Genomic DNA, 56,017 nt, shown 5'->3' with positions numbered 1-56,017 from the left:
AGCCGGACCATCCTTGGTTTGCGGAAGACCGGCCGATCGTCCTCGCGGTCGGGCGCTTCGTGCCGCAGAAGGATTTCACGACTCTGATCGACGCCTTCGGCCGCCTCGCGAAGGAAACGGGCGACGCGCGTCTTGTGGTCCTCGGCGATGGGCCGCTCCGCGCCGAGATGGAGGCGCAGGTCGCCGCGCTCGGTCTCACCGACCAGGTCGCGCTGCCGGGTTTCGTCGCGAACCCGCTGCCCTGGCTCCGACGCGCGGAGCTGTTCGTCCTGTCGTCGCGCTTCGAGGGTTTCGGCAACGTCGTGGCGGAGGCGCTGGCCTGCGGCACGCCGGTCGTCAGCACCGACTGCCCGCACGGTCCGGCCGAGATCCTGGAGGACGGCGCCTGCGGCCGGCTCGTTCCGGTCGGCGATCCGGCGGCGCTGAGCCGCGCCATGGCGGCGGCGCTGGGGGAGCAGCCAGACCGTGAGGCGCTGCGCCGGCGGGCCGAGGCCTTCACGGTGAAGCGCTGCGCCGAGCGGTACCTCGACCTGATCCGCCGGATCGCGCCGGCGTGACGCGGCGAACTTCCGGCTTCAGTGCGGCCGCGCGACCTCGGTCCGGATGAAGTCGAGGAAGCGCGCGCGTCGCGCCTCCATCTCGTCGGTGACGACTGCCGGCTGGAGATCGGCCTTCAGCAGTTCGGCGAGTTCCGGCTTGCTGTCGGCCACGTAGATGCCGACGCGTTTGCGCAATTGCGAGACGGTGGCGAGCTGATGGTCGTTCCGGTGCTCGCCGTGGGCGACCTGCCGCGGCACGAGGATGATCGGCTTGCGGTACTTGTAGGCCTTCAGCACCGTGCCGATGCCGGCATGGGCGACCATCACCCGGCAGTCGCGCACGACCTGTTCGAACTCCACCGGCGAGGTGGTGGGCCGCGCCTGGAAATGCGCCGGGGCGTAGGTGCCGACGCCGGTCTGCGCGTAGATCGGCTCGCTCAGTTCCGGCGCCAGCTCGTCCATCATCCGGATCAGCCGGTCGAACGGAAGCTGCATGCCGACGGTGACGACGATCAAAGCACTTCCCCCGCATAGGAGGGGCCGCTCGGCGCCGCCAGATGCTCCCATTGCGTCAGCCAGACGTCGGCGCACCATCGCGCCATCTTGCCGGACATCGAGAGCTTCTCGACATTGGCGAAGCTGTCGACCCAGATCGTGCGCGCCCCGGTGAGGCGCCCGAAGGCGAGGCAGATGAGGCCGGGGGCCGCGCCGGTGGAGATGATCGCCTTCGGCCGCACCGACAGGACGAGCTTCAGGCACTGCCAGACGCATTCGAGCGTCTGGAGCGGCTTGTTGCGGTTGCAGTCCCGGACGACGATCCCGTCCTTGCCGATCTGCTGCAGGAGATTCTGCGCCGTGGTGACGAGGAGCACGTCCTCGCCCGCCAGCGCCCCGCAGATGATCTGGAGCTGTTCCCAGTGGCCGCCGCCGGAGGCGACCGCCATGACCTTTCCGGACGTCCTCGCCATCGTCAGTCGGCTCCGAACAGGTCTCTGGTATAGACCTTCGCCCTGACGTCCTCGAGCTCCGGCGACCAGCGGTTGGCGACGATCAGGTCGGCCGTGCGCTTGAACTCCTCGATGTCGCGGATCACCGGCGAGCGGAAGAAGGTGTCGTCCGTCAGCGCCGGCTCGTAGACCGCGACCGCGACGCCCTTCGCCTTGACGCGCTTCATGATGCCCTGGATCGAGGAATCGCGGAAATTGTCGGAGCCGTTCTTCATGGTCAGGCGGTAGATGCCGACCGTTTTCGGCTCCAGCCGCAGGATGCTGTCGGCGATGAAGTCCTTGCGCGTCGAGTTCGCCTCGACGATGGCCCGCACGAGGTTCTGCGGCACGTCCCGGTAGTTTGCGAGAAGCTGTTTGGTATCCTTCGGCAGGCAGTAGCCGCCGTAGCCGAAGGAGGGGTTGTTGTAATGCGTGCCGACGCGCGGATCGAGGCTGACGCCGTCGATGATCTCGCGCGAGTTCAACCGGTGCGTCGCGGCATAGGTGTCGAGCTCGTTGAAGAAGGCGACGCGCATCGCGAGATAGGTGTTGGAGAACAGCTTGATCGCCTCGGCTTCGCTGGACTCGGTGAACAGCACCTCGACGTCCGCTTTGATCGCGCCTTCGGCAAGCAGCGCCGCGAAGCGCCGGGCGCGCTCGGAATGCTCGCCCACCACGATGCGCGATGGATGGAGGTTGTCGTAGAGCGCCTTGCCCTCGCGCAGGAACTCCGGCGAGAAGACGATCCGGTCGGTATCGAAGCTCTGGCGAGCGCCGGCCGTGTAGCCGACGGGAATCGTCGACTTGATGACGATCGTGGCGTCGTCGTTCACCGCCATCACGTCGCGGATCGCCGCTTCCACCGCGCGGGTGTCGAAGGTGTTGGTGTCGGCATCGTAGTTGGTCGGCACCGCGACGATGACAAAGGCCGCGTTTCGATAGGCCTCGGCCTTGTCGCCCGTCACCTTCAGGTTCAGGGTCCGGTTGGCGAGGTAGTCCTCGATCTCCGGATCGGCGATCGGCGACACGCCTTCGTTGACGAGCTTCACCTTGCGCGGGTCGAGGTCGTAGGCCACCACCTCGTTGTGCTGCGCCAGAAGGACGGCGTTGGACAGGCCGACATAGCCGAGGCCCGCGATCGCGATCTTCATTCCGAACCGGCTCCAGGACCATCGCCGCCGACGGTGCGCGGCACCCCGCAGGCTGTATCTTTTCGCAGTGCAACATTCAAGAATGCGTGGTCGACGAGCTGGTCCGGGCGAAACGGCCCGTGCGATCAGACGCTCTCGACGACCGGCGCCGCGGCCTCCGGCTTGAAGCGCCCGTAGGGGCCGACCTCGATGTCCGAGCGGATCACGCGCGCCGGGTTGCCGGCGACGACGCTGCGCGGCGGCACGTCCTTGGTGACGACGCTGCCGCTGCCGACGACGCATTCGTCGCCGACCGTCACGCCCGGCAGGATCATGCTGCGCGCCCCGATGAAGCAGCGCCGGCCGATCACCGTGTCGCGGTACATGCGCCGCGTCGTGTCGTGCGAGAGGATGGCGGCGTCGAAGGCGACATAGGTCTCGGCTCCGACATGGATGCCGCGCGGATAGGTCTTGTCGAATCGAGCGCTCAGCGAGAAGGTCGCGGTCGGATGGATGTCCATGCCCCAGACGCGCGTCAGGTACAGCCACTTCGTGCGGACCAGCACATCGCGAAGCTTCAGGAACCGGTTCAGACTGCGCATCGCCACCACTGCAAACCATCGGTGCCGCCGACGCCCCTCGGCCGGCCTCGCGGCATAAGTTCACGGATTCGCCGTCGGCGTCAAAGTCTCAGCCGTCGCCGATCGCGAGCCGGACGACGCGCGCGCCGCGCCGCTCCAGTTCGTCGAGCACCATCGGCAGAAGTTCGAGCGTGTTGGATTGCCCGTCATGGAACAGGATCACGCCCCGGTCGCCGAGCCGCGCCAACAGGCGACGGAAGCTTTCCTCCGGCGGCGAGTTGCGCCAGTCCTCCGGGCTGAAGTCGTAGCCCGCGACGATCGCCCCCGCGCCGTTGGCGATGGCGACGAGGTCGGGCGGCAGGGCAGGGGCAAAGCCGGGGCTTCCCGGGAAGCGGAACAGGCGCCGCGGGCGGCGCGACTCGTCGAAGGCGCCGAAGGCCGCGATGTCGACGGCCCGCATGCCGGCCCAGATCTCCTCCGCGATCCCGTCGCGGCTCAGCTTGCCGAAGTCGCGGTGCGAGAAGGAATGGCTGCCGATCCCGTCGCCTTCCGCGACGATCCGGCGGACGAGCTCCGGATGCCGCTCGGCATTGCGCCCGACGAGGAAGAACGTCGCGGCGATGCAGCGGGACCGCAGGATGTCGAGGAGCGCCGGCGTCGTCTTCGGGTTCGGCCCGTCGTCGATCGTGACGACGTATTCGCCGGGCTGAAGCGGGAGGGGAGGCTGCTTCTGCACCGCCCCGAAGCCGTGCGTCGCAGGGTCGACGGCGACCGTCCGCCCCGCCAGCGCGGACGGACAGGCGGAGGCCGCCGTGGCGGCGAGGGCGAAACCCGCAGCGGCGAGAGGCCGGATGACGCGCCGCATCCGGCCGATTCGCCGAAATCGCCCGCGCGGCGCCTCGCTTTCGCGAGCGATCGGCGGTAACTCGGCGGGCACTTCGCGCATGCGGCTCGTTCCATCCGTTGTCCGAACCGCATTCATACCCTCATCCAGCCTAGAGGAAGGCATGTATTCCGCGGACGTCGCGAGACACGAGCGATCGTCGCAGGCGGCCCGCCGCGACGGCCGGGCAGGGCAGGGCGGCGGCTGGTACGCGGCGCTGCTGCGCGCCGGCCTCGCTGCTTGCGTCCTGATCGGACTCGTGCCGTTCGGATCGACCGGGCCTTTCGCGCAGAACGTCGTCTGCCTCGCCTTCGCGCTGCTGGCCGCCGCGGCGGCGCTGACCTCGCGGTCCGAATCGACCGTGCGGCCGGTTCGCTTGGCGCTTCTGTCCGCCGCCTTCCTCGTCGCCTGGATCGCCCTGCAGGCCTGGCCCGGCATGACGATGCTGCCGCCGAACGGCATCTGGGCGCAAGCGGAGCGGCTTCTGGACATGCCGCTCGCGGGCACGGTGTCGGTTTCGCCGGCCACCAGCCTTGCGGTGATCCCCTCGCTGGCTGCGCCGTTCCTCGCCTTCGCCACCGCGCTGTGGCTCCTGCGCAGCGACGTGCAGGCACTCGGCATGCTGCGCTTCCTCGGCTGGACCGGGGGCGTCATCGCCGCTTTCGGACTGGTGCAGTTCGGCTTCTTTCCCGACACGCTGCTCCTGTCGGACAAGCGGGCCTATATCGACAGCGTCACCACCGTCTTCGTCAACCGCAACTCCGCCGCCACCTATCTCGGCGTCACCATCCTCGTCCTTTCGGCGCTGCTCGCGATCGAGATGCGCGGCATGCGGTTCCGCACCTTCGCCGCGATGATGCTCGCCGGGCGTCGCGGCGGCGTCCGGTATCGCAGCGCCTTCGAGGCGGCGCTGATCGGCATCTGCGCCTTCGCGCTGATCCTGACGAAATCACGCGCCGGCATCGCCTCGACGGGGCTCGCGCTGACGACCTTCGCGGCGCTGGCGATCGAGCATCCGGAAAAGGCGACCGGTTCGTCGGCGCGGCGCTGGCTCCGGCCGGCGGCGGTGGCCCTCGGCATGCTGATCGTGCTCTGCGCCGTGTTCCTCCTGTTCGGCGAGCAGACGATGCTTCGGGCGAAATCGCGCGGGCTGGACGATGCCCGCTTCTGCACCTATCCGGGCATCTGGGCGGCCGCCCGCGATGCTTGGCCGTTCGGCACCGGCGCCGGCAACTTCGACATCGTCTATCCGGCCTATCGCGATCCGGCCTGCGGTATCTACGGCGTCTGGGATCGGGCGCACCAGTTCTACCTGGAAGGGTTGATGACGCTCGGCGTCGCGATGCCGGCTCTCTGCCTCGTCGCCTACTGGACGCTGGCGAAGATCCTGCGGGAGGGCCTGCGCGTGCGGCGGCGCTACCGCGCCGTGCCTGCGGCCGGCATCGCGGTGCTCGTGCTCGTGACCGTTCACGACATGGTCGATTTCTCGCTGCAGATACCCGGCATTGCGCTCGCCACCGCCGTGACGCTCGGCGCCTGCTGCGCGGTCTGCCTCCGCGGACGGCATCGCCAGGTCAAAGACGGCGACCGCGCTTCCCGCCCCTCCTGACGGCCGGCGATCGATCACGACCGCCGGCAATGGGGGATTCGAGCGGGCTCGCTGCCGCTGACCGATAAAGCTCCGATTTTACAGAAACTTACGGCAAAGGCTGGCGGTATTCCTAAAACAACCGCAGCGTCCCGCGCATAGTATCCGTTCCGCTGTGCTGTGAAACTCGGGAGACGGGCTGTGCGCGCCAAGTTCTGGTTCGCTTTTTTGCTGGGCGTGCAGATGCCGGTTGCTGCCTATGCTGCCGTCGGCGAGGGTGCGCGCCCCGCCGTCAGTAGGGTGGCGGAAGGCGGGCCGACGCTCGCGCCCTTCGCCCACGTCATCTTCTGCCAGAAGACGCCGGGCGATTGCGTGTCGGGCGGCCGTCCGAACGCCGAGGCGGTGCTCGACGACGAAGGCTGGCGGTCGCTTCGTCGCGTGAACGACGACGTCAACGCGGCGATTCGGCCGACCTCGGACCGGCCGGGCCCGCTCGGCGACGTCTGGTCGCTGGCGCCGCGGCGGGGAGACTGCGAGGATTATGCGATCACTAAGCGCCATCGCCTCATCGCGCTCGGCTGGCCGCCCTCGGCACTGCGCCTGGCCGTCGCGCGGACGGGGCGCGGCGAAGGTCATGCCGTCCTCGTCGCGAAGACCGACCAGGGCGACTACGTGCTCGACAACCGCTCGCGCCGCATCCTTCGCTGGAACGAGACGAAGCTGGCGTTCCTCAAGATGCAGTCCGGGTCCGATCCGCAACGGTGGCTCGAGGTCGCGAGCGAAGACGCGGTCTCGGAGAACCGCTGAATCGAACGCCCCGGCACAAATCGCCGGTTAAAGTTAATGCGTTGCATTTTCTGTGGTTAGAAGGCAACAGAAGGGTGATTCGTCGGCCGAGTTGCGCGGAGGCCGGCAAATTCGAATAGATTTTTCGAAGTGTGTCGTCGATATCATGCGGCGTCCTGAGGGTCGGAACTGCTTATGGTATTGACTGTACGAGTGCCCGCCGCGACCGGGCTCGCGTTGCTTCTGGCCGTGTCGGGGTGTTCGTCTCTGCCGAATTCCGGACCGAGCGACAGCGACATCGGCAGAAGCGCTGCCGTCCAGGTCGGCAACAAAGACCGCAAGGTCGGTCTCGACTACGCCCTTCTGGACCTGTCGGCCCAGACACTCGCCTATTTCGACGAGCCGCCGAAATCCCGGTCGCTCCGGCTCGGCTTCGGCGGCGGGCGTGGCGGCGCGCCGCAGACGGTGCTGGGCGCGGGCGATGTGGTGCAGGTGGCGATCTTCGAATCGGCATCCGGCGGCCTGTTCATCCCGAACGATGCGGGCAGTCGCCCCGGCAACTTCGTCACCCTGCCGCAGCAGACGATCGACAGGAGCGGTGCGATCTCGGTGCCCTATGCCGGGCGCATCAAGGTTCTTGGCCGCACCACCGGCGAGGTGCAGGCCGAGATCGAGTCGCTGCTGGCGAATCGCGCCATCGAGCCGCAGGTGCTGATCACCATCGTCAACAACCGGTCGAGCGAGGTCGCGGTGCTCGGCGACGTGAACGCGCCCGCCAAGCTCGACATCAGCCAGGCCGGCGAGCGGGTGCTCGACATGATCTCGCGCGCCGGCGGCCTTTCGACGCCGGGCGTCGAGACCTACGTGACGCTGCAGCGCCGGGGCAAGGAAGGGACGGTCCTCTTCTCCGAACTCATCAACCATCCGGACGAAAACATCTACGTCCGTCCCGGCGACACGATATACGTGAACCGTGAGCGGCGAACCTATCTTGCCTTCGGCGCGTCCGGCCTCAACGGCCGGATCGATTTCGAGGAGTCCGACCTTACCCTCGGCGAGGCCCTGGGCAAGGCCGGCGGCCTCCTGGACGCGCGCGCCGATCCGGGGCAGGTCTTCCTCTACCGGATGGTCGACCGGGCGACGCTGCAGCGGATGCGCATCGACGTGTCGCGCTTCAGGGGAACCACGGTGCCGGTCGTTTTCCGGGCGAACCTGCGCGACCCGGCGGCGTTCTTCGCCGTGCAGAAGTTCCGGATGGCGGACAAGGACATCCTCTACGTCGCCAACTCCGATTCGACGGAATTGCTCAAGTTCTTGAATGTAGTTACAACGGTTACAGGTTCAGGTTCGTCTTTCGCAACAGACGTGAATGTCGTTCAACGCAGAGTAGACTGATGGTATCGGTGCAGGCGGTCGGTGGATCGGAAGGGCGGGGGAAGCGGGCGACGCTTCCGGTGAGGCTGGTTGCGTCGACCGCTTTGATGCTCCTCGGTTGCGCAGCCGCGAACGCGCAGGCGGATGCCTCGTCCGCCGGCGCGCCGGCGCCGCAGGCTCCTCCGGCCGCGGTGGCTCCGGCCGTGCCGCCGGTTGCGGCCGTGCCTCCGGCGCCCATCGCCGCTGCTCCGGTCGAAACCCCCGCCGTTGCGGCGCAGCCGCCGGCCGCGCAGCCCGGCGCACCGGCGGAGCCCGATCAGCAGGCGCAAGCCGGGCAACTGCCGGACGCGTGCTTCGCCTATCCGGCGAAACTCCAGCCGGCCGAGATTGAGGAATTCCTGGCCAAGCCCGACGAACTGCTGACCCGCTACGGCGGCGGCGGCGTCGCCCTGTCGAACCGCGTGCGCTCGCTGGCGGGCTCGGACGGGCGGACGCTCGATCCGCTGCTCCGCCTTGCTGCCGCCGCAAAGCCTGACGAGAAGGCGATGATCGGCGCGGGGCTCGGTCGCGCGGCCTTCGCGTGCTCGCGGACCTCGCCGGCCTATGCCGCGATGATCCAGTCGATGATCGCGAGCAGGAGTTCGCCGGAGCTGCTGACGGCTTTCCTGTCGGCCACGAACGACATACAGACCGCGGCGATCGGTGCCGGTGCGAGCGCGGGCGCCAGCGGCGCGGGCGGCGGCGGTTTGGCGGGCGGCGGCCTTGCCGGCCCGTTCTCCGCCGGTCTCGGCGGCGACGAGGTGGTTCCGACTACCGCGCCGGCCTACAGCGGCGTGAGCCGGTCGATCGTGCTGCTCGACGGCGACGACGACGATGATAATGGTTCGGTGAGCCCCGCGAACAGCGACTAGCGTTCGCCCGAGGCGGCGAGCGACGACGGAGATCGAATGCTTCAGGATGCGCGGGCGATTTCCGGCACGGGATACGGCGCCGAGCCGGAATCCGAGCCGCTCAGCGAATTCATCGACCTGGATCGCATTCTCGCTGCGGCCCGCCGTCAGTGGCGGATCGTCGCCGCTTTCGCGATCCTCGGCGGCCTCTTGGGGCTGGCCTATGTGGTCACGGCGATCCCACAATACACGTCTTCCGCCGACCTCCTGATCGATTCCGGCGGCAGCAATCGGATCGTCGACGAGATCTCCGCTTCGGCCGGCGTGCTGCAGGACGAGCCGACGATCCTCAGCCAGGTGGAACTGCTGAAGTCGGAGCGGATTGGCCTGTCGGTGGTCGACCGGCTGAAGCTCGCCGACAACGCGGCTTTCATGGCACCCGGCGTCTCCGTGCTTACGCAGGCGAAGCAGACCCTGCGGCGGCTCGTCGACGTACCGGGCTGGTTCCGCTCCGAAGACGACGCCGCGACGGACGAGCCCGACAAGCGGCAACTGGCGCTCGGCGTCCTCGGTGGCGGGCTCGAAGTCACGCGCGTGGCGCGCACCTTCGTGCTCGACATCGCCTATACCTCGCCCGACAAGGACCTCGCGGCGAAGATCGCCCAGACCTATGCCGAGGCCTATCTCGCCGACCAGCTCGATTCGAAATACGAGGCGACGCGGCGGGCCAGCGGCTGGCTGCAGCAGCGGATCGAGGAACTGCGCGACAAGTCGCTCCAGTCCGATCTCGCAGTGCAGAAGTTCCGCGCCGACCACGGGCTGATCACCGCCGACGGCCGTTTGGTCAGCGACCAGCAGTTGCAGGAACTCAACACGCAGTTGACGCAGGCGCAGGCCGAGGTCGCGACCGCCAAGGCGCGCTACGACCGGATCACCTCGCTTGTCGAGAGCGGCGATACCAACGCCGTCGTCAACGACGCGCTGGCCAGCAGCGTCATCAACGCCCTGCGCACGAAGTATCTCGACACCGCCAAGCGCGAAGGCGAGCTGGAGCGGAACCTCGGCCCGAACCACATCCAGGTGATTCGCCTGAAGGGCGAGATGAACGAGTACCGGAACCAGATGTTCGGCGAGCTCAGCCGCATCGCCGGCAGTTACCAGAACGACTATCAGGTGGCGCAGGCCCGCGAGACCTCGGTGCGCTCGAGCGTCGAGGCGGCGACCGGCGTCAGTGCCGGCAACAACGAGACCCAGGTCCAGCTCCGCGAGCTGGAGCGCGAGGCCGAGACCTATCGCAACCTCTACCAAACCTTCCTGCAGCGCTATCAGGAGGCGGTCCAGCAGCAGTCGTTCCCGGTCACGGAAGCGCGCATCATCAGCGGCGCCCAGCCGGCGAGCTTCCCGAGCAAGCCCCGCCGCAACCTCGCGCTCGCCATCGCGATCGTCCTCGGCGGCGCCGTCGGTGCCGGCCTCGGGGCGTTCCGCGAATTCCGCGACCGCTTCTTCCGCACCGGCGATCAGGTTCGCGACGAGCTCGGCATGGAGTTTCTCGGCCTCGCCCCGATGCTGAAGAACGAGGACCAGGGCCGGCGAAGCAAGCGCGCGTCGGAAGCGACGGCGAAGAACCCGCGCATCATCTCGGACGAGCGGCCGATCACCCGCTACGCGCTGAACAATCCGATGTCGTCCTTCGCGGAAACGCTGCGCAGCGCCAAGATCGCGTCCGACCTGACGATCGATCAGCACCGCTCGCGGATCATCGGCATCGTTTCGGCGCTGCCGAGCGAAGGCAAGTCGACGATCGCCGCCAACATGGCGCAGCTCCTGATGTCGCAGGGGTCGAAGACGATCCTCATCGACGGCGACATCCGCAATCCGGGCCTGACCCGCTCGCTCGCGCCGCACGGCGAGATCGGCATCGTCGAGGGCGTCCTGAACGAGAAGCCGCTGAGCGAGATCGTCATGATGGACGCCCAGACCAAGCTCGCCTTCGTTCCGGCGGTGGTGCAGCACCGCGTGCCGCACACGGCCGAGCTTCTGGCGTCGCACGGCATGTCGAGCATCCTGGCCGAGGCGACGTCGTCGTTCGACTACGTGCTGATCGACCTGCCGCCGCTCGCCCCGGTGGTGGACGTGCGCGCCATCGCGCCACGCATCGACGCCTTCGTGCTCGTGGTCGAGTGGGGGCACACCGCCCGCCGCATGGTGCGCTCGGCGCTGGCGGCCAATCCGATGGTCGCCGACAAGTGCATCGGCGTGATCCTCAACAAGGTCGATAGCGAGAAGATGAAACTCTATCGCGAGTTCGGCTCTAGCGAATACTACTTCTCGCGGTACTCGTCCTACTATCATGAAGTCGACAAGCGGGCGTAGGCGCGTCTCGCGGCTTCTGGACTCGATCGCATTCCTCGCCCTGGCACTGGTTCTGGCTTGGCTGGCCGGAACCTCGATCGTCCGTCAGACCCACTACGTCGACCTGTACCGCGCGGCGAGAACGCTGGAGCGGGGGCAGAAACTGAGCCTTGCGGCGGTGGAGCGGCGCTCGAACGACATCGAGCGGCTGATCGCCACGCGCGACTGCGACGATGCCAGCCTGCGTTCCGGCGTGACGCTGTCGCTCGCCGCGATCGAGCGCCGCAACCCGGCGCTCGACTTCGAGGGTTGGGCGGAGGCGCTCGAACGGGGTCGCCAACTCCTGCGCGTCGCGGCCGCCTGCTCGCCGCATCGCGGCGGCTTCTGGGCGCGCCTCGCGGTGGTGGAGCGGCTGATCGCGGCCTCGCCCGGCCGCGTCGTGCCGCTCGCCGCCCTGTCGATCCGCCTCGCGCCGGCCGAGCTCGGGGTGATTCGCACCCGCTTCCAGCTCTGGCGAACCGCCTCGACCTGGATGCCTGCCGATGCTTCGGCCCCGCTGCAGGCGGACATGCGCACGATCCTGCGGCAGGCGCAGCTGACCGACATCAGGCAGATGATCGGCAATTCCGCCGCGCTGAAGCAGCTCGCCGGCCGCGAGGCGCTGCAGATGGACGGCGAGCGCCAGACGGAGCTCGCGCGCCTGCGTTTCAACGAGGCCGCCGGCGCGAAGCGGGCGAACCGGCCGCGGTTCGACCTCCTCGACAAGCCGCGCCCCTGAACAGGTCCGATCCCGTGGCGGAACTTGACGCCTTGTGACGGATGGGCTGCTTTGCTAGGCGGCGGAGGCAGAGTCGAGTTCTAGGACGGTGGGCCCATGGCGATCCTGACCTTCGTGATCCCCGTGCGGCATCCCGAGAACGCAGCGAACTGGCAGGCGCTCAAGGGCCGGCTGGCGGAAGCGCTCCGCTCGATTTCGGCGCAGACCGACGCCGATTGGGAAGGCGTGGTCGTCGCCAATCGCGGCTCCGACCTGCCGCCGATGCCGCAGCGGTTTCGCGTCGAGGCGGTCGACTTCCCCCCGAATCCGCTGCACGAGATGACCGAGGATGCGCGCGAGCGCGTCTACGAGGCGTTCCGTCTCGACAAAGGCCGCCGGGTGCTGGCGGGGATGCTGAGCATGCGGTCCTCGCAATATTTCATGATCTGCGACGACGACGACTTCGTCAGCAACCGGTTGGCCGGGTTCGTCCGCGAGCATGCGGGGCAGCCTGGCTGGACCCTGGCGCAGGGCTACGTCTGGTCGGAAGGCTCCCGCTTCGTCTACATCGCCGACAATTTCGCCAAGCTGTGCGGCACGTCCCATATCGTGCGGGCCGACCTCTACGGCCTGCCCGCGAGCATGGCCGAGGCGAGCGAGGACTACATGAAGCGCCGCCTCGGCAGTCATGTCTCGATCGACGACGACCTCAGGGCGGCCGGTGCGCCGCTCGACAACCTGCCGTTCCAAGGGGCGGTCTACCGCATCGGGCATGCCGGCGCGCACAGCAAGTCGACCGGCCTGCTCCGGTCCTACGTCCTGCAGAAGGGGTTCCTGAAGCATCCGCGCCGGCTGGTGCGCAACCTCAGCCGCTTCCGGCGCATCGACGATCGGATCGGGCGGGAATTCTTCGGGCGCTGAGCATTCCGCCGCGCAAGGCCGGCGCGCGGGTTCGCGGACTAGGATCGGCGGCTGAACGACGCTGGACGGCCGCCGCGACGATGCTCCCCGCCGCATTCCCCTCTCGCGAAGACGGTCGCCGGGCGTGAGCGTCGCCGGTATCCTCCGCGCCGCCGTTCGCCGGCTGCGCGGGCGCAACGGCGGCGGTTCCCGGCGCGAGCGGCTGTTCGTCGGGGAGGGGAACCCGATCTTCTACGCGGTCGGCGACGTGCACGGCTGCCACGAGCAACTCGTCGAGATCGACCGGCTGATCGTCGAGGACGGGCAAGCCAGCCAGCGTCCGAAGATCGTCGTGATGCTCGGCGACTACGTCGACCGTGGTCCAGCTTCGGCCGACGTGCTCGATCATCTGACGGGCGGCATGCCGGACGGTTTCCGCCGAGTCTGCCTCTGCGGCAATCATGAAGAGATGATGCTGCGGTTCCTGAAGGAACCGTTCGGGAACCTGTTTTGGTTCGAACACGGCGGCGAGGTGACCCTCAAGTCCTACGGCCTCGACCTGCGGCCGATCCTGAAGACGCATCGCCGCCATCCGAAGGAGGTCGCGGAGATCGTCCGCGACGCCGTTTCGGCCGAGCATATCGAGTTCCTGCGCGCCCTGCCGGTCTGCGCCTATACGGACCGGCTCGTCTTCGCGCATGCGGGCGTGCGGCCGGGCGTCGCGCTGCGCCGCCAGACCGACGACGACCTGATGTGGATACGCGAGCCGTTCCTGTCGAAGGGGCCGGAACTGCCGCTCGTCGTCGTCCACGGGCACACGCCGTCGTCCCGGCCGGTCTGCGGCAGGGGCCGGATCGGTCTCGACACGGCGGCCTGCGAGACCGGCCGCCTGACGGCGCTGCGCTGGGACGGTGTCCAAGTGAAGCTGCTGCAGACCGGACCGCGAAGCGGTTAGTCCGCCATCTCGATCTGCATCTTCACCTCGCCCTTCGGATTGCCGGCGGCGAGCTCGAAGGCTTCGACGCTGTCAGTGAAGGGGAAGACCCGCGTGATCAGCGGCGCGACATCGATCGTGCCGGAGGCGAGCATCGCGACGCAGCGCGGGAAGACGTGCGCGTAGCGGAAGACGTGCTCGACGCGCGCTTCCTTCAGCATCGCGGCGGAGACGTCGTAGGCCGCGGGTTTCAGCGGAATACCGACGAAGACCACCACGCCGCCCGGGCAGAGCGGCGCGAAGATGTCGGCGATCGCCCGCTCCGAGCCGGCGCATTCGTAGATGACGTCTGCACCCCAGCCGGCCGTCTCGCGCTTCACCGCGTCAGCCAGCGCTTCGCGCGCGACGTTGACCGGCGTCACCGCGCCGAGCTTCGCCGCTAGCTCCAGCTTGCCGTCGTCGATGTCGCTGACAATCACCCGCGCCGCGCCGCCGGCGAGTGCCGCCAATACCGTCACGAGCCCGATCGGCCCGGCGCCGATCACCACCGCGACGTGGCCGGGCGCGGCCCTCGCCTTGGTCACGGCATGGACGCCGACGGCGAGCGGCTCGACCATCGCGCCGGCCGCGAAGCTCACCGCGTCCGGCAGCTTGAAGGTGAAGGCTTCCGGGTGGACGACGCTTTTGCGCAGGACGCCGTGGATCGGCGGCGTCGCCCAGAAACGCACCGCCGGATCGAGATTGTACATGCCGAGGCGCGTCGCCTGGCTCATCGGGTCCGGGATGCCCGGCTCCATGCAGGCGCGGTCGCCGACCTGGAGCGTCGTGACCTCGGAGCCGATCTCCGTCACGGTGCCGGAAGCCTCGTGGCCGAGGATCATCGGCTCCTTCACCACGAAGGGGCCGATCGCGCCGTGCGTATAGTAGTGGACGTCGGAGCCGCAGATGCCGACCGTGTGGATGGCGATCCGGACATCGCGCGGCCCGAGCGTCTCATCCACCGCGAAATCGCGGAGCGAAAGCCGGTCCTTGGCTTCGAGCACGAGGGCGCGCCGGTCCTCGCCGGCGGAAAGGTCCTTCGGAAGGGCGGACATCGCGTGCCTCCTCTGCGGCGATCGTTGATGGCGATTTGAGATAACGCTTCGGCGCGCGGAAGCGAAGGTCAGTCCTCGACGAGAATCGTGCCCGCAACCTCGATGCCGAAGCCGGTGAGGCCGACATAGGCGCGCTCCTGCGTCGCCAGCACCGCGATCGAGCGGACCTTCAGGTCGCGCAGGATCTGCGCCCCGACGCCGATCTCGCGCCAGCGCTGCTGGCGCGCCTGGGCGCTGGCATGCCGCTCGCCGTCCACCGGCGCCGCGCCGGGCTCCGGCAGCGCGGGCTCGAAGTCGCAGACCTGCGGCTGGCGGAGCAGCATCAGGACGCCGCGGCCATGCGCCTTGAGGGCGTCGACGGCGATCTCGACCCAGGTCTTCTCCTCGCGGGCGCGGCCGAACAGGTCCAGCACCGGCTGCTCGCGGTGGATGCGCGTCGGCACCCGTTCGGCGCCTGCCACGTCGCCGAACACGGCGACCACATGCTGCACCTGGTCGAACGGCGTCTCGTAGATGCGGATGCGGCCCCGCATGCCGCCGACGGTCAAGGGCTCCTCGCGCACGCAGGTGACGAAGGATTCCCGCCGGATGCGCCAGGAGATCAGGTCCTCGATCGAGACGATCTTGAGGCCGTGCTCGCGCGCGAAGGGCACTAGTTCCGGCAGCCGTTTCACCGTACCGTCGTCGTTGACGACCTCGGCGAGAACGCCGACCGGCTCCAGGCCGGCGAGCTGCGCCAGATCCGTCCCGGCTTCGGTATGGCCGGAGCGGGTGAGGACGCCGCCCTCGCGCGAGATCAACGGGAACATGTGGCCGGGTCGGAGGAAGTCCGAGGCCTGCGCGTTGCCGTTGGCGAGCGCGCGGGCGGTGTTCGAGCGCTCGTCCGCCGAGATGCCGGTCGTCATGCCGACCTTGTAGTCGACCGAGATCGTGAAGGCGGTGCGCATCGGGTCGAGATTGTTCGCCACCATCGGCGGCAGGTGAAGCCGGGCGGCACGCTCGCCCGTCATCGGCACGCAGAGGATGCCGCTCGTGTGGCGGATCATGAAGGCGATCGTCTCCGGCGTCGCCTTCGAGGCCGCCATGATGAGGTCGCCCTCGTTCTCGCGGTCGGTGTCGTCCACCACCACCACGAGTTCACCGCGCGCGATGGCGGCCACCGCCTCGTCGATCGAATCGAGCTTCAGGTCCATGAGTTTCATCCCGCCGTTCGTCCAGCGGCTTACCAGACGTGCCGGGCCGATCAACCTCGGCCGCGCGAACGGGCCGTCAACCGCGCCCGCGATAGGGCGGCACGCCCTGGTCGGGCAGGAACACGCCTTCCGGCGGCGCGCCGGTCTGCCAGAAGACGTCGATCGGGATGCCGCCGCGCGGATACCAATAGCCGCCGATCCTGAGCCACAGCGGCTCCGTCGCCTCGGCGATGCGCCGGCCGACGCTCACCGTGCAGGTCTCGTGGAACGAGCCGTGGTTGCGGAAGCTCGTCAGGAACAGCTTCAGCGATTTCGATTCCACTAGCTTGGCGTTCGGCGCGTAGTCGATGACGAGATGCGCGAAATCTGGCTGGCCCGTCACCGGACAGAGAGAGGTAAATTCGGGGCACGCGAAGCGCACGATCGTCGGCGGTCCGGGCGGCCGCTCGAAAGGCACGGTTTCGAGGACGGCTTCGTCCGGGGAGGCGGGCGGCCGCGCATCGGCGCGCCCGAGCTGGGTGAGGTGCATCGCTTCGGTCATGGTGTCGGCAGGCGGCTTTTCCGTGTCTGGCTGGGCGTTCCTATATCCGACCGGAGAGGAAGAAAACGAGCGGCCGGATGTCGCCGCCGCAATCGGGACCGTCGCGACCGGACTGGAACGTTTCCAGAAAAAGTTGATAATGCGAGCCAACGATGAAGACGAATGGCGCGGCGGCGTATGGGTCGAAGCGTCGCTCGCGTGGCTGGGAGGCCACCTGCCGGATGCCCCATACCGCCTTCTCAGCCGACGAGGCTCTGCTGATCGTCGCCGAGCTGAAGCATTTGGAAGGGCCGTTGCTGCCGATCCTGCACGCGTTGGAGGCACGTTTTGGCCATGTGCCGGAAGCGGCGATCCGCCTCGTGTCGGCCGAGCTGAACCTATCCCGCGCCGAGGTGCACGGCGTCATGTCGTTCTATCACGACTTCCACGCCGAGCCGCACGGGCGCCGCGTCCTGAAGGTCTGCCGGGCGGAGGCCTGCCAGGCGCGCGGCGGCGACCGGATCGCCGACGCCTTCGAGGACGCGCTGGGGGTGCGGATCGGCGAGACCTCGCCCGGCGGGCAGGTGTCGCTGGAAGCGGTCTACTGTCTCGGCCTCTGCGCGATCGGCCCGAACGCGATGCTGGACGACCGGCCCGTCGCACGGCTGACGCCGGCGAAGGTCGAACGGCTGGTCGAGGAGGCGCGGCTGTGACGCGGGTCTTCCTGCCGCTCGACACCTTTGCCGTCGCCTGTGGCGCGGACGAGATCGCTGAGGAACTGACGCGCGAAGCCGGGGCTCGCGGCCTCGATGTCGAAATCGTCCGCACCGGCTCGCGCGGGATGGCGTGGCTGGAGCCGCTCTTGGAGGTCGAGACCGGGGAAGGGCGGATCGGCTACGGGCCGGTCGAGCCGGGTGAGATCGCCGCGCTTCTCGATGCCGGGGTGCTGGACGGCGCGGCGCACGAAAGAGGGATCGGGCGGGTCGAGGAGCACCCGTTCCTGCAAGGCCAGACGCGCCTCACCTTCGCGCGCTGCGGCGTGATCGATCCGCTGTCGCTCGACAGCTACCGCGCGCATGGCGGCCTTGCCGGGCTGGAGCGTGCGGCGCAGATGGAGCCGCTCGCGGTCGTCGCGGAGATCACGGATTCGGGCCTGCGCGGGCGCGGCGGTGCGGGCTTCCCGACCGGCATCAAGTGGAAGACGGTCGCCGAGGCGTCGGCGGATCGGAAATACATCGTCGCCAATGCCGACGAGGGGGATTCCGGCACCTTCGCCGACCGGATGATCATGGAGGGCGACCCCTTCGCGCTGATCGAGGGCATGGCCATCGCCGGCCTCGCCACCGGCGCGACGAAAGGCTTCGTGTATCTGCGCTCGGAATACCCGGTCGCGATCCGCGTTCTGACGGAAGCGGTGGAACGGGCGCGGGCAGGGGGCGTGCTCGGCCCCTCCGTCCTCGGCAGTCCCCACGCCTTCGACATCGAGGTGCGGGTCGGGGCGGGAGCCTATGTCTGCGGCGAGGAGACCTCGCTCCTCGAAAGCCTCGAAGGCCGGCGCGGCCAAGTGCGCGCCAAGCCGCCGCTGCCGGCGATCAAGGGACTGTTCGGCCGACCGACCGTGATCAACAACGTCGTGACGCTCGCCTCCGTGCCGGCGGTGATGGCGGATGTCGGCCGGTACAAGTCGCTCGGCTTCGGCCGCTCGCGCGGGACGATGCCGCTGCAGATCGCCGGCAACGTCCGCTACGGCGGGCTCTACGAAGCGCCCTTCGGCATCACGCTCGGGCAGATCGTCGACAGAATCGGCGGCGGCACCGCGTCGGGGCGTCCCGTGAAGGCGGTGCAGGTCGGCGGGCCGCTCGGCGCGTATTTTCCGCGTGAGCTGTTCGACACGCCCTTCGACTACGAGAGCTTCGCCGGGCGCGACGGCCTCATCGGCCATGCCGGCATCGTCGTCTTCGACGACACGGCCGACATGGCGCGGCAGGCGCGCTTCGCCTTCGAGTTCTGCGCGGTGGAATCCTGCGGCAAGTGCACGCCCTGCCGCGTCGGCGCGGTGCGCGGGCGGGAGGCGATGGACAAGCTGATCGCCGGCGAGCGGCCGGCGGCGAACCTCGAACTCGTCGAGGACCTCTGCAACACGATGAAGTTCGGATCGCTCTGCGCCCTCGGCGGTTTCACCCCATACCCGGTGATGAGCGCCATCACGCATTTCCCGGAAGACTTCGGCCGCCCGCCCATGAGCGAGGCGGCGGAATGAGGAGGGCCCGATGAGCCTCGTTCACGAGATCGACTACGGCACGCCGAAGTCCGTCTCCGAGAAGACTGTCACGCTCACCGTCGACGGCTTCGAGGTGACCGTGCCGGAAGGCACGTCGCTGATGCGCGCGGCGCAGGAAGCCGGCATCTCCGTGCCGAAGCTCTGCGCCACCGACATGCTGGAATCGTTCGGCTCCTGCCGCCTTTGCCTCGTCGAGATCGAGGGGCGGAACGGCACGCCCGCCTCCTGCACGACGCCGGCGATGGCGGGCATGAAGGTCTCGACGCAGACCGAGCGGCTGAAGCGCATTCGCAAAGGGGTGATGGAGCTCTACATCTCCGACCACCCGCTCGACTGCCTGACCTGCGCCGCGAACGGCGACTGCGAGCTGCAGGACACGGCGGGAGCGGTTGGCCTGCGCGAGGTACGCTACGGCTATGCGGGCGACAACCATCTCGGCCAGCCGAAGGACCAGTCGAACCCCTACTTCCAGTTCGACGCCTCGAAATGCATCGTCTGCTCGCGCTGCGTCCGGGCCTGCGAGGAAGTGCAGGGCACCTTCGCGCTGACGATCCAAGGCCGCGGCTTCGGCTCGAAGGTCTCGGCCGGCCTCCGGTCGGACGACTTCTTCTCCTCCGAATGCGTCTCGTGCGGCGCCTGCGTGCAGGCCTGTCCGACGGCGACGCTGGAAGAGAAGTCGGTGATCGAGATCGGCACGCCCGAGCATTCGGTCGTGACCACCTGCGCCTATTGCGGCGTCGGCTGCTCGTTCAAGGCGGAGATGCGCGGCGAGGAACTCGTCCGCATGGTGCCGTACAAGGACGGCAAGGCGAACCGCGGCCATTCCTGCGTGAAGGGCCGCTTCGCCACCGGCTACGCCACGCATCCGGACCGCGTGCTCGAGCCGATGATCCGCGAAAAGCATGACCAACCGTGGCAGGTGGTGTCTTGGGAAGAGGCGATCGGCTACGCGGCCTCGAAGATCAAGGACATCCAGGCGCGCTACGGCCAAGGCTCGGTCGGCGCGATCTCCTCGTCGCGCTGCACGAACGAGGAAGTCTACCTGATGCAGAAGATCGTGCGCGCGGGCTTCCGCAACAACAACATCGATACCTGCGCCAGAGTCTGCCATTCGCCGACCGGCTACGGCCTTTCGACCACCTATGGCACCTCGGCCGGCACGCAGGACTTCGACTCGGTGGAGGAGTCGGACGTCATCCTCGTCATCGGCGCCAATCCGACCGACGGCCATCCTGTCTTCGCGTCCCGCATGAAGAAGCGGCTGCGGCAGGGGGCACGGCTGATCGTGATCGACCCGCGCCGGATCGACCTCGTGAAAACGCCGCATGTGGAGGCGGACTACCACCTGCCGCTCAGGCCCGGCACCAACGTCGCGATGCTGACGGCGCTGGCGCATGTCATCGTCACCGAAGGGCTGGTGGACGAAACCTTCGTGCGCGAGCGCTGCGAATGGGACGCCTTCCAGGACTGGGCCGCCTTCGTCGCCGACGAAAACCGCTCGCCGGAAGCGATGGAGCAGACGACCGGCGTTCCGGCCGACCTCGTCCGGCAGGCCGCACGGCTCTACGCGACGGGTGGCAACGCCGCGATCTATTACGGCCTCGGCGTCACCGAGCATAGCCAAGGCTCGACCTCGGTGATGGCGATCGCCAACCTCGCGATGGCGACCGGCAATATCGGCCGGCGCGGCGTCGGCGTGAATCCCTTGCGCGGCCAGAACAACGTGCAGGGCTCCTGCGACATGGGCTCGTTCCCGCACGAGTTCACCGGCTACCGCCACGTGTCGCGCGATGAGGTGCGCGAGACCTTCGAGAGCCTTTGGGGCGTCTCGATCAGTTCGGAGCCGGGCCTGCGCATTCCGAACATGTTCGATTCGGCGATCGACGGCACGTTCAAGGGCCTCTACGTCCAGGGCGAGGACATCCTCCAGTCCGATCCCGACACGAAGCACGTGTCGGCCGGGCTCGAAAACCTCGAACTCCTGATCGTGCAGGACCTGTTCCTCAACGAGACGGCGAACTACGCCACCGTCTTCCTGCCGGGTTCGACCTTCCTCGAGAAGGACGGCACCTTCACCAATGCCGAGCGGCGCATCAACCGTGTCCGCCGCGTCATGGCGCCGAAGAACGGCTATGCCGATTGGGAGGTGACGCAACTGCTCGCCCGGGCCATCGGCATGGAGATGGACTACAAGCACCCATCCGAGATCATGGATGAGGTGGCGCAGACGACGCCGACCTTCGCCGGCGTCTCCTACGCTCTCCTGGAGGAGAAGGGCTCGGTGCAGTGGCCCTGCAACGAGACCCACCCGGAAGGCTCGCCGATCATGCATGTCGGCGAGTTCATGCGCGGCAAAGGCAATTTCGTCATCACGGAATACGTCGCGACCGACGAGAAGGTTGGTCCGCGCTTCCCGCTGCTGCTCACCACCGGCCGCATTCTCTCGCAGTACAATGTCGGCGCGCAGACGCGCCGCACGCAGAACACGGTCTGGCACGAGGAGGACCGGCTGGAGATGCATCCGCACGACGCGGAGCAGCGGGGCGTGCGCGACGGCGACTGGGTGAAGCTCGCGTCGCGCGCCGGGGAAACGTCGCTGCGCGCGAAGATCACCACCCGCGTCGCGCCCGGCGTCGTCTACACGACCTTCCACCACCCGTTGACGCAGGTGAACGTCATCACCACCGACTTCTCGGACTGGGCGACGAACTGCCCGGAATACAAGGTGACGGCGGTGCAGGTCTCGCCCTCCAACGGCCCGACCGAATGGCAGGAGGACTACCGCGAACTCTCCGAGATGAGCCGCCGCATCGTGCCGGCGGAAGCGGCGGAGTGAGCGAAAGCCTCGCTTCCCGCCGCCGGCGGGCGCTGCTGTTCCGCGACGGGCGGTTCGTTCCCGGCGAGCGGGCGGTGCCGGAGGAGGTCGCGGTCGCCATCTCGGTCGACGGCTCGACCCATGCGGTGATGATGGCGAGCCCGCGCGATGTCGAGGACCTCGGCCTCGGCCTGACTTTGAGCGAGCGGATCGTCTCCCACCCCCGCGAGATCGAGCGGATCGAGGTGGTCGAGACCGAGGCGGGGCTCGATTGCCAGATCCGCCTCGATCCGGAGCGCGGCCGGACCTATGTCGCCCGCCGCCGGCAGATGACCGGGCCGGTCGGCTGCGGGCTCTGCGGCGTCGAATCGCTCGAACTCGCCGCGCCCGTCCTGCCGGTCGTGCGGGCGGAGCCGCGCTTCGATCCCGCCATGCTGGCCGAGGCGATGGAGGCGATGGCGCGCGAGCAGCGGCTCGGCCGCGAAACCCGCGCGGTCCATGCCGCCGGCTTCTTCGCGCCGGACCGGGGCCTGATGGTCGTGCGCGAAGATGTCGGCCGCCACAACGCGCTCGACAAGGTCGTCGGCCATCTGGCGCGGAACGATGTCGATTCGGCATCGGGTTTCGTCGCGATCACCAGCCGCGTGTCGGTGGAGCTGATCCAGAAGACGGCGGTGATGGGCTCGGCCCTGATCGTCGCCGTCTCCGCCCCGACGGCGCTGGCGATCGACGAGGCCGAGCGGGCCGGCGTCACGCTCGTCGCCGTCGCGCGGGGAGCGGAGTTCGAGGTCTTCACCCACCCGCGCCGGCTTCGCGGCGCCGTGCCGGCGGAGGAGCACGCCAGCCATGCTGCATGACAAGCTCGTCCACATGGCGAACCAGATCGCTCTTTTCTGCGCCTCCAACCCCGCCGGAGCGCGCCAGACCGCCAACGTCGCCGACCACATCAACAAGTTCTGGGATCCCCGCATGCGCGAGAAGCTGATCGCCAAGGCGGAAAGCGGCGAGACGGCGGACATGCATCCGCTGGTGGTGGAGGCGATCCCGGCCATTCGGCGGCCGAACCCCGCCACCTGACGCTATCGGTCGGCGGGCGGCTTCGACGCGAGGCCGGAGAGATACCAGCCCGTCGCGCCGAGCACCACGACGCCGGCGAACAGCGCCGCGCCGGTCGGCACCTCGCCGAAGGCGAGAAACACCCAGAGCGGGCCGAGCACGACGTCGAGCAGCGCGATCAGCCCAGCTTCGCCCGATGGAATATGCCGGCCGCCGGTGAGGAAGAGCACGTAGGCGAGCGCGTTGGTGGCGAGGCCGAAGACGGCGAGGATCAGGAACTGGACCGGCGTCGGCCAGACGGCCGGCATCAGCGGCAGGGCGATGACGAAGCAGATCGCCGCCGCGCCGAGGTTGATCGCGGCCATCTGCAGGTGCGGATGCCGCCTCGACAGCACCATGAGGAAGGAGAAGCCGACCGTCATCGCGAAGGCCAGCGCGTTGCCGCGGATGTCGGAGGGCCCGAGGGCGGACGCGGCCATCGCGGCGATGCCGGCGAAGGAGATCGCGCTGGCGACGACGACCCGCCGCGTCGGCCGCTCGCCGAGCCAGAGAAAGGCGATGCCGGCCGCGACGAAGGGGATCGTCGCGTAGATCGTCATGACGTTCGCGACGTCGGTGAAGGTCAGCGCGCCGATATAGCCGAACATCGAGATCGCCGAGACCGGAATGGCGAGAAGCCCGACCGGGCCGAGGCCGGCGAGACCGCGGTCGACCCGGCCGCCATTCCGCCAGGCGACGATGGCGAGGAGCCCGAGCGCGCCGAAGAAAGCGCGCCAGCCGAAGACGGTCCAGACGTCGAGGTCGAGCAGACGCACGAAGAAGCCGGCGAGGCTCCACAGCAGCGTGCCGGCCGTGACGAGCGCGATGCCTGTCCGCCGCCTTCCGGTGCTCGCCGCCGAATCGATCGTCGCCATGCGTCGACAGTGAACGGACGGTGAACGCGGCACAACCCGGATCTTGGCGGGATGCGTCGCACCACCGCCTGCGCTATGTGGGCGGAAGCCGACCCCCGCAAGGACACCGCGATTGCCGAGCGAAGCCGCTATCGAAGCCGATCTGAGGGCGCGCCTCGTGCCGCTGGAGGCGTATCGGCGTCACTTGAATGGCGACGACTTCGTGTCCGGCTGGCTCGCCGTCGACCAGCCGATGATCGACACCTTCGCCGATGCGACGCGCGACCATCAGTTCATCCATGTCGATCCCGAACGCGCCAGGGCGGAAGCCCCGTTCGGCGGCACGATCGCGCACGGCTTCCTCACTCTGTCGCTGCTCTCGACGCTCGCCTTCGAGGCGCTGCCGGGCGTCGAGGGGACGCGGATGGGCATCAACTACGGCTTCGAGAAGGTGCGCTTCATCGCGCCGGTGAAGAGCGGTGCGCGGGTGCGCGGCCGCTTCCGGCTCGTCGGCCTGGTCGAGCGCGCCGTCTCGCTCCAGTCGAGCTGGGAGGTCGCGATCGAGATCGAGAGCGGAGCGAAGCCGGCGCTGACCGCGCACTGGATCACGCTGGCGGTGATCGAGCCGCGAGAGGAAGGAACACCGTCATGAAGCCCGCCGGCTGGCCGCGCGCCGTCCTGTTCGACCTCGACGGAACCCTCGTCGACAGCGCACCCGACATCGCGGAGGCGCTGAACGAGACGCTGGAAAGCTACGGCCATCCGCCCCTCACGCTGGAGGCGGTGACGAAGATGGTCGGGCGCGGCGTCGACGTCCTCGTCGAGCGGGCCTACGGCGCGCTCGGGCTCGAGATCGATCCCGCCACGCGAGAGCGCGTCGTCGACCGCTATGTGAAACTCTACGAGGCGAGGGCGACGCAGTCGACGGTGCTGATGGCCGGCGTCTCCGACCTCCTGCGCGACCTGAAGGAAAAGGGCGTGCCGCTCGGCGTCGTCACCAACAAGCCGGGTGAGGCGACCCGTGCCGTGCTCGACCATTTCCGGCTCGGCGAGCTGATGGCGGTCGTCGTCGGCGGCGACGCCGGACCGGCGCTGAAGCCGGAGCCGGGCCTCCTGCTCCACGCCTGCGAGGCGCTCGGCTTCGCGCCCTCCGACGTGGTCTTCGTCGGCGACAGCGAGAACGACGTCCTTGCGGCGCGCGCGGCCGGGATGCCGATCGTCGCGGTGGCGGGCGGCTACACCGAGCTCACGCCCGAGGCGCTCGGCGCGGACGCCGCGATCGAGCGGCTCGACGAGCTGCCGGCGGCGATTCTCGCTCTTGCCGAAGGGGAGGGTGCGCCCGAAGTCTGAGGCCACTTCAGAGGAGGATCGCGATGAGCGGAGTGAACTACGAAATCGTCGAGCACGACGGCGGCTGGGCCTACAAGGTCGGCGGCGTCTTTTCCGAGACGTATCGCAGCCACGACGCGGCGCTCGCCGCCGCGCGCGATGCCGCCGCGCGGCAGGGCCTCGCCGGCGAGACGGACGGCATCAGCTATCAGGACGCCGGCGGCGAATGGCACGAGGAGGTCGCCGACGGCTCGGACCGGCCGGAAACCCACGTCGTCGACAAGGAGATGTGACGCCGCCAGGGATCAGACCGTCTCGCCGGCGGCCTCCCGCCGGCGGGCTTCCAGCTCCTCGCTGTAGCGGCGCAGGAGATGGCTCTCGGTCAGGAGGCCGAGCACGCGCTTCGACGCCGGATCGTCCACCACGGCCAGCGCCTCGCTTTCGGCCCGGTCGAACAGGCGGCTCGCCTCCCGCGCGTTCATCTGCGGCAGCAGCATGAAATCCTTGAACCGGACGAGTTCCTTCACGCTCTTGTCGAGATCGTCGATGTCTTCCGAATAGGCGTCCGGCACCAGGACGATGCCGACATAGGCATCGGCGCGATCGGTAATGATGACGCGCTGCGAGGAACCCAGCGGGAAGTCGCGACGGAACACCTTCAGCGTCGTGTCCTCGCTCGCGGTGCGGAGATCCCGCCGCATCATCCGCCCGACCGAGAGGTTGCGGATCCAGCCGACGTCGTGCGCCGAGCGGATGCTCTCGCCGCGCAGGTGGAAGCGCCAGGTCGCGAAGGAATAGCCGAACGTCTTCCGGACCGTCATCGAAGCCGTGACCACCGCCGCCAGCACCAGCGCCGTCACCGGCAGGTCGCCGGTCATCTCCAGCGCGAGGAAGGTCATGGTCAGCGGGCCGCCGATGATCGAGACCGCCATCGTGCTCATGCCGACCAGCGCGTAAATCGGCGAGCTCAGCGCCGCCGCGCCGAAGATAGCGGCAGCCACGATGGCGAAGAGCTTGCCGAGGATCGAGCCGAGGAAGAGCGAGGCGAAGAACAGGCCGCCGCGAAAGCCGCTGCCGATGGAGATCGCCGATGCAAAGGCTTTCAGGAACAGGAGCAGCAGCAGCGTCGTGGCGGAAAGGCTCGCGTCGAAGGTCGCGTGCATCGCGCCGTGGCCGGCGGACAGGACCTGCGGCGTGATCGTCGCCAGCCCGGCGAGCACGAGCCCGCCCAGTGCCGGACGCAGCGCCGTCGGCACGCGGCTGAGACGGAACAGCGCCTCCGTCCGCGTCACCGTCGTCATCACCAGGATGCCGATGCCGGCCGCCAGCACGGCCAGCGCGATCGCCGGCGGATAGTCCAGCGCGTAGACCGGTCCCGGCGCGCCGATGTCGATCAGGTAGGCATTGCCGACGAAGATGCGGGAAATCAGCGCGCCGACCAGCGCGGCCGCGACCACCGGCGTCAGCGTCGCGATGGAGTAGGTGCCGATGACGAGCTCGAAGGCGTAGAACGCGCCGGTCAGCGGCGCGTTGAAGGCCGCCGCGATCGCGCCCGCCGCGCCGCAGCCGACGAGCGTCCGCATGTCGCTCCGACGCATCTGGAAGGAGATGCCGATCCGCGAGGCGACGCCCGAGCAGATCTGCGTATAGGCGGCCTCCAGCCCGACGGACGCGCCGAACCCGTTCGAGATGACGTTCTGCGCCACGACGATCAGGCTGTCCGTCAGCGACATCCGGCCGCCGTGCAGCGCGTTCGCCTCGATCGGATCGACCAGCGCCCGGTTGCGCCGCCGCCGCGACAGCGCGAACAGGAGGACGCCGAGCGCCAGCCCGCCCGCGGCCGGCAGGAAGACGAGCGACGGCGTCGCCAGGTCGCCGACCGCGCTCAGGCGCTCGTCCGGGCGGATGGTGAAGAACAGGACGTGCATCCACTGCGCCAGCGCGGCGATGCCGATCACCAGCAGGCCGGATGCGGCCCCGATCGCGACGGCGAGGACGGACAGGCCGAGTTCGTTGCCGCGCACGAGCGCGCGCAGCCGGTCCGGCGCCTTGACGGCCGGATCGGCGGAAGCGGTGGTGGGTGGCGCGGCGGCGACCTTCTGTTCCATATGCCGTCGGGCGGGTTGCGGCTGTAGCCGTCTCCTACCGCCCCGCCGCCAGTATGGCCAGCCTCAGGCGGCGAGGGCCATGTGGGCTGCGCGCGACATCGCCTCCTGCACCTGCGCGCAGCGATAGGGCTTGGCGAAGAACTGGCCGTTCTCGGGCAGCGTCTCCGGCCGCACCCGCAGGTGCCCCGACGTGACGAGGATCGCCATCGGCGGCCAGCGGTGATGGACGAGGTGCGCGAGCATCAGCCCGTCCATCGAGCCCGGCATGTCGACGTCGGTGAACAGGATGCGGATGGTCGGATCGCGTTCGAGCAGCCGCAGCGCCTCGTCGGCGTTCGCCGCCTCGACCGCCTCGAACCCGGCTTCCTCGACGAGGTCGACCGCATCGAGCCGCAGCAAGGGGTCGTCCTCGACGACGAGGACCTTGAGGCGGGAAAGGTGCGACAACCTGGACATGCGGGGAGAATGCGGAGGTCGCCGCGCGGTTTCGTCGTTTATTCGAGTCAAATGCGCGGCTTTCCAACGTGGTAAAGCGATCGTTACCGAGCAACCGCCGGTTTAACCGCTCAGTAAAGTCCGTCGCCGGCGAGCGCCTGGTCCACCGTGATGGAGGGCAGCGGCACGTCGCTCATCTGGCCGAGGCGGGTGGCGGGACCGGGCTCCGGCATCGCGTCGACGCCGGCGGGAACCTCGGCGGCGGTCTGGATGGGGGCCTCGCTCGGCGGCGCGAGGATCACCGGCACCGCGGTCTCGTCGGCGCCTTCCATGCGGGAGGCGATCATCCGCTCGCGCACCGCGGTGCGACCCGGCGGTTCGAACTCGAGGCGGTCGCCGCGCCGGGCGACTTCGGCCTGCGTCTGGGTCGGGTGCTTGCGCTTCTCGTAGAAGGCGTTGCCGCCGGCGATCGCGACGTAGTGCATGTTGTTATAGGGGTACGAGTAGCCGGCGGTGTGGAAGAACATCGCCCGGCGGCCGACTTCCTCGTGCCGCGCGCCGAGCAGCACCTCGCGCGCCGTCTGTCGCGCCAGCCGCTCGCCCTGGCCCATCTTCTTCGACAGGACGCCCGGCGCGAACTGGTTCTTCTGCCCGACGACGCCGCAAACGCTGCGGGGATAGCGGCCGGAATCCTTGCGGTTCATCACCACGGTCCCGACCGCGAGCATGCCGTCGTGGCTGGAGCGGTTCGACTCGAAGTACATGACGCGCGTCATGCAGTCTTCGGGCGTGAGCCGCTTCAGGCGCGAGCAGCCGGAAAGCCCTGCGAGGAAGCAGAGACCGACGATGAAGAGCGCGCGGCGGTAGGCGAAGATACGCAACACTGGCCGTCCGAATGGCGGATGTCCCGCCCTGACGGTCGCTCCGAACGGTTAAGAGTCCGTTGGAGCCGCCGCTACTCCCGCTGGCGCGCCGTGTCGTTGACGCCGTCGAGGTCCGGCGCCTGGCCGTAGCTCATGTTCTTCATCTGCTGGAGAACGCGCGCCATCTCCTCGTCGCTGAGGATCGGCGGCTCGCCGAGGGTCAGCGCCTGCACGTAGAGGCGCGAGATCGTCTCCACCTCGATCGCCAGCGCCAGCGCGGCGGCGAGCGTCCGGCCGAGCGAGATCTGGCCATGTTGGCCGAGAAGGCAGGCGAGCCGATCTTCCAGCGCCTCGATGGCGGCATCGGAAAGGGCTTGCGTCCCGAAGGTCGCGTACCGCGCGCAGCGGATCGTCGTGCCGCCGGCGACGCCCGTCATGTAGTGGAAGCTCGGGATCGTCTTGTGGTGGCAGGCGAGCGTCGTCGCATAGACCGAATGGCAGTGGAGCACGACGTCGATGTCCTCGCGCGCCGCCTGGATATCGCGGTGGAAGCGCCATTCCGAGGACGGGCGGTGCCGGCCCGCATAGGTGCCGTCGAAGGCCATCTGCACGAGGTCCTCCGGCTGCATCCGGTCGTAGGGCAGCGAGGTCGGCGTGATCAGGAAGCCGTCCGGGTTGCGCACCGACAGGTTGCCGGCGGTGCCCTGGTTGATGCCGCTCTCGTTCATGCGCCGGCAGGTCGCCACCATCTCGCGGCGAAGGGCTTGGTCGTCGTAGGCGGTCACTGCGGGTCACTCCTGTTGCGGGCGCTCTCGCGCCAACGGGCGCGATAGGATGTCAGGTCGGGCAGGCCCGACGCGTCGGGCGCGTCGGCGGAAAGCGGGGCGGGTCCGCGGCGCGTCGTGTGGCCGGCGAGCAGCGCCGCGCCGGTCGCCGTGCCGAACGGGTCGTGGTTGACGATGATGCGCGAGCGCGGCACCAGCGCCGCGACCAGCGCGCCGAACATCGGCTCCTGCACGAAGCCGCCGTCGAGCGCGACCGTCTGCGCGGTCGGCAGGTCGTCGAGGCATTCGGCGGTGAGGAGCGCGGCATAGAGCACGGCGAGGCCGTAGCGGTGCTCGGGGTCGTCGCCGAGCGGCCCTTCGACGAAGCCGCGACGCGCGGTGCCGGGGAACAGGCCGTCGTCCGGCCCGAAGGAGGGCAGCGCCATCGTGCCGCTCTCGACGAGGCGCGCCAGCGTTTCACGTGAAACACGGCGTGGCGCATCGCCGGCGACGCTTGAGAATTCGCGGCCGCCCATGGTCAGCATGCCGGGCGTCGGGCGGCCGAAGACGTCGGCGTTGCAGGAACGGGCCGGGCGCTCGGTGTCGAAGTCGACGCCCTCGCTCCGGTCGGTCAACGAGACGATCCAGGTGCCGGTGGAGACGACGGTGAGGTCGGACAGACCCGCCGCCTGATAGCGATAGAAGTTCGCCGACGAGTCGTGGACGCCGTTGAGGACGCGCGTTTCCGGGGCAAGACCGGTGCGGGCGGCGATCTCCGGCCGCAGGCATCCGAGCGCCTCCCATGCGGGGCGCATGGCGGGAAGCAGGCGCTCCCAACGCCTGTCCGCCACGAGTTGCGCCGGTTTCCCGTCCGCCGGGGCCCAGAGGTGCGACTGCGCGGCGAGGCTCGTCACCTCGCCGGCGGCGACGCCGCTGAGCCGCCACGCCCAGTATTGCGGGGTCGCGAGGAAGGCGGTCGCCCGCGCGAAGGCGTCCGGCCATTCCGCTTCGATCCAGAACATCTGCCGGGCGATATGCGCCGCGCCCAGCATTACGGCGCTGCCGCGCTCGCGCCAGGAACCGGCGATCCGGCGGTATTCGCCGGCGACAGCGGGCGGCGGCTCCTGCTCGTAGTCGATCATCGGCATCGCCGGGCCGTCCTCGCCGACGAGGACGCCACCCGAGCCGTGCGCGGTCGCGACAACCGCCTCGATCCGGTGGCGACGGCCGAGATCGGCCAGGCCGTCGAGCAGCCAGTCCTCCAACGCCGCGACGTCGTGGTGCCGGTAGGGCGGCCCGTCGAGCGAGCGGTTCGGGGCGGCGACATGCTCCAACAGCGCGCCGTCCGCCGTCGCGGCGAAGAGCTTGACGTTGGTCTTGCCGACGTCGAAGACGGCTATGCTCATTCGAGGTTCGTGTGGTTGGCGCGCATCGCCTCCGTCGAGACGCCGAGCCGGTCCTTCAGCTTCAGGATCATCACCTCGAAGAGCAGAAACAGGCAGCCCTCGAACACCGAACCCATCGGCAGGATCGAAACCTTGTCGCCCTGGTCGTCGGCCATGGTCTGCGCGGGCAGCACCAGCATCTCGTCGGCCATCTTCGGCACGCGGCCTTCCGGCTGCGCGGTAACGACGAGGACCTTCGCGCCGGCCGCCTTCGCGACGCCGACCAAGGCCACGGCAGTGGAGATTTCGCCCGGCCCGCAGGTGACGAACAGGAGGTCGCCGTCGCCCAGATGCGGCACCGTCATGTCGCCGACCACCGAGACCGAGCGCCCGAGATGGAAAAGGCGCATGGCGAAGCCCTTCACCTGCAGCCCCTCGCGCCCGCCGCCGAACACCGAAACGTGCCGTGCCGCCGCGATCGTCGCGACCGCGCGGTCGACTTCGGCCTCGTCCAGCCTGTCGAGGACGAGGCTCAGTTCCTCGCCGGCCCGGCGATAGAGGTTGGTCATGCCTTGCGCTTCCTGTTGCCGACGAAGCCGGCGAGCTGCGGTCCCAGCGTCTGGAACATCACCACGAGGATCAGGATCAGGCCCCAGATCGCGACGGTGAGATAGTTCGACAGGCCGAACTGGTTGAAGCCCGACGAGATGACTTGAAGGATGCCGAGCGCCAGCATCAGTCCGCCGATCGTGCCGAAGCCGCCGAACGGATCGACCCCGCCGAGCACCGCCGCGAGGATGGTCACGAGGAGGTAGGACTGCGCGTAGTCGGCGGAAGCCGAGTTGAAGGTCGCGAGCATGATCAGCGCCGCGACGAAGCAGGCGAGGCTCGATAGCGTGTAGACGCCGACGAGGACGCGCTTCACGTCGACCGCCGAATAGCGCGTCGCCTCGATGTTCGAGCCGATCATCGCGCAGGCGAGGCCGAAGGCGGTCCGCTTCAGGACCACGCCGAAGAGGATCGCCGCGAGGACGAGCACCACGAAGACCAGCGGCACGCCGAAGAACTGCGCGTTGCCAATGCTGCTGAACATCTCCGGCACGCCGGAAAGCGCCATGCCGCGCGTCAGATAGATGCTGATTCCGTCGATCAGCGACTTCGTGCCGAGCGTCACGAGGATCGGATGGACCCCGGTATAGGCGACGAGCGCGCCGGTCAGGAGGCCGATCACCAGACAGAGCGCGATGCCCGCCAGCAGCGCCAGCGCGATCACGCCAAGGCTCGCGGCCGCGCCGGCATCCGCCGGCATGGCGTTCTGCATGATCCAGACCATCAGAAGCGCTGAACTGTTCGTGGTCGCGATGATCGCGAGGTTGAGGCCGCCGGTGATCAGCGGCACCACCATCGCCAGCGACAGGAGCCCGAGCAGCGGCAACTGGTACATGAAGGACTGGAGGGTGCCGAAGCTCAGGAAGCCCGGCACGAACAGCGAGAACAGGACGAGGAGCAGCAGGAGCAGTGCGGCGAGGCCGGCCTGGCCGCCGGGCAGCCCGCCGCGCAGGCGCGCCATCAGGCTCTCGATGCCGTTGCCGGCGTCCCTCGATGCGGCGGCGGAGCGGTTCTCAGGCATGGGCCGCCTCGGCTCCGAGGATGCGGTGACGCCGTCCGCGGCGCGACGAGAGGACGGTGATCGAGGTCGAGACGAGGATCGTCAGGCCGATGACGATCTGGAAGAAGTAGGAGGAGACGCCGAGGAGGTTCAGCCCGTTCTGGAGCACCGCGAGGAGAACGATGCCGAGCAGCACGCCCGGCACCGTGCCGATGCCGCCGGTGAGGCTCGCGCCGCCGAGCACCGCGGCGGAGAGGACGCCGAGTTCGGTGTTGACCATCGCGTTCGGCACGCTCTCGCCGACGCGGTGCGCCTGCACGAGGCCGCCGAGCGCGGCCATGAAGCCGAGATAGCCGTAGGCGACGAAATGCAGCTTGCCGATACCGATGCCGATCCGGCGCGCGGCCTCGCCGTTGCCGCCCATCGCGTAGAGCTGCCGCCCGACCGAGGTCCGGGTCATCATCGCCCATGTCGCCAGCGCCACGACGGCCATCGCGACGATCGGCAGCGTGACGCGCACGAGGTCGCCGGAGGCGAGCTCGACCTCATAGAAGGTGACGCGATCGATCCACCAGTCCGGCAGGTCGTAGATCGACCGGCCGCCCGAAAAATACATCAGCGCCGAGAAGGACACGCTCATCGTCGCGATCGTCGCGATGATCGAGGTGATCCGCACGTAGTGGATCAGGGCGGCGTTGACGCAGCCGAGCAGCGTGCCGATCAGGAGGCCGGCGGCGATGACAAGCGGGGCGGGGAGGCCGAGGCGCGTCGCCAGCATCGCCGCCGAATACTGCGCGACGGAAGCGGTGGCGGCGAAGGAGATGTCGATGCCGCCCGATACCAGCACGACGAAGAGGCCCATCGCCATGATCGCCTGCACCGAATAGGTCTCCAGGAGATCGATGACGTTCGGCAGCGTCAGGAAGCCGGGGGCGAGCGCCGAGAATAGACCCCCGACGAGGAGGATCACGACGAGCAGCCACGCCTCGGGCTTGCGCCGGAGGCGGGTCAGCGCGGCGCCCCGTTCGGAGCCGCGGTCAGGCATAGATCCGCTCCTCCATCGCGTGTTCGGAAACCCGGCCCGGCACCGCCTCGCCGACGATGCGCCCTTGCCGCATGTGGAGGACGCGGTCGCAGGTGGCGAAGACCTCGCCGACCTCGTCCGAGATCACGATCACCCCGACGCCTTGATTCGCGAGGTCGGCCACCACCTCGTAGATCCCCTGCTTGTTCTTGATGTCGACACCGACGGTCGGCGAATCGAGAATGAGGACGCTCGGACGTGCCGCCAGCCATTTGGCCAGGACGACGCGCTGCTGGTTGCCGCCGGACAGCGTCTGCACCGGCCGATCGATGCCCGGCACCTTGATCGCGAGGCGCTTCACCCAGTCCTCGCCGAGCCCTCGCCGCCGGGTGGTAGGCAGCAGTCCGAAGCGGTTGCGCAGGCCTTTCATCACCGCGAGCACGACGTTGTCGCCGATCGACTGCGGTAGGATCACGCCGAGCGACAGGCGGTCCTCCGAGACGTAAGCGATGCCGGCCCGGACCGCGTCGCGGTTGGAGCGAAGCGTCAGCTCGCGTCCCTTCAAGCGGATCGTGCCGCCCTCCGACCGGTTCATGCCGAAGAGCGTCAGCGCCAGTTCCGTGCGGCCGGAACCGAGCAGGCCGACGAGCCCCAGCACCTCGCCGCGCCGGAGCGTGAAGGACACGTCGGCGAACTCGCCACGCCGCGACAGGCGGTTGACTTCGAGCAGCGGCTCGGCCCCGGCCATGTCGCGGGCGACGACTTTCGCCTCGATGTCGAGGCCAGTCATCAGGTGCGCGATGCGCCGCTGGTCGACCTCGCCGACCGGATAGGTGCCGACCTTTCGCCCGTCGCGCATCACGGTGACGCGCTCGGCGATTCGCACCACCTCGTCGAGCCGGTGCGAGACGAAGACGACGGCGATACCGTCGCTTTTAAGGCGTTCGACGATGGCGAGCAACCGGTCGACCTCGGCCCGGGTCAGCGAGGCGGTCGGCTCGTCCATGAAGATGAGGCGCGCCTTGCCCGCGAGGCCCCGCGCGATGGCGACGATCTGGCGCTCGGCGACGGAAAGGTCCGAGACCGCCGCGCCGAGATCGAGATGGAAATCGAGCCGCCCGAGCACCTCCCGGGCGATCCGCCGCATCGCGCCTTTTCGAACCGGCGAGAGCGCGGCCCCGAGATTGCTCTCGATCGCGATGTTCTCAGCGACGGTGAGGTTCGGGAACAGCGACAGGTCCTGGAAGATCACCTGGATGCCGAGCGCCTTAGCCTTGGCTGGATCGAGCGGCAGCACGTCCTGCCCATCGATCTCGATCCCGCCTTCGGTTGGGGGATGGACGCCCGCGACGGCCTTGATCAGGGTGGACTTGCCGCAGCCGTTCTCGCCGACGAGGCAGTGCACCTCGCCGGGCATCACGTCCCAGTCGATGCCCTCCAGCGCGCGAACGCCGCCGAAACGCTTCGAGAGGCCGGAGAGGTGGAGGAAAGGTGTCGCGTCAGCCATGCATGCTCCCGCCGGCGGAGGGACGGCGCGATGCCGCGCCGTCCACTCGCCTTCTCGTCAGAGGCCCATCTCGGCGAGGCGCCCGACATTCTCCTTGTCGAGCGATTCGAGCTTCTGCGCCTGGATCAGCTTCTTGTCCGGGTAGACGCGCACCTTGCCGACCTCGGCGAGCTCCATCCCGTCGGTCGGTTCCTTGCCCGCCGCCAGCATCGCCGCGACCTCGGCGAAGATCACGCCCGCCGTCATCGGGTTCCAGATGTAGCCGCCGCGGATGATGCCAGACTTCACGTAGCGCTGGCCCTGGCCGGGCGAGAAGCCGCCGACGAGGGCGATCGTCTTCGCCTTGCCGCGGTCGTCGAGCGCGCGCGCCGCGCCGATCGGCCCTTGGCTGCCGAAGGTCAGGATGCCCTTCAGGTCGGGGTTGGCGCGGATCTGGTCCTGCGTCGTCTTCAGGCTCTCGTCGACGCTCTCGGCGACGCCGAAACGGTCGCCGAGCATCTGCATCTTCGGATACTTCTCCTTCTGGTAGGCGATGGCGGCGTCCGCCCAGGCGTTGTGCAGCGGCACGGTCAGCGAGCCGACATAGACGATGTACTTGCCCTCCTCGCCCATTTCCTTGGCGAGAAGGTCCATGTGCGCCTTGCCGTATTCCTCCGTCGTCGTCAGCTCGAAGTCCCAGTCCTTCTCCTTCTGGTCCGGTCCCTCGTGCGCCAGCACCTTGATGCCTGCAGCCCGGGCGCGGCCGAGCACCGGGTCCAGCGCCGGCGAGTCGTTCGGCACGATACCAATCACCTGCACCTTGCGGGCGATCAGGTCCTCGATGGCGCGAACCTGCTGGGCGGCGTCGGCCTGCGTCGGGCCGACCATCCAGGCGTTGACCTTGTACTCGCCGGCGCCCTTCTTGATGCCCTGCTCCATGGCGTTGAACCACGGGATGCCGCCGATCTTCACGACGATGCCGGCCTGCGCCTCGGCAGCTTGCGCGAAGGCGAGCGGACCGCGCAGCGCGCTCGCCGCGATGCCGCCGCCGATGATCCCGAGCGCGTGGCGTCTGTTGATGATCATGCCCTTGTCCTCCCTTTGGCTGCTGTTCCCGTTCAGGCCGCCTCGTCTTCCCGCGAGGCGCCCGGCTGCCGCGCCGTCGATCCGCGGATCGTCACGGCGCATTCGAGGCGACGTGCCGTCGGCGTCGCCGCATCGTTCTCCATCCGCTTCACCAGGCGCTGCCAGGCGGCGTGGGCCATATCCTCCACCGGCTGCCGGACGGCGGTGACCGGCGGCGAAACGAGGCGCATCCATTCCATCTCGTCGAAGCCGGCGAAGGCGATGTCCGCCGGCACGCGAAGGCCGAGCCGGCCGACGAGCTTGTAGAGCTCCAGCGCCGTGACGTGATCGAGCGCGAACAGCGCCTCCGGCCGCCGCGCGTCGGCGAGGCGGCTCTCCACCGCATCGAGCCGTGCCGCATCGCCGATGCCGATCTCGACGATCTCGAAATACGTCGGCCCGGCGGCGGCGCGGATGCCGTCCCAGCGCTCGCGCACGTTGCTGATGGCGAGGCTGGTGCCGACGACGAGGCAGGAGCCGTAGCCCTCGCTGCCGAGATGCCGGGCGATCCGCGCCGCCGCCGGGCCGTTGTCGACGGCGACGAGATCGAAACCGCCGCTGTCCGGAATGCGGTCGGCGACCACCACAGGCGTGCCGCCGAGGCCGATCGGCAGGCGCTCCGCCAGCGCGCCGTCGCAGGGGATGACGATGAGCCCGGCCGGCCGCCAGGAGCGGATGCGCGACAGGCGATCCGCTTCCTCGGCAGGATCGTTCCGGGCGGAGACGACGACGAGGTCGAAGCCGGCGAGGCGCGCGGCGTGTTCCAGCGTCGAGACGAAGGTGGCGAACATCGGATTGGTGAGGTCCGGCACCACGACGCCGACCAGTGCGGCGCGGCCCGAACGCAGCCGCGACGCGGCGATATCCACCACGTAGCCGAGCTCGCCGACCGCCTTCAGGACCCGTTCCGCGAAGTCCGGCGAAACGCTCGCCTTGTTGTTGAGGACGTTGGACACCGTCGCGACCGAGACGCCCGCCCGTTCGGCCACCATGCGGATCGACGGATTTCGGGCTTTCGACACAATCGCCCTCCCAAGACGATCGGAGCCGCTCGGCAACTCGTGAAACGTTTTATTGGAGGCTAGACATCGCCCCCGACCTTGTCAATGATGTTCCTGCGCCCGCACTACTTGGCTTGGACTGTTGCGCTGCAGCAGAAATTTGCGGGTGCGAAACAATTTGCGGGAGGAGAGGAAGATGGCGAACAAGCTCGGCGTGCATGCCTTCGTCTGGGAGAAGGGCTGGAGCAACGAAGAAGCGGCGCGCGCGATCGCGGCCAGCGCCGAGGTCGGCTACGACTTCATCGAGGCGGCGGCGCTCGATCCGTCGGTGATCGACGCCGACTTCACCCGCCGCCAGTTGGAGGCGGCCGGCATCGGCATCAACTTCTCGCTCGGCCTCGACTTCGACGAGGACATCACCTCGGACGACGCGGACATGCGCGCCCGTGGCAAGAAGAAGCTCCTCAACGCCGTCACCACCTGCCGCGACTGCGGCGGCGAGATCATCGGCGGCATTCTCTATTCCGCCTTCGGCAAGTACGACCGCCCGGCGACGCGGGACGGGATCGAGCGCTCGGCCGAAGTGCTGCGCGAGGTGGCGGAGGTCGCGGCGAAGAGCGACATCACGCTCGTCCTCGAAGTGGTGAACCGCTACGAGACCAACATCTGCAACACCGCGGCGCAGGGCGTCGAGATGGCGAAGCGCGTCGGTGCGCCGAACGTGAAGGTGCATCTCGACGTCTACCACATGAATATCGAGGAGTCGGACGTACCGTCCGCCATCGTCGATACGGGCGAGTGGATCGGCTACTTCCACACCGGCGACTCGCATCGCGGCTACATGGGCTCCGGCTCGATCGACCTGAAAGCCGTGTTCCGGGCGCTGGCCCGCGCGAACTATCAGGGGCCGATCACCTTCGAGAGCTTCTCGTCGCGCGTCGTCGGCCAGCCGCTGGAAGGCATTCTCGGCATCTGGCGCAACCTCTGGGAGGACGGACGCGACCTCGCCACCCACGCGCTGCAATACACAAAGGCGCAGATGAAAGCCGCCGAGGAGGCCGAGCGGCAGGCGAGGGAGCGCTCGCGCCTGCCGTAAGATCGGCTTCGCAACGCGAACGTGCTATCGGCCTTCCCGGACCACGAGCGGAACGGAAAGGCTGACGGCATGAGCGCGAGGGCATTCCCGGCTGGTGATGCGATCGAGCCGCGGCGCGGAGCCGCGGTGATGCTGGAAGTGCTGCGCAGCGAGGGCGTGCGCTACATCTTCGGCAATCCCGGCACGACCGAACTGCCGCTGATGGACGCGCTGACCGGCGCGCCCGACATCGAATACGTCTGGGGCCTGCAGGAAGCGGCGGTCGTCGCGATGGCGGACGGCTACGCGCAGGCCTCCGGCAAGCCGGGCTTCGTCAATCTCCACACGGCCGGCGGGCTCGGCCACGCGATGGGCGCGATCCTCAACTCGCAGTCCGCCGGCACGCCGCTAGTGATCACCGCCGGCCAGCAGGACACGCGCCACAACCTCGCCGATCCGCTGCTGTTCGGCGACCTCGTGAAGATCGCCGCGCCGGCGATGAAGTGGACGCACGAGATCACCCATCCGGACCAGATCCCGGTGATCGTCCGCCGCGCGCTGCACGATTGCGCCGCCGCGCCGTCGGGTCCCGTCTTCCTGTCGCTGCCGATGAACGTGATGGAGGAGATGAGCACGGTCGGCATCGCCGACGTGTCGACCATCGACCGGGCGGCGGTCGCCGGCTCGCTGGAGCGCCTCGCCGACATTCTCGCCAAAGTCGAGCCGGGCCGGCTCGCGATCGTCGCGGGCGACGAGATCTCCACGTCCGGCGCCAGCGCCGAAACCGTCGCGCTGGCCGAGACGCTGGGCGCGCCGGTATTCGGCTCGTCCTGGCCGGCGCACATCCCGTTCCCGACGGCGCATCCGCAATGGCGCGGCAGCCTGCCGACCAAGGCCTCCGACATCCGCGCGATGCTGGAGCCGTTCGACGCTGTCTTCGCGCTCGGCGGCAAGTCGACGATCACCATCCTCTATTCGGAAGGGCCGGCGGTGCCGCCGGACTGCCGCGTCTACCAGCTCTCGGCCGACGTGCGCGACCTCGGGCGCACTTACGCGACGGCCCTTTCCTGCATGGGCGACATCAGGGCGTCCCTCGCCGTGCTCCTGCCGATGCTGGAGCGCAAGCTCGCCCGGCACCGGCCGGCCATCGCGGAGCTGCGCGAGGAGGCCGCGCGCGAGCGCGATGCGCGGCGGAGAGAACTTAGGGACCGCGCCGAGGCCGAGCGCGCTGCGCCGGTGATGACGCCGCTCGTCGCCGCCACCGAACTGGTGCGCGCCATCGGACCGAACGTGCCGATCGTCGACGAGGCGCCGGCGACCATGGGGCCGGTCCGCTCGCTGCTGAACTCCTCGTCGCCGCGGCAATATTCGCTGTGCCGGGGCGGCGTGCTCGGCTGGGGCATGTCGGCGGCGGTCGGCACCTCGCTCGGCCTCGACCGCCAGCCGGTCGTCTCGCTCGTCGGCGACGGCGCGGCGATGTACGCGCCGCAGGCGCTCTGGACGGCGGCGCACGAGCGCCTGCCGGTGACCTTCGTGGTGCTGAACAACCGCGAATACAACATCCTGAAGAACTTCATGAAGGGCCAGACGCATTATCTGAGCGCCCGCGCCAACAGCTTCATCGCGATGGACCTCGTCGATCCGCCGATCGATTTCCAGGCGCTCGCGGCTTCGATGGGCGTTCCCGCCCGGCGCGTCGAGCGGCCGGAGGACGTCGCCGGCGCGATCGAGGCCGGCATCGCCTCCGGTGCGCCGAACCTCGTCGAGATCGTGATCGCGGCGACCTAGATTCCCGCGAAGAACCGCAGGCTTTCCGCCGTCTCGCCGGGCAGGGCGGAGGTGTGGCTGCCGGGGACGATGCCGTGCCGCACGTCGAGCCCCGCGGCTTTCGCACGCGCGGAGGTGAGGCGGATCGCGTCTTCCGAGCGCGTCTCCTCCGAGCCGTGCAGCATCAGGAGCGGACACTTGAAGCTCGTCGCATAGCAGGCGGCCGAGCGCATCTCGAACTCGCGAGGGTTTCCCGCGTCGAAGCGGATGTCCTCCGGGAAGCGGCGGAAGAAGGCGCGGGCGTCCGGGTTCGGCGAGAAGGCGGCGGCGGCGCGAAAAGTCGGCGCGCTCATCGCCGCGAGCAGCGTCAGCGTGCCACCGACGCTGTGTCCCGCGAGGAACAGCCGCGCCGGATCGACGCCGGGCAGGGCGCGCAGCGTGGTAGCGGTGGCGAGGGCGTCCGCGGTCTCGTCGTAGAAGCCCGAGAAGAAGCCGGGCTGGCCGTTCTCCGCCCGGAACGCCGGCATCATCGCGACGTAGCCGGCCTCGCGATAGGGCTTCGTCAGATCCCAGTGGCCGTGCCAGAGCGCGTTGCCGCCGTGCAGGAACAGGATCGCCGGGCGTTTCGCGGTCGACGTCGCATCGTCCGACAGCCAGGCGGCGAGTTCCAGCCCGCCGGAGCGGTAGGATATGCGTCGCGCGCCGGGCGGCGGGTCGAGGGACTCGCCCCCGTCTGGAGCCGGCCCCTCTCGCAGGAGACGGGTCTGGAAGCCGGCCCGCGCCGCCGCGTAGTCTTCGGCAAGCAGCGGCGGTTCGGCTTCTTCCGATGCCCGCGCCGACATCGGCAGGAGGGCCGAAGCCGCGCCCGACAGCAGCAGCGCCCGGCGGTTCATCGTCATGGAGCCGGCTTCGCGCTCGCATCGGCGACGAGCTTGCGGACGCGGTCGCAGAACGCCGTCTCCTCCTCGCCCGTCGCGTATTTCAGCGAGGCGAGGGTGCTCGCCACGGCGAAGAGCTTGCGGCCTTCGAGGGTTCGCGTTGCCGCCTTGCCGCCGCCGGCCTCGTAGAGCCGGCGCGGCGGGGTCTTCAGCTTGCAGCGGTCCTCGACGCGGACGCCGAGATAATAGGCCGCGAGCGCCGGGTTCGCCGTCGCCATCTGGTCGAAATCGGCCTTCGCCCGTTCCGGCTCGCGGAACAGCGCGGTGACGTAGGTCTGGTAGTCGTCGTCCTCGCTCTCCTGCGCCGGAGCGGCGATGGTGACGGACAGGAGCAGGGCGGCCGAGAGCAGGAACCGCATGGGAACACCTCCGCGATCGATCGCATGATGGCACCGCGTGGTGGGGAGCTTCAACTCACCGCTTCGCGAGAGTATCCGCCACCGCGCCGAGCCAGACAGCGACGGCTTCCGCGCCGGGATCGGGACGCCCGACCGCGCGGTCGCCGAGATAACTGGAGCGGCCGCGCCGGGGCCGCAAGCCGGCGGTGGCTTCGGCACCCTCGCGCGCCGCCCGGGCGCCTCGCGCGAGTGCATCGGAACCGCCGGCTTCGAGCCGTTCGACGGCGGGCAGCAGCGCGTCGAGCATGGTGCGGTCGCCGAGCTTCGCGTCCCCGAGGGCGGCCACTGCGTCCACGCCGGCGCGGGCCGCGTGCGCCCAGTCGGCTTTAGCCGGCGCGGCGATCCCGTCCAGCGCCGCGCCGGCTCGAAGCAGCATCACTGCGTAGAGCGCGCCGGACGTGCCGCCGACGACGCGGCGCAGCGTCGCCGACATCCGCGCGAGGATCGCGGCGGGGGAGAGCGTGCGGTAGCCCTCGATCTCGGCGCGGATCGCCGCCGCGCCGCGCGCGAGGTTGATGCCGAGATCGCCGTCGCCGACCTCGCGGTCGTTCGCCGTGAGCGCCGGCTCGGCCGCTTCCACCGCCGCAAGCGCCGCGAGGATCGCGTCGATCGTCCGTCGCGCGGCTTCGGCGTCGCCGGTGTCGTCGTCCGCATCGATGCTCCGGGGCGCGGCCGTGCCGGCGACCGTCCTCCGCCTCCCGGACGAGGGTTCCGAGCCGCGGCCCGGCCAGGCCGGCGCATCGGTCGGCGCGTCGAGCCGCGCGAGCATCTCGGGCCCGAGCGCGAGGGCGGAGACCGACGCGCCGGCCATGTCGAGCGCCGACAGGAAGGTGCCGACGAACAGCCGCTCGACCTTCCGCCCTTTCGCCTCCGCCGCCCGGACCGCGGCTTCCGCGACGATCGCCAGCTCCATCGGCGGCGTCGCGCCGAGGCCATTGACGAGGAGTGCGACCGGCTCGGCGCCGCTTGCCCGGTCCGCGAGGATCGTGTCCATCAGGGTCGCGACCAGCTCCGCCGCCGGCTGCAGCGGCGCGCGCCGGACGCCCGACTCGCCGTGAATACCGAGCCCGAGCTCGACTTCGCTCTCGCCGAGCGCGAAGCTGGGAACGCCGGCGGCCGGCACGGTGCAGGGCGTCAGCGCGACGCCCATCGTCGCGAGCCGCGCCACCGCGCCCGCCGCCGCCGCGTGCACTTCGGCGAGCGGGCGGCCTTCCGCCGCGGCCGCTCCGGCGATCTTGTGGACGAAGACGGTGCCGGCGATGCCGCGCCGCCCGGCGGTCTCGTCCTCGCCGGCCAGCGCCGCGTCGTCGTCGACGATCAACATCTCGACCGGCGTACCCTCGGTCCGGGCGATCTCGGCGGCGAGGCCGAAGTTCAGCCGGTCGCCGGTATAGTTCTTGACGATCAGGAGCACGCCCGCCGGCGAGGCGACGGCGCGGATCGCGGCGAGGACTGCGTCGGTCGAGGGCGAGGTGAAGACCTCGCCGCAGACCGCCGCACTCAGCATGCCGGAGCCGACATAGCCGGCATGCGCCGGCTCGTGGCCGGAGCCGCCGCCCGAGATCAGCGCGACCTGGCCCGACGCGCGGAAGGTGTCGATGTCGGCGCGCACGATCACCTGCTCGCCGTCGAGCCGCGTCAGCCCGTCATGCGCCAGCGTGAGGCCGCGGAGCATGTCGTCCACCACGGCGGCCGGATCGTTGATCAGCTTCTTCACGCGTCGTCCTCCCGTTTCCGCATCGTGATAGCGCTTATCCGGCCTTCGAACGAGCGGCCTGGCCCTTCAGCCTTCCTCGTGCCGCATTCCGGGCGGAGCGGGTCACCGGGGGCGGACGGAACACCAAGCGCCGTTCGAAGCGTTATGGTGGCGAACGCGACGGGAGTCGGCGAAATGAATGCGACGGGAAAGCGGCGTTCACCCTCCGGCGGACGCGCGGAGGCCTCGCCATGGAAGCGGGCGCTGATCCGCACGGCGGTCTGGATCGTGGCGATCCCGGTGCTCTGCGCCACGGTGATCGTCGGCGGCGCGGTGCCGCTCTACCTGCTGCTCCCCGATGCCAAACCTGCAGCTTCGGACACCACGGTAGCGGATGCCCAGCCGGCGAAGCCGCCCGTGAAGGTGGCGTCGGTCGAGCCGAAGCAGCCTGCAAAGCCTGACGAGCCAGCGCCAGCCGCTTCGAGCGACGCGCCCGCCGAGGCGGTAGAGGACGCCCCGGCCGTGACGGATGCGCCGGCAGCGGAAGAAGCCGCGCCACCCGCCGCCGCGGAAGCATCGGCGGAGCCGGAGGTAGCGACGGTGGTTCCGACCCCTCGGCCGGAGCCGCCGCGGCCGGCCGTGTCGGACGAGAAGCAGGTCGCCTCGCTCGCCCCGCCGCCGGCGCAGCCCGAGCCACCGCGCGACGAGCCTGCTGCTCCCGCCGCCGACCGGGGCGGGCGCGGCGCGGTGATCCTGCGCAACGTGACGCTGCGCGCCGGCCCGCACGGGCGCGAGCTCGGCACGCTCAAGCAGGGCACCCCGGTGTCCGTCGGCCGATGCGACGAATGGTGCGAGGTCCGCGGGCCGAACGGCAGCGGCTGGATCCACTCGTCCTTCCTCGTCGACCGGATGCCGGAGCGGCGCGATCGTGGGGTCGCAACGCGGCAGGTCGAGCGTCGCGAGGCGGCGCAGGACCGCGACCCGGACTGGCTCGACGAGGGAACGCGCTACGACCGCGACGACGGCCCCGTCGTCATCCGCCGGCCGCAATGGACGGACGAGGACGGACGGCCGCGCGCAGTCAGACGCTATGCGCCGGCGCCGCGCGACGACGAGTATTACGACCCGTACTACTGATCCCCCGACGCATCACGCCGCGTGTTCGAGCGCGCGGATGACGCCGCGCAGCTCGGCGAGGCCCCGAAGCCGACCGATCGAAGGGTAGCCGGGCGTCACCGTCTTCGTCAGGTCGTCCAGCATCCGCTGGCCGTGGTCAGAGCGGAAGACGATCCTGTCCGGCTCCGCGCGCTTGCGGTCCTCGGCGACGAGTTCGCGCAGGACCGCCACCATGTCGACATCGCCGTCGAGATGCGCCGATTCATGGAAGCTCCGAGGATCGCTTTCCCTGAGCGTCGCCCGGAGATGCGCGAAATGGATGCGTGACGCGAAGCGCCGGACGATCGCCGGCAGGTCGTTGTCGGCGCGCACCCCGAGGCTGCCGGTGCAGAAGCAGAGGCCGTTGGCGGGCGACGGGACCGCGTCGAACAGCGCGGCGAAGTCCGCCGCCGTCGAGGCGACGCGCGGCAGCCCGAACAGCGGCCGCGGCGGATCGTCAGGATGGATCGTCAGCTTCACGCCCTTCGCCTCTGCCACCGGCGCGACGCGTTCGAGGAACTCGATCAGGTGTCGGCGGAGCCGCACGGCGTCGACATCGCGGTACATCGCCAGCCGCTCGCGGAAGGCGGGGATGGTCAGCGGCTCGGTGGTCGAGCCGGGCAGGGCGCTCGCGATGTTGCGGGTGAGTTCGGCGACGGCCGTCTCGTCCATCGCCTCGAACACGGCCCGGGCTCGGCTGCGGTCGTCGTCGGAATAGTCGGCCTCCACGCCCTCGCGCTGCAGGATATGGAGGTCGAAGGCGGCGAACCGGTCCTGATCGAAGCGCATCGCGGTGGAGCCGGTCGGCGTCTCGTAGTCGAGGTCGGTGCGGCACCAGTCCACCACCGGCATGAAGTTGTAGCAGATGATCGGGATGTCGTTCGCGGCGACCGCTTCGAGGCTGGCGATCCAGGCGTCGATCTCGCGCTTGGCCGCGCTGCCCTCGCGCTTCACGCGGTCGGGGATCGGGATGCTCTCGACGACGCTCCAGCGCAGCGGCGCGCGCCCGGCCGGCGCGTTCTCGATCAGACTCTTCCGCTCGGAAACGGCTTCCGTCGTCCAGGGGTCGCCGATCGGCACCTCGTGCAGCGAGGAAACGATGTCGCTCGCCCCCGCCTGCCGGACGTGGTCGAGCGGCACGCCCGCCTTCGGTCCGAACCATCTCCAGCCTTCACGCATCGCTGTCTCCGTCAGACGAAGTATTCGGGGTGGTCGCAGCTCAGCCGCTCCACGTCGAGGATCACTTTGCCGAGATGGTCGGCCATCGCCGCCTTGGCGCTTGCCGCATCGCCGCGCGCGATCGCGTCGCGCACCGTCAGGTGCTCGGCGATGACCTGATCCATGCGCCCATGCGCCGGCAAGGTCAGGCGGCGGGCGCGGTCGACCTGCACCTTCGCCTGGCAGGCGAGCTTCCAGACCGTCGGATAGCCGGAAATGCGGGCCAGCGCTTCGTGAAAGGCCTCGTCGGCCTCGTGGAACTCGCGCGTGTCGCCGAGCGCCGCGACGACCCGCTGCCGCACGATGGTCCGGTCGAGTTCGGCGAGCCGCTCGGACGTGATGCGCGCCGCCGCCGCCTCGACCGCGAGGCCTTCCAGCGCCTTGCGGATGGCGACGCCTTCCGGGATCGAATCCATCGGTACGCGCGACACGAAGGTGCCGGACTGCGGAAAGATCTCGACAAGACCGGCGTTCTCGAGGCGGATCAGCGCCTCGCGGATCGGGGTGCGGCTGAGGCCGAATCGCTCCGCCAGCGCCTTGTCCTGCAAAAGCGCGCCGGGCGGCAGGACCATGCCGACGATGTCGGCGTGGAGCGCGGCATAGACGCGGTCCGAACCGGTCGTCGGCCGCGCCATTCCGACCGCGGGACGCCCCAGGACCCGTCGTCTCCCCCCGACCGTCGACACGATGCCACTGCGCTCCCGATTGACATTCTAATATACCAGTTGTTACGACAGCGGACGCTTCGCGGCAAGTGCCGTGGAAAGCTGCATGGCGGGACGGCACGCATGGCATTGAACCCGGATCGGCTGTTTCCGATCGAGCCGGAGGCGAGGACGCTCGCCCGCCGGCTTCATGCGGGCGTCGAGACGCTGCCGATCATCTCGCCACACGGCCATACCGAGCCGCGCTGGTACGCCGAGGACGCGCCCTTCGGCGATCCGGCCGAGCTGTTCGTGGTGCCGGACCACTACGTCTTCCGCATGCTCTACAGCCAGGGCGTGCCGCTGGAACAGCTCGGCGTGCCGGACGCAGGCGGCCGCCGCGCCGAGACGGACGGACGCGCGATCTGGCGTCTCTTCGCCGAGCACTACCACCTCTTCCGCGGCACGCCGACGCGCTACTGGTTCGAATACTCGCTGGAGACGATCTTCGGCGTGACGGAACGGCTCGGCCCGGCGAACGCCGACCGTATCTACGACACGATCGCCGGCCGGCTCGGCGAAGCGGACATGCGCCCGCGCGCGCTCTACGAGCGCTTCCGCATCGAGGCGATCTCGACCACCGACGCGGCGACGGACGACCTGAAGTACCACGACGCGATCCACGCCTCCGGCTGGAAGGGCCGCGTCCTGCCGACCTATCGGCCGGACGGCGTGGTCGATCCCGAGCGCGCCGGTTTCGCTGATGCGCTGCCGCGGTTCGTCAGCGAAGCAGGCGAGGCGATGAACTATGCCGGCTATCTCGCGGCGCACCGGGCGAAGCGCGAATACTTCAAGGCGCGCGGTGCGACGGCGACCGATCACGGCCACCCCTCCGCGCGGACCGCGAACCTGTCGGAAGCCGAGGCCGGGCAACTGTTCCAGCGGGTGGCGAAGGGCGAGGCGAGCCCGGCCGACGCCGAGCTGTTCCGCGCCCAGATGCTGACCGAGATGGCACGAATGAGCCGCGACGACGGGCTCGTGATGCAGATCCATCCCGGCTCCGACCGCAACCACAACCCGGCGGTGTTCAAGGGCTTCGGCCCCGACAAGGGCGGCGACATCCCGCGCCCGACGGATTACGTCGAGGCGTTGAAACCCCTGCTCGCCGAGGTCGGCAACGACCCGGCGGTGACGGTGATCCTCTTCACGCTGGACGAGACGTCCTACGGACGCGAACTGGCGCCGCTCGCCGGCCACTACCCGGCGCTCAGGCTCGGTCCGCCCTGGTGGTTCTTCGACAGCCCGGAGGGCATGCGCCGGTTCCGCGAGCTGACCACCGAGACGGCCGGCTTTTACAATACGGTCGGCTTCAACGACGACACGCGCGCCTACCTGTCGATCCCTGCCCGGCACGACATGGCCCGGCGCGCCGACTGCGCGTTCCTGGCGACGCTCGTCGCCGACGGCCGGCTGGACGAGGACGAGGCGCACGAGGTGGCGCGCGACCTCGCCTACGGGCTGGCGAAGCGCGCCTATCGGCTTTGAACAAGAGGGCGCCGGGAGCGCGCCAGGGGAGGACGATGCAATGAAGATCAACCGCAGGGGCATTCTCGCCGGCACCGCCGGCCTCGCCGCGACCGGCCTCATTGGGCGGCGTGCCTTCGCGCAAGCCGCGAAGCCGGCCTCGCCGGTGACGCTCACCGTCGCCGACGTCGCCGGCAACCTCGCGCTGACGCAAGGCGCGATGGAGGCCTACGCCAAGGCGAAACCCGACATGGTCGCCCGCATCGCCTTCACCAAGGCGCCGGCGCCGGAGCTGCCGGCGAAGCTGCAGGCGCAGCAGAAGGCCGGCAGCGTCGACATCGACCTCGTCCTCACCGGCACGGACGCGCTGTCCGCCGGTCTCGACCTCGACCTCTGGACCGACCTGAAGCCGCAGGCGGGCAAGCTGCCGAACTTGGCTGACGTGCTCCTGCCGCAGGCGTTCAAGATGCAGGCGATCGCCAAGGACCACGGCGTCGTCGTCAGCTACTACCCGTCCGGCCCGCTGATCGAATACATGCCGGACCGGACGCCGACGCCGCCGAAGACCGCGCAGGAACTGCTCGACTGGACGAAGCAGAACCCGAACAAGCTGATCTACGCCCGGCCCACCAATTCCGGCCCCGGCCGCACCTTCCTCATGGGCCTGCCGTACATCCTGAAAGATAGCGACCCGCGCGACCCGGCGAAGGGCTGGGCGAAGACCTGGGAATACCTGAAGGCGCTCGGCGAGAACATCGAGTACTACGCCACCGGCACGACGCAGACCATGCGCGAGTTCGGCGAGGGCACCCGCGACATCGTCATCACCACCACCGGCTGGGACATCAATCCGCGCGTCCTCGGCACCGTGCCGGAAGAGGCGAAGATCGGCACGCTGGAAGGCTTCCACTGGGTGACCGACGCCCACTACATGGTGGTGCCGAAGGGCGTCTCGGAGGAGAAGCTCGGCGTGCTCCTAGACCTGATGAGCTACATGCTGCAGCCGGAAGCGCAGGCCTATGCCTACGACGAGGGCTACTTCTATCCGGGCCCGGCGGTGAAGAACGTCACGCTCGACATGGCCCCGCAGGACAGCCAGGACGCGATCGGCGAGTTCGGCCGGCCGGAATACGACCAGTTGATCGCGAATAATCCGCTCGAAACCCCGCTCGACGCCGCCCAGATCGTGACGGCCTTCCGCATGTGGGACGAGCAGATCGGCGCGGCGAAGAAGTAACGCGCCGCGCGCGGAGAGAGACGCATGGAAGCTGCGGTGATGGACCGTCCGGAGCCGGCCGCGCTGGTGCCGGACAAGGCGACGGGCGCCCTGGAACTCGTCGGGCTCCGGCGCGCCTTCGGCACGTTCAACGCGCTGGACGGCATCGACCTGTCGATCCGGAAAGGCGAGTTCATCGCGCTGCTGGGTCCCTCCGGCTGCGGCAAGTCGACGGCGCTGAACTGCATCGCCGGCTTGCTCGCGCTGACCGGCGGCGAAATCCGGCTCGACGGCCGGCGCATCGACGAGCTGACGCCGGAGAAGCGCGGCTTCGGCATGGTGTTCCAGAGCTACGCGCTGTTCCCGCACCTGTCGGTCCGCCGCAACGTCGGCTTCGGCCTCGCCATGCGCGGCGTCTCGAAGGCGGATGCGGAAGAGCGCATCCGCGCCGCGCTGGCGCTGGTGCGGCTGGAGGACCAGATCGACAAGCTGCCGGGGCAACTGTCCGGCGGCCAGCAGCAGCGCGTCGCGATCGCGCGGGCGGTGGTGATCCGACCGCCGGTTGTGTTGATGGACGAGCCGCTGTCGAACCTCGACGCGAAACTGCGCCTCGAGATGCGCGCCGAGATCCGCGGCATCCACGACAAGATCGGCTCCACCACGATCTACGTGACGCACGATCAGGACGAGGCGCTGTCGCTCGCCGACCGGATCGTCGTGATGAGCGGCGGGCGCATCCGGCAGATCGGCACGCCGGAAGACCTCTACGAGCGGCCGGCCGACCCGGACGTCGCCGACTTCATGGGCTTTCGCAATCGTTTGCGCGGTACCGCGCACGGCGGCTTCCGCGTCGAAGCCGGCGGCGGGAGCTTCCCGGTGCGCGGACCCGCAGGCGAGGGGCCGGTGACGGTGTCGATCCGACCGGAAGACCTCGTCGCCGGTTCGGGCGAGGGGATCGCGGCGCGCGTCGTCTCGACCGAATATCGCGGCCGCGCCTTCTTCGGCATGGCGGAAACGGGTGGCGGCGAGACGCTCTACTTCCGCTCCGACCGCTCGCACCGCGCCGGCGAGACGGTTACGCTGGTTCCCGCGCCCGACCGGACGCTGCTCTTCCCGGCGACCGGCGCATGACGGCGCTGGCGCATCCGGGCGAAGCCGCCGCGACGCCGTCGCTGCGGCTGCGGCTCGCCGCGCGCGGCTTCGACGCGACGACGCTGCTCCTTCTGCCGGGGCTCGTCGCGATCCTCGGCCTGTTCATCTACCCGTTCGCGTACGGCCTCGTCGACTCGCTGACGCCCAAGGACGGCGGCGCGTGGTACGCGAACTACCAGCGCTTCTTCGCCGACCCGTTCCAGCGCGACACGATCGCGGCGACGCTCTGGCTCGCGCTGCCGGTGACAGTGTTGAACCTCGCGCTCGCGGTGCCGATCGCGATGCGCGTGCGCCTGATGCGCCGACAGCGTCTTCTGACGACGATCCTCGTCCTGCCGATCACGCTCGGCACCGTGCTCGTCGCCGAAGGCCTCCTGAACTTCCTTGGGCCGCGCGGCTGGTTCAACCAGACGCTCGTCTTCCTCCACCTGATCGACCGGCCGCTTCGGCTGACCAACAACTACTGGGGCGTCTTCGCCTCGCTGCTGATCACCGGCTTCCCGTTCTCGTTCCTGCTGACGCTCTCCTACGTCACCGGCATCGATCCGGCGATCGAGCAGGCCGGCGCGACGCTCGGCGCCAATGCGCGGAAGCGCTTCCTCCACGTCTTCCTGCCGCTCCTCGTGCCGGGCCTCGCCGTCACCTTCTGTCTGAGCTTCGTCCAGGCCTTCGCGGTGTTTCCGTCCGCCGTGCTGCTCGGCGCACCGGCGGGGCCGACCCGTGTCATGTCGATCGCCGCCTACAGCGCGGCCTTCGAGGCCTACGACCATTCCTTTGGCTCCGCGATCGCGATCCTGATGGCGCTGGTGCAGCTTCTGGTGGTCGTGGCCGTGCTCGCGCTGCGGCGGCTGTTCTACCGCGGACCGACCGGGGGGACGAAGGGATGATCCGCAACACCGGTCTCCTATCGAAGCTCTGGCGTTTCGCCGTTTGGGCGGTCACGGCGCTCTTCGTCCTGAATCTCGTCGGCGTCGTCGCGACGGTGGTGCTGAACTCCTTTGCGCGCCGCTGGTCCGGTACGGCGCTGCCGACGGGCTACACGACGCGGTGGTACGCGAGCGCCTGGCGCGAGTTCCAGCTTTCCGACGTGCTCTTCGTCACGTTCCAAGCCGTGTTCGCGGTGACGCTGATCTCAGGCATCATCGGGGTGACGGCGGCCTACGCGCTGGCGCGCCGCGACTTCCCTGGCAAGCGCTTTGCGGTGCTCCTGTTCCTCCTGCCGCTGCTGGTGCCGCCGCTGACCTACGGCATCCCGCTGGCGACGCTGCTCTATCAGGCCGGGCTCGGCGGCACGCTGACCGGCGTCGTACTCATCAACCTCGTGCCCTCGATCCCCTTCGTGGTGCTGGTGATGATCCCTTTCATCGAGCAGATCGACCCACGGGTCGAGGCGGCAGCGCGCGTCTTCGGCGCGGGAACGTGGAGCCTGTTCGTGCGCATCCTCCTGCCGCTCCTCGTGCCGGGCATGCTGGCGGCGCTGCTGCTCGTGCTGGTCCGCACCATCGCGATGTTCGAGCTGACCTTCCTCGTCGCCGGGCCGACGAGCCAGACGCTGGTCGTCTCGCTCTACTACGCGGTCTTCGCCTCGGGCGTCCGGGCGGCGCAGTCGATCGACGCGATGGCGGTGGTCTATATGATCACGACCTTGTTCTGGCTGATATTGGCGCTGCAGTTCGTCAACCCGACGCAGATCGTCGCGAGGTCCAAGCAGGAGCCGGCACATTGACGATGGACCGCCTTTCCGACGCCACGCTCCACGACCTGCCCGAGACGATTGAGCGGCCGCGCTACGACCGGGCCGGCCTCGCGAACGGCATCGTGCATCTCGGCCTCGGCGCGTTCCACCGCGCGCATCAGACGGTCTATACGGAACGCTCGCTCGAAGCCGGCGACGCGCGCTGGGGCACGGTCGGCGTGTCGCTGCGGAGCCCCGACACCCGCGACGCGCTGGAGCCGCAGGACGGGCTCTACACCGTCGCGGTGCGGAACGGGGAGGGCGACCGGTTCCAGGTAGTCGGCGGCATCCGCCAGAGCCTCGTCGCGCCGGAAAATCCTGAAGCTGTGCTGGCGGCCCTCGCAGACCCAGAAGCGCGCATCGCCTCGCTGACCGTCACCGAGAAGGGCTACTGCCACCATCCGGCGACGGGCGAACTCGACGAGGCCCATTCCGACATCGAGCACGATCTGGCGAACCCGGGAGCGCCGCGGACGGCGGTCGGCTTCCTCGCGGAAGCGACGGCGCGCCGCCGCGCCGCTGGCCTGCCGGCGCTGACGCTCCTTTCCTGCGACAACCTCGCGGCGAACGGCGAGACGCTGGCGCGCGTCTTCCGGCGCTTCGCGACGCTCCGCGACCCCGATCTCGGCGCCTATGCGGCGGGCGAGGTCGCCTGTCCGTCCACGATGATCGACCGCATCGTGCCGGCCACCACCGATGCCGACCGCGACCTCGTCGCGAACGCCCTCGGGGTTCGGGACGCGTGGCCGGTGATGACCGAGCCCTTCTCGCAATGGGTGATCGAGGACCGCTTCCCGAACGGCCGGCCGGACTGGGCGGCCAGCGGCGCGACCTTCGTCGCGGATGTCGCGCCGTTCGAATTGATGAAGCTTCGGCTCCTCAACGGTTCGCACTCGACGCTCGCCTATCTCGGCTATCTCGCCGGCTATGAGACGGTGGCGGAGACGATGGCCGCGCCCGGCTTCGCGCCTCTGGTGGAAGGGCTGATGCGGGAGGAGGCCGGCCCGACGCTGCCCGCGCTCCCCGGCTTCGACCTTGCCGCCTATCAGGCCGAACTCGTCGCGCGGTTCCGCAATCCGGCGCTGCGCCACCGCACCTGGCAGATCGCGATGGACGGTTCCCAGAAGGTGCCGCAGCGCCTGCTCGGCACGATCCGCGACCGGCTGAAGGCGGGGCTGCCGTTCGACCGGCTGGCGCTCGGCCTCGCGGCCTGGATGATCTACGCCCGCGGCCGCGACGAGAAGGGCGGCGCGATCGACGTGCGCGACCCGCTGGCCGGCCGCATCGCCGCCGCGACGGCGCAGCTCGAAAACCCCGGCGACATCCTTGATAACTATCTTGGATTCGCCCAAGTCTTCGGCACCGATCTGCCGGCGTCGCACGCTTTCCGCCGCACCGTTCTCGCCCGGCTGCATGACTTGCGCGAGAAGGGTGCCGCGCGGACTGTCACCGCCTACGAGGCCGCTTGAGGCCGGGAGTCCATCACCGCCATGTCCGTGCTCGAAGCCGTTTCGCCGACCATCCGCCTCCACCCCCACGACAACGTCGCCGTCGCCCGCCAGCCGATCGCGGCCGGCGAGCCGATCGGTACCGGCGGCATCCGGGCGCGGGACGCGATCCCAAGCGGCCACAAGGTGGCGCTGCGCCGGATCGAGCCGGACGAGACCGTGACGAAGTACGGGCAGGCCATCGGCCACGCCTCGCGGGTGATCGAGCCCGGCGAGCACGTCCACCTGCAGAACCTCGCGATGCAGGACTCGGCGGCCGAGCACCGTTTCGCCAGCGACGGCCGGCAGACGCCGCTGTTCCCGGAAAGCGAGCGCCGGACCTTCCAGGGGTATCTGCGCGCCGACGGGCAGGTGGGAACGCGCAACTACATCGGCATCGTATCGTCGGTGAACTGCTCGGCGACGGTGTCGCGGGCGATCGCCGACCATTTCAACCGGCGCGGCGGGCTCGACGGCTTCCCGAACGTCGACGGGGTCGTGGCGCTGACGCACGGGCAGGGCTGCGCGCTAGGGCTGCAGACGGAGGGCTACACCTACCTGACCCGCACGCTTTCCGGCTACGCGAAGAACCCGAACTTCGGCGCGATCCTGATGATCGGGCTCGGCTGCGAGACGAACCAAATCTCGGCGATCACCGAGAAATACGGCCTCGACGAGGGGCCGCTGCTCCGGACGATGACGATCCAGCAGCTCGGCGGCACGCGGAAGACCGTGGAGACCGCGGCGGCGATCATCGGCGAGATGCTGCCGCAGGTGAACGCGGCGGAGCGGACGGCGCAGCCGCTGTCCGGCCTGAAGCTCGCGCTCGAATGCGGCGGCTCGGACGGTTATTCCGGCATCTCCGCCAACCCGGCGCTGGGGATCTGCTCCGACCTCTTGGTTCGGCACGGCGGCACGTCCTGCCTCGCCGAGACGCCGGAGATCTACGGCGCGGAGCACCTGCTGACGCGTCGCGCGGTGACGCCGGCCGTCGCCGAGAAGCTGATGAGGCGGATCGAATGGTGGCGCGAATACACCGCCCGGCACGGGGCGGAGCTGAACAACAACCCCTCGCACGGCAACAAGGCCGGCGGCCTCACCACCATCCTCGAGAAGTCGCTCGGCGCGGTGGCGAAGGGCGGCTCGATGCCGCTGGAAGCCGTCTACGAGTATGCCGAGCCGATCACGAAGACCGGCTTCGTGTTCATGGACACGCCCGGCTACGACCCCGTCGCCGTGACGGGCCAGATCGCTGGCGGCTGCAACATGGTGATCTTCACCACCGGCCGAGGCTCGGTCTCCGGCTGGAAGCCGGTGCCGACGATCAAGGTGGCGACCAACGACGCCATGTACGAGCACATGAGCGACGACATGGACGTCAACTGCGGCGGCATCGTCACCGGCCGCGAGACGATCGAAGCGGCCGGCGCGGCGATGTTCGAGAAGCTCCTCGCCGTCGCGTCCGGCGAGAAGACGCAAAGCGAGATCTACGATTACGGCGACAATGAGTTCGTGCCCTGGCAGCTCGGCGCGGTCACCTGACCGCACCCGTCGCCTCGCGCGGCACGATCGCGCCGGGATGGCCGACGACGATGCCGGCGAGGTCGTGGCCGGCGCGGGCGGCTTCCTTCGGCGGGACCCCGCGCAGCCGGGAGGCGAGATAGGCGGCCGCGAAGCTGTCGCCGGCCGCAGTGGTGTCGACGACGTTCGAGACGGGCGCGGCTTCGACCATCGCCTCGGTCTCCTCGTGCAACACCCGGCAGGCGGGTTGGTCGAGCTTGAGGACGATCTCCTTGCCCACGGCGTGGCGCAATAGTTCCGCCTCGCCCACTTCGCCGTGCAGCAGCGTCAGGTCCTCGACGGAGGCGAGCACGATGTCGGCGCTCCGGAACATCCGCGTGTAGAGTTCGGCCGCGACCGCTTTGTCCGGCCAGCCGCGCGGCCGGAAGTTGGTGTCGAAAGCGACGCGCCCGCCGCGGTTTTGCACCCGGTCCAGCATCGCGAACAGCTTCTCCCGCGACGGCGGATCGTAGATCGAGAGCGTGATGCCGGAGACGTAGACGAGGTCGAACGGGTCCAGCGCGTCCGGCTCAATGTGGTCGAAGAGCCGGCGTGCCGCCGCGGAATCGCGCCAGTAAGAGAAGCGGCGCTCGCCTTTCGCGTCCGTCTGGATGATGTAGAGGCCGGGCAGACGGCTCGGCAACCGCTGCACGAACCCCGTGCTGACGCCCTCCGCGCCCCAGGCCGCCAGCATCTCGTCGCTCCACGCGTCGTCGCCGAGCGCCGTGACGTAGTCGACCGGTATGCCGAGACGCGCGAGGTATACGGCGGTGTTCAGCGTGTCGCCGCCGAAGCCGCGCGTCAGCGTGCCGTCCGGCCGCTCGCGCAGTTCCACCATGCACTCACCGATCGACGCGACCCGCATTCCGGCCTCCGCTGCGCGTGTCCGGCTTCGTGGCCGGGCCCGAGACGCGTTTCATATCGGCTTCGCGATCGGGACGCTAACGCTTCCGCGGCGAACGACCGGTGATGGAACGGCTCGTTTCGCCGCCTAGCTTTCCGTTGATACGAAATTCTACGAAAGCGGTAGACTTCGAACCAAGTCCAACTGGTTCCTTCCCGTCGCCTCGTCGAGGATGCCTGAACCGTTCAGGAGACCCCACGTGAAACGAATCGCAACGAGACTGCTCGCCGCAGCGGCGCTGGCGCTGTTTGTGGCCCAGCCGGCGCTCGCCGCCGACCAGACGATCCTCAACGTCTCGTACGACCCGACGCGCGAGCTCTACAAGGCCTTCAACAAGGCCTTTTCCAATTATTGGGAGAAAGAGGGCGGCGAGAGCGTCACGGTGCGCCAGTCGCATGGCGGCTCGGGCGCGCAGGCGCGCTCCGTGATCGACGGGCTAGACGCCGACGTGGTGACGCTGGCGCTGCAGGCCGACATCGACGCCATCGCGAAGAATGGCATCATCAAGTCGGACTGGCTGGACCGCCTGCCGAACCATTCGACGCCCTACACGTCGACGATCGTGTTCCTCGTGCGCGAAGGCAACCCGAAGGGCATCAAGGACTGGGGCGACCTCGTGAAGGACGACGTCCAGGTCATCACGCCGAACCCGAAGACCTCCGGCGGGGCGCGCTGGAACTATCTCGCGGCCTGGGCCTGGGCGGCGAAGCAGAACGGCGGCGACGAGGCGAAGACGAAGGACTACGTCGCGAACCTCTTCCGCCACGTGCCGGTGCTGGACTCCGGCGCGCGGGGCGCCACGACGACCTTCACCCAGCGCGGCATCGGCGACGTGCTCATCGCCTGGGAGAACGAGGCGTTTCTGAC

The 56,017-nt window shown here is 69.3% G+C and carries 54 protein-coding genes (2 of these 54 only partly in view); 28 read left to right on the top strand and 26 right to left on the bottom strand.

Going from position 1 to position 56,017, the window contains the following annotated elements:
• Nucleotides 1–557, top strand: partial view of a glycosyltransferase gene (locus F6X38_RS15450; protein WP_150971121.1) — the end only. Its footprint begins 583 nt before the window's first position; the window shows 557 of its 1,140 coding nt (coding positions 584–1,140); the start codon falls outside the window, past its left edge; the stop codon is at nt 555–557.
• 18 nt (nt 558–575) lie between these two features.
• On the opposite strand, the gene F6X38_RS15445 is transcribed toward F6X38_RS15450, so the two are convergent.
• The 5 genes from F6X38_RS15445 to F6X38_RS15425 form a co-directional block, all read right to left on the bottom strand.
• Complete coding sequence (locus tag F6X38_RS15445) at nt 576–1,055, bottom strand: glycosyltransferase (RefSeq protein ID WP_150971119.1); 480 nt, start codon at nt 1,053–1,055, stop codon at nt 576–578.
• Nucleotides 1,052–1,507 carry a glycosyltransferase family protein gene (locus tag F6X38_RS15440; protein ID WP_150971117.1) on the bottom strand — a complete coding sequence of 152 codons (456 nt, stop codon included), beginning with the start codon at nt 1,505–1,507 and terminating at the stop codon, nt 1,052–1,054. Before F6X38_RS15440 ends, F6X38_RS15445 begins: the two co-directional genes overlap by 4 nt.
• A 2-nt stretch (nt 1,508–1,509) precedes the next feature.
• Nucleotides 1,510–2,676 carry a nucleotide sugar dehydrogenase gene (locus tag F6X38_RS15435; RefSeq protein WP_150971115.1) on the bottom strand — a complete coding sequence of 389 codons (1,167 nt, stop codon included), beginning with the start codon at nt 2,674–2,676 and terminating at the stop codon, nt 1,510–1,512.
• Between the two features lie 125 nt (nt 2,677–2,801).
• Nucleotides 2,802–3,257 carry an acyltransferase gene (locus F6X38_RS15430; RefSeq protein WP_150971156.1) on the bottom strand — a complete coding sequence of 152 codons (456 nt, stop codon included), beginning with the start codon at nt 3,255–3,257 and terminating at the stop codon, nt 2,802–2,804.
• Nucleotides 3,258–3,345: 88 nt separating this feature from the next.
• Nucleotides 3,346–4,101 (bottom strand): polysaccharide deacetylase family protein, encoded by a 756-nt coding sequence (locus tag F6X38_RS15425; protein ID WP_161992772.1) that lies wholly within the window; start codon nt 4,099–4,101, stop codon nt 3,346–3,348.
• Nucleotides 4,102–4,243: 142 nt separating this feature from the next.
• On the opposite strand from F6X38_RS15425, the gene F6X38_RS15420 reads away from it, so the two are divergent.
• The 8 genes from F6X38_RS15420 (at nt 4,244) to F6X38_RS15385 (ending at nt 13,721) form a co-directional block, all read left to right on the top strand.
• Entirely contained in the window at nt 4,244–5,728 is a 1,485-nt protein-coding gene (locus F6X38_RS15420) for an O-antigen ligase family protein (protein WP_150971111.1), read from the top strand.
• Between the two features lie 180 nt (nt 5,729–5,908).
• Nucleotides 5,909–6,514, top strand: coding sequence for a transglutaminase-like cysteine peptidase (locus tag F6X38_RS15415; protein ID WP_150971109.1), 606 nt, complete (start codon nt 5,909–5,911; stop codon nt 6,512–6,514).
• Between the two features lie 192 nt (nt 6,515–6,706).
• Nucleotides 6,707–7,888, top strand: coding sequence for a polysaccharide biosynthesis/export family protein (locus F6X38_RS15410; protein ID WP_246191368.1), 1,182 nt, complete (start codon nt 6,707–6,709; stop codon nt 7,886–7,888).
• A 200-nt stretch (nt 7,889–8,088) separates the two neighbouring features.
• Nucleotides 8,089–8,778, top strand: a complete 690-nt coding sequence (locus tag F6X38_RS15405) for a hypothetical protein (RefSeq protein WP_150971105.1) — start codon at nt 8,089–8,091, stop codon at nt 8,776–8,778.
• Nucleotides 8,779–8,814: 36 nt separating this feature from the next.
• Nucleotides 8,815–11,130, top strand: coding sequence for a polysaccharide biosynthesis tyrosine autokinase (locus F6X38_RS15400; protein WP_150971103.1), 2,316 nt, complete (start codon nt 8,815–8,817; stop codon nt 11,128–11,130).
• On the top strand, nt 11,108–11,887 hold the full coding sequence (locus F6X38_RS15395; protein WP_150971101.1) for a hypothetical protein: 780 nt from the start codon (nt 11,108–11,110) through the stop codon (nt 11,885–11,887). Before F6X38_RS15400 ends, F6X38_RS15395 begins: the two co-directional genes overlap by 23 nt.
• A 96-nt stretch (nt 11,888–11,983) precedes the next feature.
• Complete coding sequence (locus tag F6X38_RS15390; RefSeq protein ID WP_150971099.1) at nt 11,984–12,787, top strand: glycosyltransferase family A protein; 804 nt, start codon at nt 11,984–11,986, stop codon at nt 12,785–12,787.
• 124 nt (nt 12,788–12,911) lie between these two features.
• Nucleotides 12,912–13,721, top strand: coding sequence for a metallophosphoesterase (locus F6X38_RS15385; RefSeq protein WP_161992771.1), 810 nt, complete (start codon nt 12,912–12,914; stop codon nt 13,719–13,721).
• Here F6X38_RS15385 and F6X38_RS15380 read toward each other — a convergent pair.
• From F6X38_RS15380 to queF, 3 genes are all read right to left on the bottom strand, one after another.
• Complete coding sequence (locus F6X38_RS15380; protein ID WP_150971095.1) at nt 13,718–14,794, bottom strand: NAD(P)-dependent alcohol dehydrogenase; 1,077 nt, start codon at nt 14,792–14,794, stop codon at nt 13,718–13,720. The two genes, F6X38_RS15385 and F6X38_RS15380, sit on opposite strands and share 4 nt — an antisense overlap.
• A gap of 68 nt (nt 14,795–14,862) precedes the next feature.
• The gene (gene ribB, locus F6X38_RS15375) at nt 14,863–15,996 is read right to left on the bottom strand and encodes a 3,4-dihydroxy-2-butanone-4-phosphate synthase (protein ID WP_150971093.1); all 1,134 of its coding nucleotides are present in this window, start codon (nt 15,994–15,996) and stop codon (nt 14,863–14,865) included.
• A gap of 67 nt (nt 15,997–16,063) precedes the next feature.
• A complete protein-coding gene (gene queF / locus F6X38_RS15370) occupies nt 16,064–16,528 on the bottom strand; it encodes a preQ(1) synthase (protein ID WP_150971091.1) in 465 nt (154 codons plus the stop codon).
• Nucleotides 16,529–16,749: 221 nt separating this feature from the next.
• Here queF and F6X38_RS15365 point away from each other — a divergent pair, with 221 nt between their 5' ends.
• Genes F6X38_RS15365 through F6X38_RS15345 form a run of 5 tightly spaced genes read left to right on the top strand, consistent with a single transcriptional unit; the run spans nt 16,750 to nt 22,680 of the window.
• Nucleotides 16,750–17,220, top strand: a complete 471-nt coding sequence (locus tag F6X38_RS15365) for a formate dehydrogenase subunit gamma (RefSeq protein ID WP_150971152.1) — start codon at nt 16,750–16,752, stop codon at nt 17,218–17,220.
• A complete protein-coding gene (locus F6X38_RS15360; RefSeq protein ID WP_161992770.1) occupies nt 17,217–18,767 on the top strand; it encodes a formate dehydrogenase beta subunit in 1,551 nt (516 codons plus the stop codon). Before F6X38_RS15365 ends, F6X38_RS15360 begins: the two co-directional genes overlap by 4 nt.
• Before the next feature lie 10 nt (nt 18,768–18,777).
• The gene (gene fdhF, locus F6X38_RS15355; protein ID WP_150971089.1) at nt 18,778–21,624 is read left to right on the top strand and encodes a formate dehydrogenase subunit alpha; all 2,847 of its coding nucleotides are present in this window, start codon (nt 18,778–18,780) and stop codon (nt 21,622–21,624) included.
• Nucleotides 21,621–22,460: a formate dehydrogenase accessory sulfurtransferase FdhD gene (gene fdhD / locus F6X38_RS15350; RefSeq protein WP_246191367.1), complete on the top strand. Its 840-nt coding sequence runs from the start codon at nt 21,621–21,623 to the stop codon at nt 22,458–22,460. Before fdhF ends, fdhD begins: the two co-directional genes overlap by 4 nt.
• Nucleotides 22,450–22,680 carry a formate dehydrogenase subunit delta gene (locus F6X38_RS15345; protein ID WP_150971085.1) on the top strand — a complete coding sequence of 77 codons (231 nt, stop codon included), beginning with the start codon at nt 22,450–22,452 and terminating at the stop codon, nt 22,678–22,680. The genes fdhD and F6X38_RS15345 overlap by 11 nt, the downstream gene beginning before the upstream one ends.
• A 2-nt stretch (nt 22,681–22,682) precedes the next feature.
• Here F6X38_RS15345 and F6X38_RS15340 read toward each other — a convergent pair whose 3' ends face one another.
• Nucleotides 22,683–23,573 carry a DMT family transporter gene (locus tag F6X38_RS15340; RefSeq protein ID WP_150971083.1) on the bottom strand — a complete coding sequence of 297 codons (891 nt, stop codon included), beginning with the start codon at nt 23,571–23,573 and terminating at the stop codon, nt 22,683–22,685.
• 112 nt (nt 23,574–23,685) lie between these two features.
• On the opposite strand from F6X38_RS15340, the gene F6X38_RS15335 reads away from it, so the two are divergent.
• From F6X38_RS15335 to F6X38_RS15325, 3 genes are read left to right on the top strand one after another with little or no spacing between them, the layout of a single operon-like run.
• Complete coding sequence (locus F6X38_RS15335; RefSeq protein ID WP_202617987.1) at nt 23,686–24,204, top strand: MaoC family dehydratase; 519 nt, start codon at nt 23,686–23,688, stop codon at nt 24,202–24,204.
• Nucleotides 24,201–24,902: a phosphoglycolate phosphatase gene (gph, locus tag F6X38_RS15330; RefSeq protein ID WP_150971081.1), complete on the top strand. Its 702-nt coding sequence runs from the start codon at nt 24,201–24,203 to the stop codon at nt 24,900–24,902. The genes F6X38_RS15335 and gph overlap by 4 nt, the downstream gene beginning before the upstream one ends.
• A gap of 23 nt (nt 24,903–24,925) precedes the next feature.
• Nucleotides 24,926–25,174, top strand: coding sequence for a DUF2188 domain-containing protein (locus F6X38_RS15325; RefSeq protein WP_150971079.1), 249 nt, complete (start codon nt 24,926–24,928; stop codon nt 25,172–25,174).
• A gap of 12 nt (nt 25,175–25,186) precedes the next feature.
• Here F6X38_RS15325 and F6X38_RS15320 read toward each other — a convergent pair whose 3' ends face one another.
• The 11 genes from F6X38_RS15320 to F6X38_RS15270 all read right to left on the bottom strand — a co-directional run bounded on the left by F6X38_RS15320 (nt 25,187) and on the right by F6X38_RS15270 (nt 36,702).
• Complete coding sequence (locus F6X38_RS15320; RefSeq protein WP_150971077.1) at nt 25,187–26,989, bottom strand: chloride channel protein; 1,803 nt, start codon at nt 26,987–26,989, stop codon at nt 25,187–25,189.
• Nucleotides 26,990–27,052: 63 nt separating this feature from the next.
• Nucleotides 27,053–27,445, bottom strand: coding sequence for a response regulator (locus F6X38_RS15315; RefSeq protein WP_150971075.1), 393 nt, complete (start codon nt 27,443–27,445; stop codon nt 27,053–27,055).
• Between the two features lie 110 nt (nt 27,446–27,555).
• Nucleotides 27,556–28,305, bottom strand: a complete 750-nt coding sequence (locus F6X38_RS24225; protein ID WP_425482868.1) for a cell wall hydrolase — start codon at nt 28,303–28,305, stop codon at nt 27,556–27,558.
• Nucleotides 28,306–28,379: 74 nt separating this feature from the next.
• Nucleotides 28,380–29,036 (bottom strand): class II aldolase/adducin family protein, encoded by a 657-nt coding sequence (locus F6X38_RS15305; RefSeq protein ID WP_150971147.1) that lies wholly within the window; start codon nt 29,034–29,036, stop codon nt 28,380–28,382.
• A 32-nt stretch (nt 29,037–29,068) separates the two neighbouring features.
• Entirely contained in the window at nt 29,069–30,457 is a 1,389-nt protein-coding gene (locus F6X38_RS15300) for an FGGY-family carbohydrate kinase (RefSeq protein ID WP_150971073.1), read from the bottom strand.
• Nucleotides 30,454–31,005, bottom strand: coding sequence for an SIS domain-containing protein (locus F6X38_RS15295; protein ID WP_150971071.1), 552 nt, complete (start codon nt 31,003–31,005; stop codon nt 30,454–30,456). The genes F6X38_RS15300 and F6X38_RS15295 overlap by 4 nt, the downstream gene beginning before the upstream one ends.
• The gene (locus tag F6X38_RS15290; RefSeq protein ID WP_150971070.1) at nt 31,002–32,066 is read right to left on the bottom strand and encodes an ABC transporter permease; all 1,065 of its coding nucleotides are present in this window, start codon (nt 32,064–32,066) and stop codon (nt 31,002–31,004) included. The genes F6X38_RS15295 and F6X38_RS15290 overlap by 4 nt, the downstream gene beginning before the upstream one ends.
• Complete coding sequence (locus F6X38_RS15285; RefSeq protein ID WP_150971068.1) at nt 32,059–33,090, bottom strand: ABC transporter permease; 1,032 nt, start codon at nt 33,088–33,090, stop codon at nt 32,059–32,061. Before F6X38_RS15285 ends, F6X38_RS15290 begins: the two co-directional genes overlap by 8 nt.
• Complete coding sequence (locus F6X38_RS15280; RefSeq protein WP_150971066.1) at nt 33,083–34,576, bottom strand: sugar ABC transporter ATP-binding protein; 1,494 nt, start codon at nt 34,574–34,576, stop codon at nt 33,083–33,085. Before F6X38_RS15280 ends, F6X38_RS15285 begins: the two co-directional genes overlap by 8 nt.
• 57 nt (nt 34,577–34,633) lie before the next feature.
• Nucleotides 34,634–35,641 (bottom strand): substrate-binding domain-containing protein, encoded by a 1,008-nt coding sequence (locus tag F6X38_RS15275; RefSeq protein ID WP_150971065.1) that lies wholly within the window; start codon nt 35,639–35,641, stop codon nt 34,634–34,636.
• A 32-nt stretch (nt 35,642–35,673) separates the two neighbouring features.
• On the bottom strand, nt 35,674–36,702 hold the full coding sequence (locus F6X38_RS15270) for a LacI family DNA-binding transcriptional regulator (RefSeq protein ID WP_246191366.1): 1,029 nt from the start codon (nt 36,700–36,702) through the stop codon (nt 35,674–35,676).
• A gap of 175 nt (nt 36,703–36,877) precedes the next feature.
• Here F6X38_RS15270 and F6X38_RS15265 point away from each other — a divergent pair, with 175 nt between their 5' ends.
• The gene (locus tag F6X38_RS15265; protein ID WP_150971063.1) at nt 36,878–37,777 is read left to right on the top strand and encodes a sugar phosphate isomerase/epimerase family protein; all 900 of its coding nucleotides are present in this window, start codon (nt 36,878–36,880) and stop codon (nt 37,775–37,777) included.
• A 69-nt stretch (nt 37,778–37,846) separates the two neighbouring features.
• Nucleotides 37,847–39,544, top strand: a complete 1,698-nt coding sequence (locus F6X38_RS15260; RefSeq protein ID WP_150971061.1) for a thiamine pyrophosphate-binding protein — start codon at nt 37,847–37,849, stop codon at nt 39,542–39,544.
• Here the strand turns inward: F6X38_RS15260 and F6X38_RS15255 are convergent.
• Genes F6X38_RS15255 through dhaL form a run of 3 tightly spaced genes read right to left on the bottom strand, consistent with a single transcriptional unit; the run spans nt 39,541 to nt 42,576 of the window.
• Nucleotides 39,541–40,422: an alpha/beta hydrolase family protein gene (locus tag F6X38_RS15255; protein WP_150971059.1), complete on the bottom strand. Its 882-nt coding sequence runs from the start codon at nt 40,420–40,422 to the stop codon at nt 39,541–39,543. The two genes, F6X38_RS15260 and F6X38_RS15255, sit on opposite strands and share 4 nt — an antisense overlap.
• Nucleotides 40,419–40,820: a hypothetical protein gene (locus F6X38_RS15250; protein ID WP_150971057.1), complete on the bottom strand. Its 402-nt coding sequence runs from the start codon at nt 40,818–40,820 to the stop codon at nt 40,419–40,421. Before F6X38_RS15250 ends, F6X38_RS15255 begins: the two co-directional genes overlap by 4 nt.
• A 55-nt stretch (nt 40,821–40,875) precedes the next feature.
• Entirely contained in the window at nt 40,876–42,576 is a 1,701-nt protein-coding gene (gene dhaL / locus F6X38_RS15245) for a dihydroxyacetone kinase subunit DhaL (RefSeq protein ID WP_150971055.1), read from the bottom strand.
• A gap of 174 nt (nt 42,577–42,750) precedes the next feature.
• Here dhaL and F6X38_RS15240 point away from each other — a divergent pair, with 174 nt between their 5' ends.
• Entirely contained in the window at nt 42,751–43,692 is a 942-nt protein-coding gene (locus F6X38_RS15240) for an SH3 domain-containing protein (RefSeq protein ID WP_150971053.1), read from the top strand.
• A gap of 12 nt (nt 43,693–43,704) precedes the next feature.
• On the opposite strand, the gene uxuA is transcribed toward F6X38_RS15240, so the two are convergent.
• Both uxuA and F6X38_RS15230 read right to left on the bottom strand, forming a co-directional pair.
• Entirely contained in the window at nt 43,705–44,889 is a 1,185-nt protein-coding gene (gene uxuA / locus F6X38_RS15235; RefSeq protein WP_150971051.1) for a mannonate dehydratase, read from the bottom strand.
• Nucleotides 44,890–44,900: 11 nt separating this feature from the next.
• Entirely contained in the window at nt 44,901–45,563 is a 663-nt protein-coding gene (locus F6X38_RS15230; protein ID WP_150971049.1) for a GntR family transcriptional regulator, read from the bottom strand.
• Between the two features lie 153 nt (nt 45,564–45,716).
• Between F6X38_RS15230 and uxaC the strand changes: the two genes are divergently transcribed.
• The 7 genes from uxaC to F6X38_RS15195 are packed head-to-tail and all read left to right on the top strand — an operon-like array spanning nt 45,717 to nt 54,228.
• Nucleotides 45,717–47,117, top strand: coding sequence for a glucuronate isomerase (gene uxaC / locus F6X38_RS15225; RefSeq protein ID WP_150971047.1), 1,401 nt, complete (start codon nt 45,717–45,719; stop codon nt 47,115–47,117).
• A gap of 40 nt (nt 47,118–47,157) precedes the next feature.
• Nucleotides 47,158–48,333: an extracellular solute-binding protein gene (locus F6X38_RS15220; RefSeq protein ID WP_150971046.1), complete on the top strand. Its 1,176-nt coding sequence runs from the start codon at nt 47,158–47,160 to the stop codon at nt 48,331–48,333.
• Nucleotides 48,334–48,372: 39 nt separating this feature from the next.
• The gene (locus tag F6X38_RS15215) at nt 48,373–49,443 is read left to right on the top strand and encodes an ABC transporter ATP-binding protein (RefSeq protein WP_150971143.1); all 1,071 of its coding nucleotides are present in this window, start codon (nt 48,373–48,375) and stop codon (nt 49,441–49,443) included.
• A complete protein-coding gene (locus F6X38_RS15210; protein ID WP_150971044.1) occupies nt 49,440–50,351 on the top strand; it encodes an ABC transporter permease in 912 nt (303 codons plus the stop codon). Before F6X38_RS15215 ends, F6X38_RS15210 begins: the two co-directional genes overlap by 4 nt.
• Nucleotides 50,348–51,190 (top strand): ABC transporter permease, encoded by an 843-nt coding sequence (locus tag F6X38_RS15205; protein WP_150971042.1) that lies wholly within the window; start codon nt 50,348–50,350, stop codon nt 51,188–51,190. Before F6X38_RS15210 ends, F6X38_RS15205 begins: the two co-directional genes overlap by 4 nt.
• A gap of 2 nt (nt 51,191–51,192) precedes the next feature.
• Nucleotides 51,193–52,668: a mannitol dehydrogenase family protein gene (locus F6X38_RS15200; protein WP_150971039.1), complete on the top strand. Its 1,476-nt coding sequence runs from the start codon at nt 51,193–51,195 to the stop codon at nt 52,666–52,668.
• Nucleotides 52,669–52,689: 21 nt separating this feature from the next.
• Entirely contained in the window at nt 52,690–54,228 is a 1,539-nt protein-coding gene (locus tag F6X38_RS15195; RefSeq protein WP_150971037.1) for a UxaA family hydrolase, read from the top strand.
• Here the strand turns inward: F6X38_RS15195 and F6X38_RS15190 are convergent.
• A complete protein-coding gene (locus F6X38_RS15190) occupies nt 54,221–55,111 on the bottom strand; it encodes a sugar kinase (protein WP_150971035.1) in 891 nt (296 codons plus the stop codon). The genes F6X38_RS15195 and F6X38_RS15190 overlap by 8 nt on opposite strands.
• A gap of 211 nt (nt 55,112–55,322) precedes the next feature.
• Between F6X38_RS15190 and F6X38_RS15185 the strand changes: the two genes are divergently transcribed.
• Nucleotides 55,323–56,017, top strand: the 5' portion of a protein-coding gene (locus F6X38_RS15185) for a sulfate ABC transporter substrate-binding protein (RefSeq protein ID WP_150971033.1). Its footprint extends 349 nt past the window's final position; 695 of the gene's 1,044 nt are visible here — the first part of the coding sequence; its start codon is at nt 55,323–55,325; the stop codon falls past the right edge of the window.

This window comes from Plantimonas leprariae, from assembly GCF_008802405.1.
Lineage (GTDB): Bacteria > Pseudomonadota > Alphaproteobacteria > Rhizobiales > Rhizobiaceae > Plantimonas > Plantimonas leprariae.
This window is presented reverse-complemented; position numbering and strand designations above follow the sequence as displayed.

What these genes read in the sequence shown, in the direction of transcription:
- F6X38_RS15285 (WP_150971068.1), bottom strand. Translation starts at nt 33,090, where the DNA reads ATGCCTGACCGCGGCTCCGAACGGGGCGCCGCGCTGACCCGCCTCCGG.
- F6X38_RS15320 (WP_150971077.1), bottom strand. Translation starts at nt 26,989, where the DNA reads ATGGAACAGAAGGTCGCCGCCGCGCCACCCACCACCGCTTCCGCCGAT.
- uxaC (WP_150971047.1), top strand. Translation starts at nt 45,717, where the DNA reads ATGGCATTGAACCCGGATCGGCTGTTTCCGATCGAGCCGGAGGCGAGG.
- F6X38_RS15340 (WP_150971083.1), bottom strand. Translation starts at nt 23,573, where the DNA reads ATGGCGACGATCGATTCGGCGGCGAGCACCGGAAGGCGGCGGACAGGC.
- F6X38_RS15295 (WP_150971071.1), bottom strand. Translation starts at nt 31,005, where the DNA reads ATGACCAACCTCTATCGCCGGGCCGGCGAGGAACTGAGCCTCGTCCTC.
- ribB (WP_150971093.1), bottom strand. Translation starts at nt 15,996, where the DNA reads ATGAAACTCATGGACCTGAAGCTCGATTCGATCGACGAGGCGGTGGCC.
- F6X38_RS15190 (WP_150971035.1), bottom strand. Translation starts at nt 55,111, where the DNA reads ATGCGGGTCGCGTCGATCGGTGAGTGCATGGTGGAACTGCGCGAGCGG.
- F6X38_RS15205 (WP_150971042.1), top strand. Translation starts at nt 50,348, where the DNA reads ATGATCCGCAACACCGGTCTCCTATCGAAGCTCTGGCGTTTCGCCGTT.
- F6X38_RS15255 (WP_150971059.1), bottom strand. Translation starts at nt 40,422, where the DNA reads ATGACGATGAACCGCCGGGCGCTGCTGCTGTCGGGCGCGGCTTCGGCC.
- F6X38_RS15280 (WP_150971066.1), bottom strand. Translation starts at nt 34,576, where the DNA reads ATGGCTGACGCGACACCTTTCCTCCACCTCTCCGGCCTCTCGAAGCGT.
- F6X38_RS15365 (WP_150971152.1), top strand. Translation starts at nt 16,750, where the DNA reads ATGCCCCATACCGCCTTCTCAGCCGACGAGGCTCTGCTGATCGTCGCC.
- F6X38_RS15250 (WP_150971057.1), bottom strand. Translation starts at nt 40,820, where the DNA reads ATGCGGTTCCTGCTCTCGGCCGCCCTGCTCCTGTCCGTCACCATCGCC.
- F6X38_RS15430 (WP_150971156.1), bottom strand. Translation starts at nt 3,257, where the DNA reads ATGCGCAGTCTGAACCGGTTCCTGAAGCTTCGCGATGTGCTGGTCCGC.
- F6X38_RS15195 (WP_150971037.1), top strand. Translation starts at nt 52,690, where the DNA reads ATGTCCGTGCTCGAAGCCGTTTCGCCGACCATCCGCCTCCACCCCCAC.
- F6X38_RS15305 (WP_150971147.1), bottom strand. Translation starts at nt 29,036, where the DNA reads ATGGTGGCGACCTGCCGGCGCATGAACGAGAGCGGCATCAACCAGGGC.
- F6X38_RS15435 (WP_150971115.1), bottom strand. Translation starts at nt 2,676, where the DNA reads ATGAAGATCGCGATCGCGGGCCTCGGCTATGTCGGCCTGTCCAACGCC.
- uxuA (WP_150971051.1), bottom strand. Translation starts at nt 44,889, where the DNA reads ATGCGTGAAGGCTGGAGATGGTTCGGACCGAAGGCGGGCGTGCCGCTC.
- F6X38_RS15215 (WP_150971143.1), top strand. Translation starts at nt 48,373, where the DNA reads ATGGACCGTCCGGAGCCGGCCGCGCTGGTGCCGGACAAGGCGACGGGC.
- F6X38_RS15260 (WP_150971061.1), top strand. Translation starts at nt 37,847, where the DNA reads ATGAGCGCGAGGGCATTCCCGGCTGGTGATGCGATCGAGCCGCGGCGC.
- F6X38_RS15400 (WP_150971103.1), top strand. Translation starts at nt 8,815, where the DNA reads ATGCTTCAGGATGCGCGGGCGATTTCCGGCACGGGATACGGCGCCGAG.
- F6X38_RS15390 (WP_150971099.1), top strand. Translation starts at nt 11,984, where the DNA reads ATGGCGATCCTGACCTTCGTGATCCCCGTGCGGCATCCCGAGAACGCA.
- F6X38_RS15265 (WP_150971063.1), top strand. Translation starts at nt 36,878, where the DNA reads ATGGCGAACAAGCTCGGCGTGCATGCCTTCGTCTGGGAGAAGGGCTGG.
- F6X38_RS15200 (WP_150971039.1), top strand. Translation starts at nt 51,193, where the DNA reads ATGGACCGCCTTTCCGACGCCACGCTCCACGACCTGCCCGAGACGATT.
- F6X38_RS15325 (WP_150971079.1), top strand. Translation starts at nt 24,926, where the DNA reads ATGAGCGGAGTGAACTACGAAATCGTCGAGCACGACGGCGGCTGGGCC.
- F6X38_RS15345 (WP_150971085.1), top strand. Translation starts at nt 22,450, where the DNA reads ATGCTGCATGACAAGCTCGTCCACATGGCGAACCAGATCGCTCTTTTC.
- F6X38_RS15275 (WP_150971065.1), bottom strand. Translation starts at nt 35,641, where the DNA reads ATGATCATCAACAGACGCCACGCGCTCGGGATCATCGGCGGCGGCATC.
- F6X38_RS15300 (WP_150971073.1), bottom strand. Translation starts at nt 30,457, where the DNA reads ATGAGCATAGCCGTCTTCGACGTCGGCAAGACCAACGTCAAGCTCTTC.
- F6X38_RS15230 (WP_150971049.1), bottom strand. Translation starts at nt 45,563, where the DNA reads ATGGCGCGGCCGACGACCGGTTCGGACCGCGTCTATGCCGCGCTCCAC.
- queF (WP_150971091.1), bottom strand. Translation starts at nt 16,528, where the DNA reads ATGACCGAAGCGATGCACCTCACCCAGCTCGGGCGCGCCGATGCGCGG.
- F6X38_RS15395 (WP_150971101.1), top strand. Translation starts at nt 11,108, where the DNA reads ATGAAGTCGACAAGCGGGCGTAGGCGCGTCTCGCGGCTTCTGGACTCG.
- F6X38_RS15380 (WP_150971095.1), bottom strand. Translation starts at nt 14,794, where the DNA reads ATGTCCGCCCTTCCGAAGGACCTTTCCGCCGGCGAGGACCGGCGCGCC.
- F6X38_RS15315 (WP_150971075.1), bottom strand. Translation starts at nt 27,445, where the DNA reads ATGTCCAGGTTGTCGCACCTTTCCCGCCTCAAGGTCCTCGTCGTCGAG.
- F6X38_RS15290 (WP_150971070.1), bottom strand. Translation starts at nt 32,066, where the DNA reads ATGCCTGAGAACCGCTCCGCCGCCGCATCGAGGGACGCCGGCAACGGC.
- F6X38_RS15240 (WP_150971053.1), top strand. Translation starts at nt 42,751, where the DNA reads ATGAATGCGACGGGAAAGCGGCGTTCACCCTCCGGCGGACGCGCGGAG.
- fdhF (WP_150971089.1), top strand. Translation starts at nt 18,778, where the DNA reads ATGAGCCTCGTTCACGAGATCGACTACGGCACGCCGAAGTCCGTCTCC.
- gph (WP_150971081.1), top strand. Translation starts at nt 24,201, where the DNA reads ATGAAGCCCGCCGGCTGGCCGCGCGCCGTCCTGTTCGACCTCGACGGA.
- F6X38_RS15420 (WP_150971111.1), top strand. Translation starts at nt 4,244, where the DNA reads ATGTATTCCGCGGACGTCGCGAGACACGAGCGATCGTCGCAGGCGGCC.
- F6X38_RS15210 (WP_150971044.1), top strand. Translation starts at nt 49,440, where the DNA reads ATGACGGCGCTGGCGCATCCGGGCGAAGCCGCCGCGACGCCGTCGCTG.
- F6X38_RS15425 (WP_161992772.1), bottom strand. Translation starts at nt 4,101, where the DNA reads ATGCGGCGCGTCATCCGGCCTCTCGCCGCTGCGGGTTTCGCCCTCGCC.
- F6X38_RS15440 (WP_150971117.1), bottom strand. Translation starts at nt 1,507, where the DNA reads ATGGCGAGGACGTCCGGAAAGGTCATGGCGGTCGCCTCCGGCGGCGGC.
- F6X38_RS15220 (WP_150971046.1), top strand. Translation starts at nt 47,158, where the DNA reads ATGAAGATCAACCGCAGGGGCATTCTCGCCGGCACCGCCGGCCTCGCC.